This window comes from Thermoleptolyngbya sp. C42_A2020_037 (assembly GCF_015272455.1).
Taxonomy (GTDB): Bacteria; Cyanobacteriota; Cyanobacteriia; order Elainellales; family Elainellaceae; genus Thermoleptolyngbya.
This window is the reverse complement of sequence record NZ_JACYLP010000047.1, coordinates 1-57,671: the sequence shown is the minus strand read 5'-3', so window position 1 is coordinate 57,671 and position 57,671 is coordinate 1. Positions and strand designations below refer to the sequence as shown.

The following is a 57,671-nucleotide window of genomic DNA, read 5'->3' as shown; positions in this document are numbered from 1 at the left end:
TACGTGCAGGCTCCGGTCAGCATTGCCATGCTGATTGCGCTGCTGGTGGCACTGATTCCTACGACCATCGGCGGGCTGCTCAGCGCCATCGGCATCGCTGGGATGGATCGGGTGGCACAGTTCAACGTGATTGCCACTTCTGGACGCGCCGTAGAAGCCTGCGGCGACGTGAACACGCTGGTGCTGGACAAGACCGGTACAATCACGCTGGGAAACCGTCTAGCTGAGGAATTCATCCCGGTGAATGGCCACACGCTATCGGAGGTTGCCGAAGTGGCGCTGGCGGCCAGCGTGTTTGACGAAACGCCGGAGGGCAAGTCAATTGTGCGGTTGGCAGAAGATCTGGGCGCACGGGTCAATTTCCAGCGCGATCGCGCTGAAGGGATTGAGTTCTCTGCTCGCACCCGCATGAGTGGCACCAACTTGCCCGATGGCACCGAGATCCGCAAAGGCGCAGTCGAGGCGATCAAAGGATTCGTGCGATCGCGCGGTGGACAAACTCAAGCCGATCTAGATGCTGCCTATGAACGAGTCTCGCGGCTAGGCGGAACGCCGCTGGCCGTCTGTCAGGATAGCAACGTGATGGGCGTAATCTATCTCAAAGACATTATTAAAACCGGGATTCGAGAACGCTTTGATCAACTGCGGCGGATGGGAATTCGCACGATCATGCTCACAGGTGATAACCGGATTACGGCATCGGTGATTGCGGCTGAGGCAGGCGTGGATGACTTCATCGCCGAAGCCACACCCGAAGACAAAATCGACGTGATTCGTGCCGAGCAAGCCCAAGGAAAACTGGTAGCAATGACGGGAGACGGAACCAACGACGCACCGGCTTTGGCCCAGGCAAACGTCGGCGTGGCGATGAACTCTGGCACGCAAGCCGCTAAGGAAGCCGCCAACATGGTAGACCTGGATTCTGACCCCACCAAGCTGATCGACATTGTAACGATTGGCAAGCAGTTGCTTATTACCCGTGGCGCACTCACCACCTTTTCGATTGCAAACGATGTGGCCAAGTATTTTGCAATCATTCCCGCCCTCTTTGCTGCCATCGGCATCGGCAGGCTCAACGTTATGGGGCTTTCCAGCCCGCAGTCGGCTGTGCTGTCTGCCTTGATTTACAACGCGCTGATCATCCCGGCGCTGATTCCTCTGGCGCTAAAAGGTGTCCAGTTTCGCCCCCTCACGGCAGATCAACTGCTGCGTCGCAATATCCTGATCTACGGATTGGGCGGTGTGGTGGCTCCGTTTGCTGCAATCAAGGTAATCGATCTGCTCCTCTCTGCTACGGGTCTGGCGTAGGGGCTGTTTCGTTTTCGGTCAATTGATCGGTTTGTTTTTGCCCACTTATGACGCTGAAACCATGCTTCGTCGCACTCCAACATCTCTATTTTTGCTGTTAACCGCTGGTCTGTTGCTTGCACCTGCCGTTATGGCAGCTACGGGCGATACGCTGACGCGGGGACAATCTTATGCGATCGCCCTGCTGGGTCTAGTGATTGCCGCACTGTCGATTTATCTGTTCGCCGTGATGTTCCAGCCTGAGAAGTTTTGATGGAAACCAGAACACCATAAGCTATCTTCCAACTGATTTCCGAGACTGCGCTGTAAGGCTCTCAAACGTATCAAGCAAACGTTCCTTATTTATTCCAAAAAATGACTCGTGAATTTCTTCGCGCTGTTCGCACAACCCTGACACTTTGGCTCCTCACCGCCATCCTTTATCCGTTCGCAATGATTGCTGTCGGGCAAGTCGTATTTCCGTTCCAGGCAAACGGCAGCCTGCTTACCAATGCTCAGGGCACACCCGTCGGCTCTGCACTCATCGGGCAACCGTTTGAGGGCGATCGCTACTTTTGGAGCCGCCCCAGCACGACCACTTACAGCACAGGCAATCCCAACGATGAGGCCACGGCTGCGGTCTTGCAAACGGGCGTTTCTGGAGCCAGCAACCTTGCCCCCAGCAATCCCGCGTTGCTAGAGCGCATCCAGGGCGACGTGGATCGGCTCAGACGGTCAGGGATTCCCCCAACAGCCGATCTGGTCTACACCTCTGGCTCCAGCCTTGACCCGCACATTAGTCTAGAATCGGCCCAGGCTCAGATTCAACGGGTCGCCGCCGCTCGCAACGTGGACGCAAGCCAGCTAGAACCCCTCATCGCGCAGCACACAGACGGTCGATTTCTGGGCATTTTTGGCGAACCGGGTGTAAACGTCCTGAAGCTGAATCTGGCGCTGGATGCGCTGTAGACCTGACCTCCAAACCCCATCATGCATAACCCAAAGAGCGACTCTTCTTTGCCGTCGGACGGGCTATATGGCAATCCTGGCGGCAAGCGGGGGAAGCATAAAATTTTCATCGGCATGGCTCCCGGTGTCGGCAAAACCTACAAGATGCTGGAGGAAGCGCATCAGCTCAAGGCTGAGGGCGTAGATGTGGTGATTGGCATCCTGGAAACCCACGGACGACGAGATACCGCAGAACGCGCGAAAGGATTAGAGATTATTCCTCGGCTGCGCGTGTCCCATGAGGGCACTGTTCTGGAGGAAATGGACACAGACGGGATTTTAGGGCGATCGCCCCAACTCGTCCTGATTGATGAACTGGCGCATACCAATGTTCCTGGCTTGCCCCACGAAAAGCGCTACCAGGATGTCGAACAGGTTCTAGACAGCGGAATTGATGTCTATTCCACTGTCAATATTCAGCATCTCGAAAGCCTAAACGACCTGATTGCTCGAATCACCGGAGTCATTGTGCGGGAGCGCATTCCCGATCGCCTGCTGGATGAAGCGGATGCCGTTGTGCTGATCGATGTTACGCCAGAAACTTTGGAAGCCCGGCTGCGTGACGGCAAGATTTACGAGCAGGAAAAGATTCAGCAATCGCTGGCAAATTTCTTTCAGCGGCGCAACCTAATCGCGCTGCGAGAACTGGCGCTGCGAGAAGTGGCCGACACCGTAGAGGAAGAAGCCAACAATGGCGAGTTAAACGGCCAGTCCTGCAATATCCACGAGCGAGTTCTGGTTTGTGTTTCAACCTATCCAAACTCGGTACAACTGCTGCGTCGAGGGGCAAGAATCGCAAACTATATGAATGCGCCACTTTACGTGGTTTTTGTGGCAGACCCCGATCGCTTTTTGACCCGCGAAGAGTCTCTGCATATCGAAACCTGTGAAAATTTGTGCCGCGAATTTGAAGGTACGTTTCTACGAATTGATAAACAAAACGTCCCGCAGGCGATCGCCCAGGTTGCCGCCGAATACCACATCACCCAAATCGTCATCGGCGAAAGCCAGCAGCCCGCCTGGAAACGCCTGCTCAAAGGCTCCTTTACTCAAAAGCTGATGAAGCGCATCCATCAGCAGCACATCGATCTGCACATTATTGCGACCGAAAAGTAAGAAATCTGAAAAGTAAGACACCCGGCAATTACACTACGATGCTCACCAGGGCGCTTACTTCACAGGGGGATGCTGGGCTAGCACTTTTTTCAGATATTGTCCCGTGTAGGATTCTGGGACCTCGGCAACCTGTTCCGGTGTGCCCACCGCGATAATCTGTCCGCCGCGATCGCCCCCCTCTGGGCCCAAGTCAATCACCCAGTCGCAGCAGCGGATCACGTCCAGGTTGTGTTCGATGACCAGCACTGTGTTGCCCATGTCCGTCAGGCGTTGCAGCACGTCCAATAGCTTGTGAACATCGTAGAACGACAGGCCAGTGGTCGGTTCATCGATCAGGTACAGCGTCTTGCCCGTGGCGCGGCGCGAGAGTTCCGTTGCCAGCTTCAGCCGCTGCGCCTCGCCGCCAGAGAGCGTCGGCGCAGTCTGCCCCAATCGCACATAGCCCAGCCCCACGTCCACCATCGTTTGCAGCTTCGCCGAAGCCTTGGGAATATTCTCGAAGTATTCCAGCGCTTCCTCTGCCGTCATGTTCAGCACGTCGGAAATCGACTTGCCCTTGTACTTCACTTGCAGCGTCTCGCGGTTATAGCGGGCCCCTTTGCACACCTCGCACTGCACGTACACATCCGGCAAAAAGTTCATCTCAATCACGTTCACGCCCTGCCCGCCGCAGGCCTCGCAGCGGCCGCCCTTGACGTTGAAAGAAAACTGCCCCGCCTTGTAGCCCCGCGCCTTCGCCTCAATGGTTTCGGCAAACAGATCGCGGATTACGTCAAATACGCCCGTGTAGGTGGCAGGATTCGATCGCGGCGTGCGGCCAATGGGCGACTGGTCAATGACGATTGCCTTGTCGAGGGCGGCAAGTCCCTGCATTTCCGCCATTTCCTTGGGCTGGGGAACCTTGCGCCCAAAGTGGTGTTGCAGCGCGGGATAGAGCAGTTCGTTGATCAGCGTCGATTTGCCAGAACCTGATACGCCCGTGACGCAGACAAATTTTCCAAGCGGAATATCGACATCCAGGTTTTTTAGATTATTGCGGTGGGCATTGCGGATCTTGAGGCTGCGGCTATTGCCCTTGCGACGCTCCGCAGGCGTTTGAATCACCCGCCGCCCAGACAGATACGCGCCCGTCAGCGAGTCCTCCGCCTCCAGCAAGTTTTGCAGCGAGCCTTGGGCCACGATGTTGCCGCCGTGAACGCCTGCGCCAGGGCCAATGTCCACCAGGTAATCAGCAGCGCGGATGGTGTCTTCGTCATGCTCCACCACGATCAGCGTGTTGCCCAGGTCGCGCAGGCGGGTAAGCGTGTGCAAGAGGCGATCGTTGTCGCGCTGGTGTAGCCCGATGCTGGGTTCGTCCAGCACATACAGCACGCCCGTCAGGCCAGAGCCGATCTGCGTGGCCAGACGGATGCGCTGCGCCTCGCCGCCAGAGAGAGTCATGGCCGTGCGATCGAGCGTCAGATAGTCCAGCCCCACATCCAGCAAAAATTGCAGCCGCGCCCGGATCTCCTTTAGCGCCAGGTCCCCGATTTGCGCCTGCCGGGGCGAAAGCTGCATCTGGTTCACCCGATTCAGGCATTCGCGAATCGAGACGCTGGCCAGGTCTTTCAGGCGATATTGCCCCAGCCGGACGGCCAGGGCTTCGGGCTTGAGGCGATCGCCCCCACACACTTCGCAGGGCTGGTCGATCAGGTATTGCTCCAGCTTTTGCTTGAACTGCTCCGATGTGGACTCTCGATACTGGCGATCGAGCATGGGCAGCACGCCCTCATACTTGCGGTAATAGCCCTTGGTGTCTCGATAGCGCGAGTCCGACTCGATGTAGATCTTCTCATCGCTGCCGTGCAGAATGACGTGCTGCTGGTCGGGGGTCAGCTTTTCCCACGGGGTCTGAATCTCAAAGCCAAAGGCCTGCCCGACGCTGTAGAGCAGCGAGAAGTAGTAGGTGTTGTCGCGCTCCGACCAGGGGGCGATCGCCGCATACACCGGCAGGCTTGGGTCAGGAACGACCAGTTCTGCCGAGAAAGTCCGCAGCGACCCCAGTCCGTGGCAATGGGGACAGGCTCCGTAGGGCGAGTTGAAGGAAAACAGGCGGGGCGACAGTTCCTCCATCACCGCGCCATGTTCAGGACAGGCGAAGTTTTCGGAAAACAGCAGCTCTAGCTGATTTTTGGGCGAGTCTTCTTCAGAATCGACGCCATAGCGGCCCGCAGGCTCCGCCGCCATCCCCGGCAGCACGGGCAGTTGCAGGTCAGGCTTGGTCGGAAACTGCACCACGTTATCCACTTCCGGCAGCGTCGCGTCGATGATGGCGATGCCCTCCGACCGTTTCAGGCAGGTGGAAAGCGAGTCCACCAGGCGCTCCTGGATATTGTCTTTTTTGATCAGGCGATCGACGACAATTTCGATGTTGTGGAACTGGTTTTTGTCGAGTTCGATGTTGTCGCTCAGTTCGCGCACCTCGCCATCGATGCGAACCCGCACAAAGCCCTCCGCCGCCAGCCCGGATATCAGCTTCTTGTGCGTTCCTTTTTTGCCGCGCACCACGGGCGCAAGAATCTGAAACTTGGTGCGATCGGGCAGGGTCATCACTTGATCGACCATCTGGTCAATGGTTTGCGGCGCAATCGAGCGATCGCACTGGGGGCAATGCGGCTCCCCGGCTCGACCGTAGAGCAGCCGCAGATAGTCGTAAATTTCCGTAACGGTTCCCACCGTGGAGCGCGGGTTGTGGGAGGTGGATTTTTGGTCGATGGAGATGGCGGGGCTGAGGCCCTCGATCGCGTCTACATCGGGCTTGTCTACCTGACCGAGAAACTGGCGGGCGTAGGCGCTGAGGGACTCCACATAGCGGCGCTGCCCCTCGGCAAAGATCGTGTCAAAGGCCAGCGACGACTTGCCCGACCCCGACACGCCCGTAAACACAATCAGGCGATCGCGCGGCAAATCCAGATCTACGTTCTTCAGATTATGCTGACGAGCGCCGCGAATCCGAATCGTGTTTTGGGGATTCGCTGGAGATCCGGGCTGGGCGATTTCCGTTAGCCGGGTTGTATCAGACAGGTCTTGGGAAACTGGAGCGTGCCCATTTGCAGACTCGCCCGACGAATCGACTTTTTTCCGGCGCTTGGCAGTGTCGGCACGTTGAGGCATAGGGGCTGGGGCTGGCAGGCGAGACCACTGGCGAAACCATTCTTAACATTCTACCGCTCCTGGACGGGCGCACGGCTGATTCACCGGAGCAATTCAGAGAATCTGCTGAGAACGATTTGCAACGCTTGTCCATCCTAGCGCGATCGCCCGTGTTAGTACATAAGCTCACCCACGGCAACCATCCCCAAGACATCCACTGGTTTAAGGGTCACCGTAAGATTAAACAGGCAGGGAGCAAATAGCATGATGCAAAACGGTTTGCTCCCATCCCAAGTGCTTCTTGGTTGGCAATAAGTTTCCAGAAACCCTAGAATTGCGGATGTAAAACATTATGAAGCGTAGACTATGGCGGTTAGTCTCACCCAAGGGGTGAATGCTCAGTCCCCAGGGGCACAGGATGCTACATCACTGCGGCAGGTGTTTCAAACGATTACAGCCGAAAGCTGTCCCCGGTTTTACAACTTTCACATGCACACAGTTTGCTCAGATGGCAAACTCCAGCCAGAGCAGCTTATGGAGCAGGCGATCGCCATTGGACTTTCAGGCTTGGCAATTACGGATCACCATTCCACAGGCGGCTATTTTCGGGCGCAGCAGTGGCTGAGCAATCTCCAGCCAGAGTGGGTGGACGAGGGAGAGAACCCTGCGTCTAAGCCCCCGCCCCGCTTGTGGGCGGGCATGGAGGTGACCGCGGAACTGTTGGCTGACGAGGTGCATATTCTCTGCTATGCCTTTGACCCGGCGCACCCAGACTTGCACGTTTATCAGCAGGGGCAGTCAGTCGAAGGGGAAGCGCGACAGGCCGGGCGGGTCATTGCTGCGGTTCACCGGGCAGGCGGGCTGGCGGTGCTGGCCCACCCGGCACGATATAAGCGATCGCCCCAAGAGTTGATTCCTGCCGCCGCCGACCTGGGCATTGACGGCATTGAAACCTACTACGCCTACAACAACCCGTCGCCCTGGCAACCCAGCCCTCGCCAGACCGAGGAGGTCAGACAACTGGGCGATCGCCTGGGTCTGCTGCATACCTGCGGCACCGACACCCACGGGCTAGACCTGTTGCAGCGGCTCTAGGGCGGGTTGGGCCCATTCTGTTCGAGCGGTTCGAGCGGTTCGAGAAAATGGCAAAAAAAAGACCTCTGGGCGGGGCGATCGCCATGCCTAGGAATGCATTCTCGATTTGCTCAGTACATTGCGAGTACGCACAATGCTGGTACGTAAATTGCAAGTACATTGCAAGTGCATTGCGAGTGCATTGCAAGTGCATGGCTGTACACCAATCCGCCAGAGATCCGTGAGCCTACTGCCATCCAGGAATACATCTGGAACTAGCGTTACAAGCACTAGGTTACAAATAGAAACACCCCTTCTCAGGAAACACGGGCATCGACGCTAGGGCATGGCGCTGACTTGGGATGTCATTAGCCCTACCATGCCTGCACAGGCGATCGCCAAAAGCAGCATAAATCCGAGGGACTGTCCCAGGTGCTTAGAAGTCTGCATGGGTGTTTTCTCCATTACATCATTAGAGAATGAAGATAACAGTCTCTTGAGGAGTGAAACGAAAGATGTCGCTAAATTAAAGAAAAGCAATACTTCGCAATCTTTGATTCGGCAGATTCCCCTAAGCTCCGCATTGTTCACTTCGTCAAGCCATGCTCCAGGGCATAGCGCACCAGCTCCGTGCGGCTATTGGTGCCCGTTTTGCTGAACAATCGGCTGACGTATTTCTCCACATTGCGGACACTGGTGTCGAGGCGGCGGGCAATTTCTTTGTTCATCAGCCCTTCGGCGACCAGTTCCAGCACGCTCTGCTCGCGGGGCGTAAAGTCAAGGTGAATCGGGGCAGGGGTTTGGGCAATCGTCCCTTTTTGCGAGAGCATGGCCCGCAGTTGAGCGATTTGTTCTTTGATGTCGGCCAGGTCGGTTTTTTCGTCATCGCCACCCGCACGGGCGATCGCCGATCGACGCTCCAGCAGGCTGGATACGATAGCCACCAGTTCTTCTGGGTCAAACGGCTTGGGCAAGTAGGCATCGCAGCCCGCGTTGTAGCCCTGAATTCGGTCGGAGGTCATACCCCGCGCCGTCAAAAACACAACGGGCAGCGTCTCGAAGCGGGGATCTTCCCGGAGTTGCTTAAGAAACTGATAGCCATCGACCTGGGGCATCATGATGTCGGAAATGACCAGATCGGGTAAAAGCTGCTGAACCTTTTCCCAGCCTTCGCGGGCGTTGCTGGCGACTTCTACAACAAAGCCGCTGTCTTCCAGATAAGCCTGCACAGCCTGGCGCAATCCAGGTTCATCATCGACCAGCAGCAGCCGTCCGCTCATGGACGTTCCTCCCGTGTCTCAAAGTGTATGCCTCGGTGGACTAAGGCACGATTGTCGTCATCCAAAACTTTAACAGGACTTACGCATTTCGCGCAGTTTCAGGAGAGGGCAGGTCTTTTGGGCAGCCCCCATCGCCGACTGGCGGCTGGGCGGTTTGCAACCATTCCGCAAGCTGGCGACGATTGAGCTTGCCTTGGGCGCTGCGGGGAATGTGGTCGGTGGCGACCCAGCGCTTGGGCTGTTTGAAGCGGCTGAGCTTGTCTTGCAGCGCAGCTTCCAGCCGTATTGGGGAAACCTGGGAATTAGCAGGAACATAGAGCGCCGTCACCACTTCCCCCCAGTGGCGATCGCCCACCCCCACCACCGCCACATCCTGCACCAGCCCTGTCGCCCGAATCGCCGCCTCTACCTCGGCGGGAAACACGTTTTCGCCGCCCGTGATAATCTTGTCGCTGCTGCGGCCAGCAATGTGTAGCCGTCCTGCCCCATCCATCCAGCCCAGATCATCGGTCGCAAACTGGCCGCCAAAATCCGACGCTCCCCAATAGCCCCGCGCCAGCGAAGCCGCCCGAATTTGAATTCGCCCCACGTCTCCCACAGGCAGCAGCGTTCCGGCTGTGTCCACAATGTCCACCAGCGCGTGGGGCAGCACCCGCCCACAGCCTGTTTCCCCCGCCAGAAATTCCGCTGGCCGCTGGGTGGCAATTTGCGAGGCAGTTTCGGTCATGCCGTAGGTGGGGGCGAGGCGGAGTCCCTGCTGTCGCGCTTGGATGAGCAGGTCATCCCAGGCCGGCGCACCGCCCAGCAGGATTGTGTGAAATTGGCGCAGCCAGTCTGCCCCCCCTGGCAAGTCAAGCAATCGCTGGAGTTGGGTGGGCACAAGGGAGAGGAAAAAGCGTTCGGGGGCGATCGCCGGAAAGTCTCCCGCTTCCAGCGCCTTGAAGGAATGCAGCGCCAGTTGCCCACCCGACACCGCGCTCCGCAACGCCTGCATCAGCCCGCTGACGTGATACAGCGGCAGCACACAGCAGCAGTTCACCGGCCCGCTGGCGAGTTCTGGCTGAAAAAACTGGCGAAAGCCCTGGACAGCGGCAAGAAGCGTGTCTCCCGTATGGTGAGTAAAGCGAAGCTGGCCAGAGGAGCCGCCTGTAGGAATGAGGAGATCTGGAGGCTGTGCTGCCCTCCCTTTTCGTTCTTCGTTCTTCGTTCTTCCCTCACCCGCAGAAGCAAGGAGAGTCGGAGCCTGTACCGGATCAAGAGGAAGCACGGGATCGGGAGCGGTGGGGGTAAGAATGACCAAAGGGGACAGGTGGTGGTGGAGTTGATACCATTCCTGCACGCCCCAGGCGGGGTTGCCGAGGGCGATCGCCCATCCCTCTAGGCAGTCCGACAAAATGGCCGCACAAAGGCTGGCCAGAAAGTTCAGCGGGTCGGGTTCGGCAATCAGCAGCGTTGCCGGGGGGCGCGTTTCCCAAGGGGCAAGCGGGTGGGCGATGTGGCTCCGCAGCGCTGGGGTGATTCCCGTAGAGATCGCTTCGCGAATCGCCGCCTGTCGGGACTGAACCTGCTGGGCAAAGGCGGCAGGATCGATGCCAACCAGCCAGGGTCGATGCAGGCAGTCGGCTAAGATATCGCGGAGGCAGTCAGGGTTTGCCATAGGGCGGCGGCGGAATCTTGCTCAAACGCAGGGTCGAAAAACCAGTGGGCAACGCCATAGCCCAGGGCGCGATTGGGTCGGTTCCCCCAATTCTCTAGTTGCACCAGATGCGCCTGGATATAGCGGCGGGCCACGGCAGTTTCCAGCGCAGACGACCAGACGATATCGACCGGGTGCTGCTGACAAAAGGCGCGAAGCTGGCTGGGAAATCCGGCGATCGCCGCTTTGATCACCACCACCCCGCGCCAGCCCCGCTGCCAGCAGGTGCGTAGCTGGGCCAGCGTGGCGACAGACTCATCCAGCGCCAGGGGCGTGGGAAAGCGCTCGGCCAGCTTCAGCATCGCGTCAAACTGGGACGGCGCGAGGGGCTGCTCCAAAAATTCTACCTGGGGATGGGCCGCGCATTGCTCCAACCAGCGGCAGGCTGTGTCCCAATCCAGCCCGCCGTTGGCATCCAGCCGCAGCCTTGCATTGGGCGGAAGCTGCCCAATTAGCGCCTTGAATTCTGTCAGTTCTGCGGTCAACTCGCCCACACCGATTTTCTGCTTAAAGGTGCGGTGTCCCCGGTTCCAAAGCGGCTTCCAGGCAGAAATTGCCCTGTTCCCCGCAGGCAATAGGGCGCTGAGGTCGGACGGCTCCCAGTCGGGCGGGTCAGACTTTCCGAGGTCATGCTGCATCAGCGAGTCCCAGGCAGATTCTAGCCCAAACTGACAGGCAGGCAGCGTGGGGGCGATCGCCCGGATATCCGCCAGATCGAGGAATTCGGGAAGCGACTGGCAGAGGGCGATCGCCGCCTCCAGCGTTTCGCTACCAAACCAAGGCAGGGGCGCAATCTCGCCGTACCCCGTCCGCCCCGCCGCGTCCGTCAGCTTCACCAAAATTCCCCGCCGCTCGCTCCAGACTCCGTGGGCGGTCATCAGCGGTTGCCGAAACGCCCGTCGATACACCCGAAATTCTGCCCGCACGCTCATCATCTAACCCTGCCGGATTGTCCTGAGATGTAGAAATTGTGAAGCGACGGGCGGCAAATTAAGGCAAGTAAAAAGTTTTTGATTCGGTATAGAACGAGTGAACTATGATGTTAGCATTTAGTATAAATAAACTATTGCAGCCATGCCTACGGCCAAGCCACCCACCGCCAAACGGTCTACAGTCAGGCAATCCACCCGCCAGTCTATCCCCAAGCCGCTGACCGTCAAGCAGCAGCGATGCCTGGATTGGGTGACGGAATTCATCCAGCAGCAGGGCATTTCGCCCACCTATGAAGAAATTCGCGTCGGGCTGAGCTATCGCTCTAAAGACCCCGTGCGATCGCTCCTCAATGCTCTGTGCAACAAAGGCTACATCACCCGCAAGCCCCACAAAGCCCGCGCCATTCAGGTGGTTCAGTCGAGCCAAGTGAACAGGGCAAAAAACGGGCGATTGCTCCAGCTTGTTCCGACCGAGGCCATGGGCACGGGTTCGACTGTCGAGGCTATGCCAGAGACATCCGCCACTTCTCCCTGGGCAGCGCTGGAGCAGGCTTCGCCCAAATCCAGGAGTCGGCGCAAGCTTCCTCAGGGCATTCCCCTCCTAGGCGGCATCGCAGCCCACAGCCCCAAGACCACCTTTGTAGACGAGCCAGAAATTTATCTGCCGCTGGAACTGTTTCCTAACTTGGCGCGGCGATCGCCCTACGACTTGTCCCAGTTGTTTGCCCTGCGCGTTCAGGGCGACAGCATGATCGAGTCCCACATTTTGGACGGCGACGTGATCTTGCTGCGCCGCACCCCAGACCCGGCTTCGCTGAAAAATGGGGCAATTGTGGCCGCTCGCGTAGGTGATGCAGCGACGCTGAAGCACTACCTGCGCTCGGGAACCCAAGTGACGCTCCAGCCTGCCAACGCTGCCTACCCGCCGACGGTATTTGGCGTTGAAGAAGTGGACGTGCAGGGCGTGTATACCGGAATTTTGGTGCGCGGTGTGGTCTGAGGACGATTGATTTTGGATTGGCGATTTTGGATTGGCGATTTTAGATGGCTCATTCAGCACTTATCAGGCTTCCAGCCATTTCATTCGCAGCGTCACTTCGGAGAAATATTGGGGCTGGTAGCATTGGAATGCAGTTTGAATGACCGGCTTGAAGCATCAGAATGGCTGAAAATCGCTGCGATGCGGCTCGAAACCTGTCCTAGAATCAGGGTGACGTAATTGCGCGATTCCCGTAGGGATCGCTTCGCGAATCGCCCCTATGCTGACCCGATTCTTGCACGCGGCGCTGTTGGTGTCGGATTTAGATAAAGCAGAACAGTTCTATGGCACCGTACTGGGACTGACCAAAATCGATCGCCCTCTGAAATATCCCGGAGCCTGGTATCAGTTGGGCGAGGTGCAGATTCACCTGATGGTTGATTCGCGCACTCAGGTTTTGCTGACGGAGGCGGAAAAGTGGGGCCGGAATCCCCATTTGGCGATCGCCACTCCTGACCTAGATGCCATAAAAACGCGGCTGATTGAACATGGCTATCCCGTGCAGATGAGCGCATCGGGTCGCCCCGCCCTGTTTACCCGCGACCCGGACGGCAACGTGCTGGAGATTGGGCAGGTCTAGGAGAGGCGTGGGAGCGGAGTGACGGCGTAATGGGAGCGGACGGGGCGGGCTGGCAGGGGCGCTTGGAACTGGATTTTGTGGCGCGGGCGGGCGGAACGCAGCTTGGCCGCAGCTTTGTGCAGGCTCCGATGAAGGTGCAGCGGCCGTTCTTCCCAGAGGGCGATCGCGTCTGTCATGTGGTGACGCTGCACACGGCGGGCGGCGTGGTGGGGGGCGATCGCCTCTCGACTCAAGTTCATCTGGCGCAAAACGCGCACGCGCTGACCACCACCGCCACCGCTGGCAAGATTTACCGCAGCAACGGTCAAGTGGCTGAGCAGACGACCCACCTCCGCGTTGCAGCGGGCGGCTGTTTAGAATGGCTGCCTCAGGAAACCATCGTGTTCGACGGAGCCGACTATCGGCAGCGGCTCCGGGTAGATTTGGAAAAAGATGCGCTGTGGCTGGGTTGGGAAATCACCCGACTGGGACGCACGGCGCGGGGCGAACGGTTTGCCAGCGGCCAATGGCGATCGCACACAGAGGTCTGGCAAGATGGAACGCTGCTCTGGGTCGATCCGCAGCAGATCCTTGGCAGTGCTGCCCCGCTGAGCAGTCCCCACGGGCTGAACGATTGCCCCGTCGTCGCCAGTTTCGCCATCCTCGGCCAGCCAGTCGCCCAACTTTCTGCCGACCTTCTTCCCCAAACCCGCCAATTTATCCCCACCGCAGCTTCCTCTAGCCCCCTCCCATCCCTTCAATACGCCGCTACCCGCCTCCAATCCGGCCTCCTCTATCGCTATCGCGGCCATTCCACCCTGGAGGCCCGCCGCTGGTTTATCCAGATCTGGCATCTGCTGCGGTCGGCGCTGGTCGATCGGCCCGGATATCTTCCCCGCGTCTGGTAATCGCGCATCTGGTAATCGCGCATCTGGTAATCGGGCATCTGGTAATCGGGCAAACCCGATGGGAATACTGCTGTTCATCAGGGTGTATCAAACAGCAAAATTTATGAGCGCAGCGGGCGGTGTAATGCTGTGCCTAGCCTATGGGCTGGGCCTGCTTTTGACCGGGGTTTCGGTGCAGGTATGGGGCATCTCAGTGGGGGCGATCGCCCTTCCGGTGTTGGGACTGCTGGCAGGGGCGATCGCGCCTCGCCTCTGGCGGACGGGGCCTTCCGCCAAGGTCTGGATGGTAGCGGGATGGGTCGGACTGTTGGCAGCGCTTTACTTTCAGGTGCGCCTGCCCAAACCTGCGGAAACGGACATCAGCGCTCTGCTGAGCAACCCCGACGCAGCAACCGAGCGAGCCAACCTCGCTGTGACAGTGCATGGCTTCATCGACACGCCGCCAAAGCAAACCCGCAGCGGCAAGCTCCAGCTAGAGCTAGTGCCGTTTCAGGTGCAGCAGATGGACGAGGCAGACCAGCCCATTCGCGCTGCGGCGGTGTCTGGGCGGCTGTATGTGACGCTGCCGCTGAAGCTCAAGGAAGATCTGCATCCAGGACAGATGCTTACGGTGTCGGGGTCGCTGTATCGCCCCAAGCCTGCCAGGAACCCTGGCGGCTTTGATTTTCGGCAATACCTGGCGCAGCGCGGTATGTTCGCGGGACTAGCGGGTAAAACTGTCGATTTTCCTGCAACGGAAGGGCGATTTCGGGAACAGTGGACGTGGAGGCGATCGCTCTCCTCCCGGCTTCAGCAAACACTCTGGCAGGTGCGGCAGCGCATCGTGCGATCGCAGGCAGCAGGCCTATCCGTTAAGGATCAGAACGGGCAGCCCGACCCGCGACCAGGCGCACTCGTCAGCGCCATGCTGCTGGGCAAAGGCGGTGTAGATGTTCCCTTCGAGTTGCGTGATAGCTTTGCGAATGCAGGACTGGCTCACGCGCTGGCAGCATCGGGCTTTCAGGTGTCGCTGCTGATTGGCATCATGCTCAGCCTGACGCGATCGCTCCCCTCTCAGGTCAGCTTTTTTCTTTCCACGGCCCTACTGCTAGGCTACATCGGGCTGACCGGGCTAGAGCCGTCGGTGGCGCGGGCGGGCGTGATGGGGCTGGCGGTGCTGGTGGCAATCACGCTGGGGCGCAAGGTCAACCCGCTCCACTCGCTGCTGCTGGCGGCGACGCTGCTGCTGCTGGTGAATCCGATCTGGATTTGGGATTTGGGATTTCAGCTCAGCGTGCTGGCAACGCTGGGGCTGCTGGTCACAGCGCCGGTGCTGACAAAATGGCTAGACTGGCTGCCCAGCGCGATCGCCCCGCTGGTGGCTGTGCCCCTCGCCGCCTTTGTGTGGACGATTCCGCTACAACTGCACGTTTTTGGCGTGGTGTCGCCCTACAGTCTGGTGCTAAATATCCTGACTGCGCCGCTGATTACGGGCATCAGCCTGGGCAGCGGCCTCAGTGCGCTGGCGGCGCTGGTCTTGCCTGCGGGGGGCAGCGCGATCGCCCAGTTGCTCCTGTGGCCAACCCAGCTTTTGATGGCGCTGGTGGAATTTGCCAACCAGCTTCCAGGCAGTGCCTACGCAGCAGGGACGATCGCGCCTAGTCAGGTGATGGCGCTGTATGCCATCTATCTGCTGGTGTGGGGCGTAGCGGGGCTGCATCGGCGCTGGTGGCTGGCGGCGATCGTGTGTCTTGGGCTGGTGGCCATTCCGACGGGGGCGGCGGTGATGTCGCGGCTGGCGGTGACCGTGCTAGACACGGCCGACGAGCCGATGCTGATCGTGCAACACCGCAGCCGCGTGGGGCTAATTGGCAACCTCAGCCCAGAGGACGCGCAGTTTACCGTGCTACCCTTTTTGCGACAGCAGGGGGTAAACCGGGTGACCTGGGCGATCGCCCCCGACCTCACCGAATGCCACACAGAAGGCTGGATGCAGCTTGCACAAAATCTACCGATTCAGTCTTTCTATTTTTCCGCTGGAGCGTGTCAACCCTCTGAAACCCCAAAGCCCCCCGACAAACAGCAACTCATTCAGCAACTCCAGACGCGGGGCGGCCGGATTTACACATTGCCGCTGAATCAGGCGATGCAGCTTGGCGATGTTGCCGTGCGAAAGGTGAGTCAGGAACCCCTGGCGCTGCGGTTTCAAATTGATGACCAGATCTGGCTGCTGATACGCGGGCTGCGAACCGCTTCCCTGGAACCCTTGCTGCCGCAACTGGCAACCCTGACGACTGTGCTGTGGTGGGACGGGGGAAAGCTGGATGCCCAGGCGCTCAGCACGATCCGCCCCCAGCAGGCGATCGCCACTCGTCCGCCCAACGACACTGCCGGAGCCTGGTTCAGCGCCCAAGCCATTCCCCTGCACATTGTCGCTCAGCAGGGCGCAATTCAGTGGACTCCAAAAACCGGGTTTCGGGCGATCGCCCCCGTCGATTAGCGCCGTTCGTCCTGTAAAATACGATAATGCCCCTTTGGAGAGGTGGCAGAGTGGTTGAATGCGCTTGACTCGAAATCAAGTTTGGGGTCACACCCAACGGGGGTTCGAATCCCCCCCTCTCCGTTTCAACTCAGATGACCCGGTCAAGGTGTAGCGCTGGCTACATAATGTCGCTTTTGCGTCAGAACTGGGGATAATTGGGAAAGTTCTCATCTCCATCCCAGACCCCAATCCCTGACCTATGACTCAGCCCAATCGGCCAACCGCTCCGTTTAGCCGCAAAACCCGTCGGCAGTTTCTTCAGGGGGCAGGCGCGGCCCTCTCAGCCGTGGCGCTGGCAAGCTGTCGGGGCGGCTATAGCAACGTGCAGGGCGGCGCGGGCGGCAGCGATACGCTGCGGATTTATACCTGGTCAAACTATATTGACGACGAGCTATTGAGCCAGTTTCAGGAGCAAACGGGCGTGCGGGCGATCGCCGACGTATTCGACTCCAACGAAACTATGCTGGCGAAGGTGCAGGCCGGCGGCGGCAACGAGTACAGCATCATCTACCCCTCCGACTATATGGTGGAGCAGATGAAAGAACTCAACCTGCTGGCAGAACTGGACAAAACCAAAATCACCGGAGCCGAAAACCTGCTGCCCCAGTTCCAAGACCCGCCCTACGACCCCGGCAACCAATTCAGCATTCCCGCCGTGTGGGGCACGACCGGTCTGGTTTACAACCGCACCCAGCTCAACCCCTCGCCGCAGGACTGGGACTATCTCTGGGATAATCAGAGCAAGCTGGCGCGACGGGTGACGCTGTTTAACGACGTGCGAGAGGTGATGGGCGCAACGCTGAAGTCGCTGGGCTATTCCTACAACTCCACCAACCCAAAGGAACTGGAGGCGGCGTTCCGGCAGTTGCAAAAGCTCAAGCCTGCGATCGCCAACTTTACGACCGACGGCTGGCGCGATCAGATGCTCACGGGCGACCTGGCGATCGCCATGGCCTATTCCTCCGACGCGCTCCAGGTGTCGGAAGAAAATCCCGACATCCAATACCTGATTCCCGCCAGCGGCTCGTCCCTGTGGACTGATACGATGGTGATTCCGGCGGCTGCGCCCAACCCCGATGCGGCCTATGCCTGGATTAACTTCTTGCTGGAGCCAGATGTGCTGGCACAGGCATCGGAGCGGCTGAGGTTCGCTACGGCAAACCAGGCGGCGATCGACCTATTGCCCAACGCCCTCAAGTCCAATCCCAACCTGTATCCCGACCAGGCGGCGCTGCAAAAATGTGAGCGCATTTCCCCCATCGGCGACGCAACGGAACTCTACGACCAGTACTGGACGCAGCTCACCAGCCTATAACCCCAAGAAACCCGTCACCGGGTGGGCGATCGCGCATTACACTGGACTAGACCTTTTTGCCCCCCGGCATCGACCTCCAGCGGGCGACCCGTCAACCATGCCTGTCAACCATGTTTGAACTGCTCACCCGAATTCTGCTCTGGCTGCTGATTGGCACGATCCTCTGGTATGTGTTCAGCAAGTTCATTCCCAGGGTCTACCTGACGTGGCTGGGCGGCATCATCCTATTTGCCTTCGTCATCTTGGCGTTTATCGACCCCACCAACAGCACCGTGGGCACGGTCTGGAGCGTGTTGTCGCTGCCGCTGAAACCGCTGGGTCTGGTGTTCTTCCTGCTGCTGAGTGCGCTGAAAAAAGGGGCCAAAAGCGTGGACGGCAATCTGGTGCTGGCGGCGGTGCTGGTGCTGCTGCTGACGAGTACGCCGATTGTGGCCTACTGGCTGACCTCGCAGGCGGCCCGCACGCTGGCCTACAGCCCAATGGTGCAGCGGCCGGTGGACTTTAACCCGGCATCCGTCAAGGCGATTGTGGTGCTGGGCGACAGTAACGATCCGGCCGACCCGGCCTATCGCAGCCGCACTCAGGTCAGCAGCGATCGCGACGGGTTTACCAATGTGCTAGCCTCGCGGCTCTTCTTTGCGGCTCGCGTCTATCGCGGTGAATTAGAGCAGGGTCGGAACCCGCTGGTCATCGTCAGCCTGGGGTCGCAACTGGGACTGAATGCATCGGAGGAAGCGCGGGCGATCGCCATCCAGACCGTGCAGGGCATTTTGACCAGCGCGGGCGTGCAGGGCGATCGCATCGTGATCGACACAGAAGGTACGGATCTCTACAGCAACGCGGTAGCCATCGAGCGCATCCTGACCCCGCTGGGCTACCAAAAAGAAACCGACAGCCTGCTGCTGGTGGTGCCCTTGCTCAACGTCAGCCGCGCCCGCGCCACCTTTGCCAGCCGCGGCCTGCGAACCCTGGGTCTGCCTACCGACCAATTTCTGTTTCAACTGGACGATCGCCGCCTGATTGCCAGCGTGGCTGACCTGGTTCCCAACGTAGACGCACTGGCGCTGACGACCCGCGTGGTAGATGAATATTTATCCTCGGTCTACTACTTTATGCGCGGCTGGCTAGTCAGCCCGATTTAGCGGCGCTTCACGAATCTTCTCCTGGCGGGGACTGCGGTCAGGCAAGAATCTGGCGAAAATCTAGAGTACACTCAGTCCAACTTGCAGGGCGAAGGGACGATGGGCCAGAGCCGTCGATGGAGACAAGCGCGTTTCACTGCCGAACTCCGGCAGCAGTTTGAGGCGATTGGGCGATGTTGCTCCGCAACACTTACGCAATATTGCTCCGCAACGCTGGCACGACTGCCCTGCCCCAGTTCCCACCGCGTCTTCTATCGCCACAGAACCCGGCGATGGGCCACAGCGCTGCTCCTGGGGCTAATGCTGGCACTGGGTTTGACCTATTCTGCCACAGGCACGCCTCCAGCCAATTTGCCCCCATCGCCAGCACTCCACACCGCTTCCATCCATCCCGCGACCGTCCAGCCAGAGAGCTTAAGCACCGAGCAATTTTCTGGATTTCTAGCGCAGCCCCCATCCACATTCCCCCTTCGTTCTTCGTTCTTCGTTCTTCGTTCTTCCCAAGCCCTGCCCCCAGACGACCCGCAGTCCGCCCGATTGCTCTACGAAGCGGGTCGCTATCGAGAGGCGATCGCCCAGTTAGAAACCCAGCTTATCGACTATCGGCAGACGGGCGATCGCCTCCACGAAGGGTTGACGCTGGCAAACCTGTCGCTAGCGCATCAGCAGCTTGGGGAATGGGCGGCGGCAGAACGGCACATGACTGAAGCGGTGCAACTGCTGAATTCCCTCCCGCCGCGCACCCAACCCGTGCAGCGGGCACAGGCGCAGGCATTGACCATTTTGGGGCGGCTCCAATTTGCGCGGGGGCAGGCAGATGCGGCGCTAGAGTCCTGGGAGCGGGCCACAGCGTTGTTTCAGCAGGTGGGCGACCTGGCCGCCATCGACACGCAGATGAACCAGGCGCAGGCGCTGCGATCGCTGGGGCTATATCGGCGGGCGATCGCCCAGCTTGCGGCCATCGACCAGCAGCTTGCCGCCACACCCGACTCGCTGACCAAGGTGCAGGTGCTGCGGACGCTGGGGGATGCTCAGCGCGTGGCGGGCGATCTAGACGCGGCCCGTCAAGCCCTGGAGCAAAGTCGCCGGATTGCCGCCGCGCTGCACGCCCAGTCGCCCACGCCCGCCACCCAGGAGGCGATCGCCGCCGTCACGCTTAGCCTAGCAAACCTGGGCCGGGCCAGGGCGATCGCCGCGCTGGGACAGGCCGGCATGACCCCCACCGAAGCAGTGCAGCGACTGAAGACTCCCTTATCAGACAATCGCGCTCGGCGGGCCTACGAACAGCGCCAGCAGCGCATTGCCGCGACCTTTTTGCAGCAGACGGAAACCGTGCTGAGACTGTATACCGAGGCTGCCCAGGTATCCCCCTCGGCGGAGTTGCGGCTTCAGGCGGCGCTGAACCAGCTCAGCCTGCTGGTGGAAACTGCCCAGTGGGAGCAGGCGCGATCGCGCTACTCGGCAATTCAGCAGCAACTCGACCTCTTGCCCCCCAGTCGGCCGACGCTGTTCAGCCAGATTGAGCTGGCGCAGCTTTTGACAACCCTGTCCCAAGCCAGCGGTGGAGAGCCAGATCTGGAGGCGATCGCCCGTCGCTTGTCCAAAACGGTGCAGCAGGCAAGGGAAGTGGGCGACTTGCGGGCAGAGTCCTTTGCCCTGGGCAGCTTGGGGCATCTGTACGAACAAACAGGACAGTGGCGCGAAGCCCAAACCCTGACTCAGCAGGCGCTCAACCTGGCGCAGCAGATCGCTGCCGCCGATATTGCCTATCGCTGGCAGTGGCAACTGGGGCGACTGCTGCTGGTGCAAGGCGACAAAACGGGGGCGATCGCCGCCTACAGCCAGTCCGTGCAAAGCCTGCAAGCCATCCGGGGCGATCTGGTGGCGATTAACCGAGACGTGCAGTTTTCCTTCCGCGAAAGCGTGGAGCCAGTCTATCGCCAGTTGGTCGATCTGCTGCTCGATCCGCAGAATCCAACCCCCGACCTGGAGCGGCTGGTGCAGGCGCGGGACGTGATTGAGGGGCTGCAAGTGGCAGAACTGGACAACTTCTTTCGAGAAGCCTGCCTGGATACGCAGTTTCAGCTAGACCGGGTGGTGGATTTGTCTACGCTGCCCGCCGCTGTGCTGTATACCATCGTCCTGCCCGACCGGATTGAAGTCATCCTGAAGCAGCCCCAGCAGCCCCTCCGCCGCTACGCCACGCCCGTTTCCCAGGAAACCGTCGAGCGCGTGTCCGAAGACCTGTTGCGAGAATTGCGCGATCGCGCTTACCCCTCCCCCGAAGGACTGGCCCTGTCCCAGCAGGTCTACGACTGGCTGATTCGCCCCATTGCAGACCAATTGACCGAAAACCAGACGCTTGTTTTCGTGCTAGACGGGGCGCTACGCAACGTGCCAATGGCAGCCCTGCACGACGGTCGCCAGTATTTGATCGAACACTACAGCGTGGCGCTGGCCCCCGGTCTGCAACTGCCCGACCCGCGTCCGCTCCAGCAGCGTCAGTTTCGCGCCCTAATGGCCGGGCTGACGGAAGCACGAGACAATTTTCCTGCCCTGCCCAATGTAGAAAAGGAGCTAGCGGAAATCCAGAAAACCCTGCCCAGTCGCGTGCTGCTCAATACAAGCTTTACCCAGCAAAATTTCCAGAATTCTCTAAGCGCCGCACCCGCCTCGATTGTCCACGTCGCAACCCACGGCGAGTTTAGCTCCAACGCCGCCGACACCTTCATCCTGGCGTGGGATAGCCGAGTCAACGTGAAAGACCTCAGCAGCCTGCTGCAAGTCCAGGAGCTAGACAGCCCAGAGCCGATTGAACTGCTGGTGTTGAGCGCCTGCCGCACCGCCGAGGGCGATCGCCGCGCTACCCTGGGCCTTGCGGGAGTAGCCGTTCGCGCCGGGGCCCGCAGCACCATCGCCTCGCTCTGGAGCGTAGACGACGAAGCCGGAGCCGATCTGATGATCGAGTTCTATCACCAACTGACGCGCAGCCCCATCTCCAAAGCCGAAGCCCTGCGCCAGGCCCAGCTGAGCCTGCTGCGGGCAAACTACGACGCGCCCCGCTTCTGGGCATCCTACGTGCTGCTGGGCAACTGGCTCTAACTAAACAAGCAATCCAAAATCGGCAATCCAAAATCCAAAATCCGACACCCTCACCACAAAAACTCCTCGCGGCGCATCGGGGCATCCGTCTGTCGTTCCGTCGGCTGTTCTAGCACGTAGGGATTGGGCGGCTCACCGGGCATCAAATAGCGCTCACCCCAGCCGCCATTCAGGTCTTCAGGACGACGAACAGGCGGGCTGGTGCGGTCGGTGGGTAGAGCGACGGGCTGCACTTGCTGCACTTGCACATATTGTTGCCCGTCCGCTGCGGTATAGAGATGTTTGCCGCTGATTGCAAGCCTTTTGTTGCGAAGCTGCTGTTCTAGCGCAGGCAGTTGCTCGACTTTGCCGATCGGGTTTAGCGTTGCCAAAAAGATCACGTCTTGGCTGGGTTCCAGATTCAGCCGGAGGGCAGCTTGCTCAAATTGCCACGATTCCTGATAGCGACCATCCTCCGCAACCTGCCACAGGTTAAGCTGGGCCTGCCATTGGCCATTGGTCACGGTGGCCGTCTGATAGGCCAGGATGGAATAGCTGGGCTTCGCCTCGGAGGAGAGACTGGACGATTGAGGTGGCTCCAGATAGCGAACAGCGGCGATCGCCAGTCGAGCATTATCAGGCAGATTGGTTTTACCATTGATCGTGTATACACCGTTTCCCTCTGATAACACGCTGAGTTGCAGGTCAATGTCATGCTGGAAACCCAGCGAAAACCGTCCCGGCTGACAGAAGCGAGATAAGAGTAAGACCGCTGCCAACACCACGCCAGCTTGTAGGAACTGTCGAGCAGTGCGATAGTTTAGCGAACGCAGCCGACCTCGTAGCGGTGATATAGAAATTAACATGATAACTCAGCTAAACAGAATATATCTGGCATCTGTTTCAATCCGGTTTTCGCAAGATCAATAAGGCATTTAGTAGGGCACTGTGCCCTGATAAGTGCTGCCGTTGGGCATGATGGCAAACTCTAGCTGGGCGTTGCTGAAATTTGCTCCTTGAAGATTGGCATCCAGGAAGTTGGCGTAGCGCAGATCGGAATCGCTAAGGTCGGCGATCGCCAGATTTGCCCGGCTCAGCAATGCGCCGTAGAGACTGGTTTGCCTCAGGTTGGCTCGTTCCATGCGGCTGTCTGTCAGGTTGGCGGCCCGCATCTCAGCTCCGGTCAGCGTTGCCTGCTGCAAGTCTGCTTCTTCCAGGGTAGCGTGCATCATCTGAGCGTTCCGAAAGTTGGTGCGACTCAGTACCGCGCCTTGCAAATCTGCACCCTGGAGATTGGCACTTTGTAGACTGGCATCGGTCAAGTTAGCTCGGGTTAGCTGGGCGTTAATTAACTTGGTATTGTCAAACTTGGCAGCCGTCAGGTTTGCCTCCCGCAGGTCAACCCGGCTCAGGTCGAGTCCGCTTAGGTCAGCACCGCTCAAGTTGCAGCGGGGACACTTGCGCGTCTGCTTCAGGCGCTCTAGATTGCCCCCCTGCACCCGCTGAGCCAGAGAAACTGTTTTGGAAACTCCTATCCTAGATGGCTCTGGGCGAGCAAAGCCCGACAGGAATGCTCGGAGTCCAGGAATCCCTAGAATGGCCGCCGTAGTTCCCAAAATCATCACGATCAGCAAGCTAAATCTTGTCTTCATGAGGCTAAAACATGGGGGGCGAGCGCCACTTTTTCGGAACAACGCCTGTGGATAAGGACTGTATCTTGCGTCTTTTAAGACATCGTGCAAATCAAGCAACTTATCTCAGGAGAGCATCAAATCTATTCGCAGACAAAGCTGTAGCTCCCCATCACAGATCTCCATTAATGTTTAATTGTTTAATAGCTTTTTCAACTCAAGAGCCTTAGATCCGGAAAGTGGATTGACTGCAAATTGAGCGTTTTAAGCAGGCGGAACCATAGTTTAACCGGAAGCTTTTAATCAAGATTCGGCAAAGATTGAGTAATTGATCATCTAGTTTTTATGCTGCTGTTTTTCTTGTAAAGATTGGCTGACTCGACCATCGAAAGCAGTCGTTGCGCTGAGCGGATTACTACAATACGCTTAGTTACACCACAGCTTTGCAGCAGTGCGATGTTAGATTTTCAGCCGTATGGCTGATTGGCGATATAGCCAAAGCCACTGCATTCCTGAGCGAGAAAGCGAAAAATCTCTGTCGATAAATTCCCGTCGAAGTGTATCAAAAATGAACCAGTCTCCCATCAAAACAATCTTGATTCCCTCGTTGCTAACGGCTGGTGTTGTCTTTGGGCTATCTGTGACGGTTGTAACGAACGACAACACGCTGACCTCAGCCGCAACCACGCAAGAATTGGCCCTAAAAGAGCAATATCGAAACATTGCTGTGCGAAATATTGGGCTTTGCATTTTGGGGGGTTCGCTATCGGGCTTACTGGTGGCGGGCGGCATACGAAGCATTCAGAATTCTCAAAAGAAAGCGAAACAAAAACAGGATTCTATATCTGGTTTAATCGCGGAATTTCTATCAACTCATCCAGAATCAACTCGCCCAGAATAGCTGGCGCACTCCGCCAGATTTTTTGCAGGCCTATTCTTGCGTAGATTGGCTGGTTTCGTAGACTGGTTGCATACCGATCTACTCAGCCGACAGCATGTCCACTCCGCTGCACCTTGCGATTTCCGAACAACTTCGCCGCCAAATTCTCGGCGGCGACTATCCGCCAGGAGAACAACTGCCCAGCGAATACCAACTGGTGGAGCGGTTTGGGGTGAGCCGAACGACGATTCGACAGGCGATCGCCAATCTCATCAGCCAGGGACTTGTCGTTTCTCGTCAGGGCAAGGGCGTGTTTGTGACGGAGCGGCGCAAGGTCACCTACTCCCTGTCTAGCCCGATGGTGTTTTTGGAAGCAGACATGGCGCAGCAGGGCATTTCGCTCTTGGCGAAGCGGCTGGAGGCAGGTTTGGTCGAGGTTCCCGTCGTCGCTCAGCATCTGTTTGAAACGCCCACCGCCTATTTTCAAAAGAAACTGTTGGAAATTAACGGCGCACCCGGAGCGCTGGACTTGACCTATGTGCCGCCGTCGTTTGAAACCTTTTTTGCAGTCGATTCAACCCATCAAATGACGTTTCCGGTGCTGGAGCAGCACGGGATTGCGATCGCCCGCATCGAAGCTATCCTGGAATGTACTTATGCCAATCCAGAAGAGAGCCTACATTTAGACGTTCCGCTGGGACATCCGCTGATTGTCTATCGCCACACCGCCTTTACCACGGGCGATCGCCCCATTGCCTACGGGGAAACCATTTCACGGGGCGATCGCTTTTGCTATTCCCTGGAAATTCGTCGGGATGAATTATTCTAAAACATCGACTAAAGATGCAAAGGCGCACGCCCGCCATCCCATCTGCCGAACGCTAAAATGACGCTATAGTGATGTAGCTGGGATGTAACAATGGCGCTAGTGGTGGCGGGAGAACGCAGCGGCGTAGGCAAGACGACGGTGACGATGGCACTGCTAGCAGCGTTGACCCGGTGGGGCGATCGCGTCCAGTCGTTCAAAGTGGGGCCAGATTACATCGACCCCATGTTTCATCAGTTTATTACGGGCCGCGCTTGCCGCAATCTCGATCCGCTGCTGACCTCCGAAACCTATGTGCAGCAGTGCTTTGCCTCTGCAAGTCAGGACGCAGAATTTGCTCTGATCGAAGGGGTGATGGGGCTATTCGACGGGGCCAGTGGCCGCGAAGACGTAGCCAGCACGGCCCAGGTGGCACGGCTGCTGAACCTGCCCGTGCTGCTGGTGCTGGATTGTGCCCGAATGTCGCGCTCAGTGGCGGCGATCGCCCACGGATATCGCAGCTTTGACCTGCGTTTGCACATAGCAGGCGTAGTGCTGAATCGGGTAGGCAGCGATCGCCATCTCACCCTGCTCAAAGAGGCACTGGAGCCGCTGGGCTTGCCCATCCTCGGCGTGCTGCGTCGCCAAGACGAAATCACCCTCCCCGATCGCCACTTGGGACTCGTGCCCACAGACGAACTGCCAGCGTTGGGAAAATTGTGCGATCGCCTCGCATCCTTAGCAGAAACCAGCTTTGACTGGAACCAACTGCGCCCCCTACTCAAAACCAGCCAGACAAAAACGCCGCCCTGGCCAATGCCCGCCGTCGATGCCAAAATCCAAAATCCAAAATCCAAAATCCGCCTGGCCGTTGCCCGCGATCGCGCCTTCAGCTTCTACTATGCCGATAACCTGGAACTGCTGGAGCAGTTGGGCGCTGAACTGGTGTTTTGGAGTCCATTGCAAGATGCCGCCTTGCCAGAGGGCGTAGGCGGGCTATACTTCGGCGGCGGGTTCCCGGAGATGTTTGCAGCAGAATTGGCAGCAAACGCAGCGGCGCGGGCAGCAGTGAGGGCCGCAATTCAGTCAGGCCTGACGACCTATGCAGAGTGCGGCGGGCTAATGTATCTGAGCCAGAGCATTGTGGATTTTGACGGAAACGCTTGGGAGACAGCGGGCGTTTTGCCGACAGCAGCGGTCATGGGCAAACAACTGACTCTCGGCTATCGACGGGCGATCGCCCAGCAAAACACCTTTCTCTATCGCCAAGGCGAAACGCTTTGGGGGCACGAGTTTCACCGATCACACCTGACTCACTCATCCGAAAACCCGCTCTATCACCTGCAACCCTACGCCCCTCAAAGCCCTGCCATTCCTGAAGGCTGGCAGTCGCCAACCCTTCATGCCTCTTATCTGCATGTCCACTGGGGAGCGCAGCCAGAGGTAGCGGCACGATTCGTCGCAGCGTGTGGCAATCGACTGACTGACTGAAACCGCCTAGGCTAGATGCTTGAGTCAAACCAGAGATTGCGACAACTGCTGCACCGAACCGTTGGCTGATAGCGTCTGACAAATCCTCCAAGCTATCTGCTGCGAGTTTGCAGACTCATGTCCTCACGACTCAGCGTACTCACAACTTGCAACAGTGCTAAAACTGCAAATGGCGGAATTGTTCTTGCATAACGTTTCCACAATCGTCCTGGCTCTTGAATCAAGCGATAGAGCCACTCAAAGCCCAATCGCCTAACTATTTCCGGTGCCCACTTTTGCACCCCTGCATAGACAGGAAATGCCCCGCCCAGCCCAATCATCACGGCATTCACTTTGCCTTTATGCTCGCTGATCCATTTCTCCTGTTTTGGGCAGCCCAGCGACACCATCACGATCCCTGCACCGCTCTCGTTGATTAGTCGCGTAATGTCCTCATCTTCCTGAGGAGTCAGCGGGCGAAAGGGCAACGGCTCCATGCCTGCAATCTCCAGATTCGGAAATTCGTGGTGCAGCCGTTGGCGCATTTTTTGCAAGGTGTTTTCATCAGAACCCAGGAAAAAGATGCTGATGTTTCGAGAGGGCGATTGCTCACAAAGCCCCAAGATAATATCCATGCCCGCCACTCTGTCTTGCCGATAGCGTCCCATCCAGCTCATCAACCAAACAAGCGGCATTCCATCTGGCGTCACCATATCGCTGCCTGACAAAATAGCGCCAAATTCTTTGTTCCAGGTTGCTTCCATCAGCATATGCACATTGGCAACGCAGACAGTCTTACTCAAGCGCTGCGAGGCCCATTCCAGCATCCAATCTATCTGTTCATGAAAGCTAAGAGATGTAACTGGAAACCCAATCACATTCTGTGTCGGAGGCTTTATTGGGGACATCATAAGTTAACACTTCCGGATAGACTGAACTTCGTGAATTGATGTGGAGATGCTCACTATTCAGTTGCAGTAATTCCCTGATCCGATTGGGCGCTTAAAAGGCGCTTTGCATTCAACCAAAGCTAGATGAGCCTATCAAAATGAAATGACAAATCTTTCCCTATCTGATAACTCTCAGTAGAGTGGTAGATGAGCGAGAGTAGTAGATGACTAAAGAGAGCGGTAAATGAAAATAAGTCAGTAGAGCTACTGGAAAAGCAGGAGCCGCTTGCTCATGACTTCATGTAGTTTCATGCGCGATAGAGCGCTCATTGTAGGTTCAAGACCCGGTTAATGCTCAATGATCAACTTTCGCCCGTAGCGCTGCGAATAAAATTACTGGAAGCTCCACAAACGCTTGACCGGCAATCCCAAAATCGCAAATCTAAAATCGAGAATTGATATAAGCCCCTTCATGACTGGCAGATGCAGCAAGTATTGAAAAAGCAGCCAAAGCTTGATGTGGAGATAGATGCTTTACAGGGCAGATGCTTTATAAGGTAAATGCCAGTGGCGCTTTTACTCTAAGTTTAAAGTTGCTCAAGAAATCAAAAGCTTTTTGACTAGGGCGATCGCACGATCGACAACCTTGCTGGCACAACACCTGAAACGGTTTACAAGCAGAGATGAAGCGGTAGATACATGCAGATCCTAAAACAAGTAAACCAGACAGATTCCCCCAGTAGACGCAGCCAGCAGATATGAGCTTGCTCTTGTAAAGATCGCTTGATAGATACTTCCGTAATTCTACAGAGTGAAGACTCAAAATTTTACATGATCTCGCTATTTTTACACAATCTACATTACGCAAAAGCGTTGCATAATGAGAATATGAAGCTAGAGAAAGACCAATGAAATGCCCTAAATGTGGCTCAACAAGTATCAGTAAGAACGGCAAAGTAGGTAAACAAAATCACCTTTGAAGGGCTGTCGGTGACAGTTCATTCAAATCTATGACCCACCTTCTCTGTGTTCCGATGAATTCAAGCGTGAATGCCTCAAGTTGTATGTCAACGGCATGGGATTTCGAGGCATTGAACGAGTCAAAGGCGTTCATCATACCACGGTCATTACTTGGGTCAAACAAATTGGTAAGCTATTACCGATGCGTATAAGCCAGAGGTTCTACCTGAAGTGGGTGAATTGGATGAACTAGAGATATTAGTTGGCTCTAAAAAACAAAATCTAGTTCTAGACTGCCGTTGACCACTTCCGAAAAGGGATTCTAAGGCAGGTTCTCAGTGACTATAGTGCGGAAATATTTTGACCATTGTGGACGGTTGTTTCGACTCAAGGCTATTCCATTCCAAATAGGGCTTTGAGCGTGTTGAGAGTAAGGCCAACATTTCGTTGTGCTCGAGCCATGTTTTTAGCACCATTGTCGCGATAGAGATTCAGAGCAAAGTTACGAGCTAGTGCCCAAATTTGCACCAAAGACGGGGTACGAATGCGATCAGCATCCTCTCTGGATAAGGCTCACGAAATCTCTGAAGAAGCGCCTGACCCTCAGTGAATCATACTCCTATTCAGCAACGCCTACGCAAGTATCCTGAAAGGGGGCGCATTATCCAGCGCTCTTTAGGTAGACCCTGGTTTAGTCGCACTGTTCCCGTTCCAATCTTTGATGCCCGTCTTCGATTGTTCTATCGATACAGGCCTGAAGCTGAACTGTACTGAATCTTAATCAACCTGTATGGAGCTAATCTACAATCCTACTGGCATGATTTCGATACCACTCGATTGTATTTTTCAAGCCTTGGCGGAACTCCACCTCCGCAGTAAAGCCAAACTTATCCTTCGCCCGCTGCGTATCGAGACACCTGCGGGGCTGCCCATTGGGCTTATCGGTCTCCCAGACCAGTTCCCCGTCATAGTCCATCAGTTCACAAATCAGCGTAATCAGGTCCTTGATAGAAATCTCATAGCCCGTCCCCAAATTCACAGGCTCACTCTCCGCATAGAACTGCGTCCCCATGACAATTCCCCGCGCCGCATCGGTGGAATAGAGAAACTCCCGCGTCGGCGAACCATCCCCCCACACCGGAATCGTCCTATCCCCCCGCAACTGCGCCTCATGCACCTTGCGAATCAGCGCCGGAATCACATGAGAACTGCGCGGGTCAAAATTATCCTCTGGCCCATATAGATTCACTGGCAGCAGATAGATGCCATCAAAGCCATACTGCTGTCGATACGCCTGAAGCTGCACCAGCAGCGCCTTCTTGGCCACGCCATAGGGGGCATTGGTTTCTTCGGGATAGCCATTCCACAGATCATCTTCTTTGAACGGCACTGGCGTGAACTTGGGATAGGCACAAATCGTGCCCACGCAGGTAAACTTTTTGACCCCCGCTTCATAGGCGGCGTGAATCAGTTGCGCCCCCATCATCAGGTTGTCGTAGAACAGTTGTGCAGGCTTTTCCCGATTCAGTCCGATGCCGCCGACATGGGCTGCCAGATGAATCACAATGTCCTGCTGGTCAACGGCGCGACGGCACGCCTCCATCTGCGTCAGGTCATAGTCGCGAGAGCGGGGCACGGTAATCTTGGCGGGGTCTGCACCAGCTTTGACCAGTTGGTCAACCACTTGCTTGCCGAGGAATCCGGCACCGCCCGTGACGAGAATTCGTTGGTTAGAGAAGGAGAGGGGCATGGGGGGAAGAGGGAAGAGGGAAAAAGGAAGAGGGAAGAACGAAGAAGGAAGAGGGAAGAAGGAAGAACGAAGAGGGAAGAGGGAAGAACGAAGAGGGAAGAGCGGGTTTTCGTTTTTCGTTTTTCGTTCTTCGTTTTTCGTTTTTCTTTCTTTACAGCGACGTGCTGCTGCCTGCGGTTTGCCGAATGGTGGCGTGGTCGAGCACGGGCTGAGCGCTGTTGCCGTTGAGCGGGATGAGACCCAGGGCTTTGAGGTCGGCTTCCACCATCAGGTAGACCAACTGCTCGAAGCTGACGCTGGGCTGCCAGCCGAGTTGGGTCTTGGCTTTGGTGGGGTCGCCAATCAGCAGGTCAACTTCGGCGGGGCGCAGGTAGCGTTCGTCGAACTCGACGTAGTCTTGCCAGTTGAGGTTGACGTAACCAAAGGCGAGTTCCAGGAATTCGCGCACTTCGTGGGTTTCGCCAGTGGCAACCACGTAGTCGTCGGGCTGTTCTTGTTGCAGCATCAGCCACATGGCTTGCACGTAGTCTTTGGCGTAGCCCCAGTCGCGTTTGGCATCCAGGTTGCCCATGTAGAGTTTCTTTTGCTGACCGGCGACGATGCGGGCGACGGCGCGGGTGATTTTGCGGGTGACGAAGGTTTCGCCCCGGCGGGGAGATTCGTGGTTGAACAGGATGCCGTTGCAGGCGAACAAGCCGTAGGATTCGCGGTAGTTGACGGTTTGCCAGTGGGCGTAGACTTTGGCGCAGGCGTAGGGGCTTCTAGGGTAGAAGGGGGTGCTTTCGCTTTGGGGCACGGCTTGCACTTTGCCGTACATTTCGGAGGAGCCAGCTTGGTAGAAGCGGACTTCGTTGCCGGTGCGCTGCTGGTAGTCGCGCAGGGCTTCTAGGATTCGCAGGGTGCCCATGCCGACGGCATCGGCGGTGTATTCGGGGGCATCGAAGCTGACGCGGACGTGGGATTGGGCACCCAGGTTGTAGATTTCGTGGGGCTGCACTTGTTCGAGGATGCGACGCAGGGTGGTGCCGTCGGTCAGGTCGCCGTAGTGCAGAAACAGGCGGGCGTTTTCGTTGTGCGGGTCTTCGTAAATATGGTCGATGCGGTCGGTGTTGAAGGTGGAGGTGCGGCGGATGATGCCGTGGACTTCGTAGCCTTTTTCGAGTAGCAACTCGCTTAGGTATGACCCGTCTTGTCCTGTGATGCCGGTGATCAGTGCGTGCTTTTTGTAGGTCATGAATGGCCTCGTATTGTTAGCAGTAAGACTGGTATTTTGCTTCTGTATGTATCTCTACTGATAGAAGCTCAATTACAGCAGGTGACGATCGCCCTCAGTTCTGTTTTGCTTCTACTCCTATCTTCCGAACTATTGTTCTTGAACTGTTTAACTCTTAATCCACTAACTATGCATTAAGGTCTCTATGTGCCAGATGGCTATCTATGAAACAACTCTGATCAAGCCAGTGCCCAAATCCTATGGCTTGAAGTCTGTTAAGTAATCTTTCTTAAAAAGAATCAGAAATCCGGATAAAGTGCTTTTAAATCCAAGCTATTGAACGAGTGCATCCCAGTTTTGCAAGACTCATCTTGAGAATTGCCCATTGAGGTAGGCACAACGCTGCTTTAGCACCTGTGGGACGTTATCTTTGTCCCACTGCATATTTGTCCCACTGCGCCCCCGATATCTTGATTCGCTGCCCAATTTGTTTAACGGTCGATTGAATGCCACCTGTGCAGGAACTTGGCAGAAAAGACACCAGCGTTTACGGAAGTTATCCGAAAAAACCGTAAGGGGGGCACGCTTTCTTCTGCTGTTTACGCTGTCAAGGACTCAGAACCGGATTAATATGCAAAGTTCATGAAGGGAAAACGGCGGCTTAATGTCTCAGCGAGAAGAATGCCAGGGATGTTTGGCGATGTGCTAGTCGTCCGGGGGCCAGCAACCAGTTCAAGGTAAGGTTCTGTCTGTAGCACCTCCACTGTTTCCTCAAGAGTGCTATGAATCAGAGCGATCGCCCTCAGGTGAGGCTGGCAAAAGGCTTTCCACTGTTCCAACTGTGCAGCATCGCGGCTAATCAGGAGGAAGTGGGTACAAGCAGCAAGCAGCGGTCGTTTCTCCGGCTGGATTTTGCCACCGACATCCACCAGCACTCAGTCTGCCAGTTGTCGCAAATGGGCGATCGCCTGTGCGTGGTAGTTGAAATATGGAACCAGCAGGTCTGCTGCCTGGGGATGTTCATGGATGCGGCGTTCATGCTGACAAATCAGACGGCGGATCAGACAGTACCTTCACTGCTCTATGAAACCCGGCTCTTTGCGGTGACACGCCGCACCCTCAGCAGCGACCTCAAGATTCTGGTCGATATCCACTGGCTGCGGCAGGTCGGGCAACGCTATCGCCGCGTAAGCGAGTTTCCTAGCCATCCAGTTTCGGTAGAGCTATGGGAGGAAACCGCTCACGCTTCGTCCCTCCGGTCTGACTTTCTGACTCAGCCAGATTTGGTGGCAATCGCTGACAATCTATCCCACGCCATCAGCGGTCAGCGGCGCTTTTTCATTCATTTGGAATATGTCGTGCCGCTGGAGAAAATCGACCGCGTGGATGAGTGGCAGCACCCGCTACAGGCACTCTGGCAACAAACTCCAGTGCCGCCCCTCCAAATCCTCTATCGCAGCGCAGGGCAGTCATCCTCTGATCGCGCTAGTGGCGTATCCCGTGTGCATTTACTACTATCAGCGTGCTCCCTACATATGTGCCCGGGGAAACGTGCCCAATGCGCCACTTGCCGACCCAGTGAACCACCCAAAGGCAGCAGCCCGCTCGACTGGCGGAACTATCGTCTGGATCGAATTGAATCGCTCAAAGTTTTAATCTGGGAAACGCCCCTAGTTCCCCCAGCGCTGCGGGCCGCCTTCTAGACCAATGCCCTGCCCAGTCCAGAGGGCGTGCAAACGGCGCTAGATGACGCTTGGGGGTTTGACTATTAGCGCCCTGCCAAGCTGCTGCTGCGGTTTGATCGAGCGTGGAACGCTCGCTACATGCAGAGAACTATCCGCCACAGCACGTTTCGCGCGATTTCTCATGACAAAGCTGGACAACCACGTTACTTCCAGACCAGCGCGATTCAAAAAACCAAGAGTTTTTGCGTTTCCTTCAATCAGAGCAGGATGATTTCGAGAAGCTTTGGTAAAAACTTAAGTAATCCTACCCGTTGCCAGCATTGAGTTAGAGGGCTTCTTTAGATTCTTAGAAGGGTTGAGTATGAGGGAAGCAATCGCATGTCACTCTGGCTGCGGCTACCCTCGCATGACAACTGAGACTCCGCTCAAAACCATAGTAAGAAATGCTGCTTGAAAAACAATCCTCGAACTGGAGAGGGATTTCCTGGTGGATGGGCGATACTGGATTCGAACCAGTGACCCCTTCCGTGTGAAGGAAGTGCGCTACCACTGTGCTAATCGCCCGCAGTCTTTTAATGTAGCACAAGCTTCTTAAACCAACAAACTTTTCAAAATACCGATTTACTCGCACCCCTGCTCAACTCAGGGGCTTTTGCACTACCATAGAAAGGTTGTAAAAATCTGAACCGTCGGCAGCTATGGCAGTTCCTAAGAAGAAAACCTCCAAATCCAAGCGCGATCAGCGCAAAGCTACTTGGAAGCGCAAGGCCGCTCTGCAAGCTCAGCGTGCGCTGTCTCTGGGCAAGTCGGTGTTGACTGGTCGCTCCACGGGCTTTGTCTATCCCCAGCCAGAAGAAGAAGAAGAGTAGAGACGAGACTAATGGTGGCAGATCGTCTGACCCTGCATTAGCGCCCCTGAGCATGGTTCATGCTGTCAGCGCAATCCTTTAGGAAGAGGCGATCGCCCCTATTGGTGTGAATCTATAACCCAACTAAAACCCACCTAAGCGGACTCTATGCTAGGCAAGTTTTTTAAGCCCCCCGCACCAGAGCAACGGGATCGCGTTCCGCCTGGGCAACATCTTGCCAGCGGTTTTCCAGTGCTGACCTACGGAGCAACTCCTGACATTCCCAGCGATGTTTGGGAGCTAAAGATTTGGGGGCTTGCCGAACCGCTGACGCTGACCTATTCAGACCTCTTGAGCTTGCCGCAGACGGAATTCACGGCTGATTTTCACTGCGTCACCACCTGGTCAAAGCTGGATGTCCAGTGGACAGGCGTTAAGGTGACCGATCTGATGCAGCGGGTCAATCTTAATCCCAGCGCTACCCACGTCATGCAGCACAGCTATGGTGGCTACACCACGAATCTGGAGCTAGCTGACTTCTTGCGAGAAGAGAACTTCCTGGCCCACACGCTGGCGGGCGAGCCTCTGCCTGTCCCACACGGCGGCCCAGTTCGGCTGGTGGTGCCGCACCTCTACGCTTGGAAGAGTGCGAAGTGGCTCAACGGGCTGGAATTTTTAGACCATGAGGAACTAGGCTTTTGGGAAAGAAACGGCTATCACCGCCGGGGGGAACCCTGGGCAGAGGAACGGTACAGCGACTAATCTGCACAGCGCTGCGTTAACATGCATGGCATAAATGCCCCATCAGCCAAAGCTCAGTAGATTGGCGATGACACTCTTGGCGATGACGCTCTTGGCGATCGCTCAATGGCTGCGGCTTAGCACATAGTCAGCCAATTGAATCAACGCCTGACGGGACTCTGAAGCGGGCAAAATGCCAATATGCTGCACGGCAAGCTGAGCATGGTGGCTAGCCAACTCGCGCGATCGCTCTAATCCTCGACTGTCTTCTATCAGCGCTAGCGCCTGCTCCAGATCGCCCTCTTGGGCAAATTCCCGCTCGATTAGCACTTCCAGATAGGGTTTTTCCTCAAGGGCATAGAGCGCTGGAGCGGTCAGGTTGCCGCTTCGCAAATCGGAACCCGCAGGCTTGCCCAGGGCATCCGCAGAACCCGTAAAATCTAGCAGGTCATCCACGATTTGAAAAGCTAGACCGATATGGCGACCATAGCTATACAGATGGTGACAGGTTTCTGGCGAGGCATCACTCAGCACGCCTGCCGCCTTGGCACTGTTGGCAATAAGGGACGCGGTTTTGTAATAGCTCTTGTCGAGATAGGCTTCCAGGCTGGTTCCCGTGTCGAAGCGATTTAGCCCCTGCTGAATCTCGCCTTCAGCAAGATCCATAATCACCTGCGACAGCAGCTTCACCACTTCCAGGTTGTCCAAATTTGCCAGATACCACGAGGACTGTGCAAACAGAAAGTCACCCGCCAGCACCGCGACCCGATTACCAAAGCTGCTGTGAACCGTCGGCACACCCCGCCGCAGTTCCGCTTCATCCACCACATCGTCGTGAACCAGACTAGCGGTGTGGATCATTTCGGTGATCTCAGCCAAGCGACGATGCCGGGGCGTGATGTCGGGGATGCTGGTGGCTCTGGAAATGAGCAGCACAATCGCTGGTCTCAGACGCTTTCCACCTGCCCCAAACAGGTGCTCTGCCGCCGCGTAGAGGATGGGATGGCGAGCACCGACCAGTTGCTTCAAGTTGTCCGTCAGTTGACAGAGATCGGCATCGACAGGTGCAAAGAGAGAGGTGACTGAGGTCATGGAGACGCAGCGATATACTTAGTTACGAAATTTTACATATTTGCCTTTATTCTAAGCTACCCCCTCCCATCTGTGGGATGAAATTCTTGATAGAAATGCCAGAGTTCACTGAACTGATAAGCCTTTCAGGATTATTACAGTTTTGTAAACATTCTCTCATGAACTCGACTGATATGTTATTCTTATAACTACAAGGTATCCAACAATTAAATATTTTGAGAATCTTCCTCTGGAAGTTTTTTCTAGAAGCGCCACCTAAAGGGCGGCTCCGGGACTGCTACTTGCCTGGCAGCTTATGAGCGTGTCTACCCGGCGACCTCTACCTGGCAGGTTGCTTTTGGAAGGTTGGTGCGGCAGGCGGCGATCGCTGACTTCAAAGCTCTGCTACGAGAACGCTGAGTCACGGATCTTTCTGAAGGTCTTTGGGTCTTCTGTTTTCGCCAAGAGTTTTGGTCGCCGCTTCCGGTGCTGCTGGGTTCAGGGTACATGACCTTGGTGATCCTGTGAATGGGACAACATTTGTTGTATCAGATGTTGTCCCAGCTCTGGTCATTGGGCATTCGCTACCTGAGTCTTGGATTCTGATTCAAATATTGACCATCTGGGTCAAGGAGCCGGCTTCGGCTTGCTCTCAATGCTTCGTTTTCTCAATGCTTCGTTGGATGAGTCGGATGCATCTCCGCAGTCTAGAGTTTATCAGGCTTGTGGGTTGCGGCATTCGACTCTAGACGTGGACGAGTGATGTCTGCCAAGCCAGAGGCAATTGCTTTTGGGCGATCGCCCTCGGTGGTATTTGGTTAGGTGTCGCTTCCGGTTGGGTTACGGTCGGTTTGGTTACGGTTCACTGGCTGGATGCAAGACTTACTTGGGCAGCGCAGTGACTTGTTTTGCTTAGATTTGATTTGCTTATGGGTCTTTCGACCCTTTCCCTATATTTTTCCTGTAAACCGTAATGTTTAATGGAATGGTTCGCTATGGCTTCCTTCGGTATTCCGCTCACGATTCCCATCCTGGCTGCTTTTTACCTGCTGGCAGTGTACTTGCTGCTGATGGTGGTGCAGCGATCGCAGCCGTGATCCTTGCCCCACAGGCTTCTTAGCTTTAGCCACAAAATGCTTTAGCCACAAAACACGCTCTATGCTACGCAAACCCGCAGAAACCCTCCGAACCCCGCCATTATGCAGGAAACGGAGGGTTTTCTAGTTCGCAAAGGCATCTTCGATCCGGCTGCTATCCCGCTGGCAGCCCTAATCGCGGTTAATATCATCCACCGTGCGGAAAATATTGAACAATGCGCCAATCGGGTTCAGCACCGCACCAACCGCCCCACCAATTACCCCCAGAACATCAGTCGTCCTGGCCCGACCCGAAGGGCTAACCACCACAATGTCATTGCTTCGCAGAATGGGGTTGGTTTCGTCGTTCAGGTTAGCCGACAGATCCACCGGAATTTCGCGTCGAGCCACGGTTCCATCCGGATTTAGCCGGATTAGCGTCACTCTGCCCTTGGAAGCCCGAACATCATCAAACCCGCCTGCCGCCAAAATTGCCTGATTGAGAGACGTATTAGGGCTAACAGAAACCGTGCCCGGCCGAACGACTTCACCCACCACATTGACGCTGATCGTGTCGGGAGAGAAGCTAGCAGCAGCCAAACGCTGGCTTTCATCGGGGTTCAGCGCCGTTGCTGTGGGCACAATCACCGTATCCCCATCCCGCAGGGTCACGTTTTGCTGCAAGTTGCCAGACTGCAAAAACGCCCACAGGTCAACCAGGATTACCTCTTCGGTGCCGTTCAGACGCGGGCGACGAACTTCCACATTTCGCACGTCTGCAAGCTGCGTAATGCCGCCTGCGGTTTGAATCGCTTCAATCACCGTGCGAAGTTCCCCTGCTCTGGCTTCGCCACGGGTTTCTAGCGTGGTCTGTCCGGCTGGGCCTGTTCCCACGCTTTGTCCGGTTGTATAGGCTCCAGGACGGTTCACTTCGCCGACGATCGCCACTCGCATGGGGCGCGGTGTGAGCAGCGTCACCGTCACAATCGGCTCGCGAATAAACTCGGCATAGCGGCTGGCGATCGCATCTGATGCCTCTTGCAGCGTCAGTCCCCGCACATTGACTTTGCCAATCCACGGCAGGTTCAGCGAACCGTCTACCAGCACCGAGTAGCGGGCATTTTCGCCGCTCAGGTTGGGCACGTTGAAAATGTCAATTTGCACTGCATCGCCTGCACCCAGGACATAATCGGACTCGTAGTTGGGCGGCAGTGGGCGGCCCTCCGGCGGCATCAGTGCGGCAGGCTGGACATTGGCGCTGGCATTAGATGGAATGGCGGTCTGCGCCAGAACGGGGGCAGTGTAGAGCATCACCAGCCCAAAGGCGATCGCCCGCACAATCCGACGAGGGGCTTGCTGGGGTCGCTTGGGCTGACTGGGGGCAAACGACGTTTCAGGACAAGAAAACAGCATATCCAACCAGACCTCAGGGTGAACCTGACTGTGCGTTGTCAGGGGTGGACAGGATGACGGGCAGTAAAAGCAGGGGAGCAAAGGGGGCGATCGCCAAATTTCAGGGAAAACGACTCGGCATCTAAACCTGAATCTAAAACTGACGATTAGTATCGTTGAGTATCGATATAGATAGCAATATTGCAAGATTAATATAGCAGTCCTTTTTGGAAAGCAAAATCCAACGCCTGAATCGCTCAAGCCGCCAATTAAAACCTTAAAAATTGAGGTTGGGCCACCCAAGGAGAGTTGCCCAACCCCAATGAAACCTAAAAGAAATCTGAAAACCAAGCCTGGAAAAACCTTGAGTGCCGAGGACTGTCAGGACTCACTGGGAGATGAGCAAGAAGATGTGCAACTTGGCCAATTCCCTCACCCTAAATTTCTCTCCTAGAGTGGGACAGGAGCTTCAAGCCTCTCTTGCTCCCCTTCTCCCAAGTCGGGAGAAGGGGTTGGGGGATGAGGGCAGATTGAAAGTCGCACATCGCGTTGCTTAAATCAATGCCGGAACCTTGGCTGGGGCAAAGTAGGCATCTTGCTCAGCCCGCAGTTTGTCGCACAGGCGACCGGCTGGAAGTTCCACATCATCGTAGGTCAGCACCTGATCGCGAGGAATGTCCCGCTTCAAGCGACAGCCTTCCGCCAAGCCCATCGGCAGTAGGCGCTGTGCCTGCGTGATTTCAGCCGTTTCGCACTGGCCGTAGGTCATGTAGTAGCCGATGCCGTCCAGCGTTTCGCCGGCCTTTAGATCAATTTTGGCAGTTGCGACGACATCCACTTTGGGTTCGGCAGTAGGCGCAAGCACTGCGTCTTGGAACAGCACCACGCGAGCAACCGACAGCGGCACTTCAAAGTGGCAGAGGTGGTACGGCGTGTAGAAGCTGTAGAGCGGCCCTTCGCCAAGCTTGTACAGGTTGAGATAATGCTTTTGCTTCGGGTCATCATGAGTCCCAAAGACGAACACACCGGGGCCCGGACGCACGCCCACGACGTAATCCACAATGCCACCCAGAGACTTTAGCTCGTCCACGTCATACAGCTTGGTGCAATCGTCGATATGCCCGGTGTATTTCAGGTTGAACTGCTCAATCAGCGCGTCGGCATTGCGGTTGAAGTCGTAGCCATACATGCCGCGTTTGGCGATGGTCATGCCCGTGGCATTGGCGACGATCGCCTGCTCAAAGGAAATCTTGGTGCCGTCGGCAAAGCTGGTGACCATGTGGGCTTTTTGACCCCACTGCTTGGCAAAGCCTTCCTGAGTGGTGGGGTTGCGGTAGGGGTCTTGCAGCCCCTTGATGTTGCCGCAGAGCAGGGGGGTGAGGCCGATGCTCTTAACGAAGCGGTAGAGGTTCATCTGCACACCGGGCTGGTCGCCGTCGCAGGCCGACAACACCACGCCCGCGCGGTCGGCATAGACCTTGAGGATGGGGCCGATGGTGGCATCTAGCTCGGCGTTCATCAGCACGACGTGCTTTTTATGGGCGATCGCCTCTAGCACCACCTGTGCGCCAAACTCGATCGCGCCCGTCACCTCGATAATGGCATCGACGCTCTCAGCCCGACACAGCAGCATTGCGTCGTCCGTCGCGGCGGGAACGCCCTGGGCGATCGCATCTTCCAGTTCACCCAGCGTCTTCACCGTGCGAATCTTGTCCAAACCCGCCTCGCTATAGGCGCGAACGGCACCTTCTACGCTGCGATTGAAAATTGCCACCAGTTCCATTCCCGGAACGGAATTCACAATCTGATTGGCGATGCCGCGACCCATAAAGCCCGCGCCAATCATCGCCACTCGAATCGGGTTGCCCGCTTCCTGGCGAGCCTTCAATGCGGTGTCTATGATGTACAGCATTCCTATACTCCTACTGCAACGTTCTCAAATAGCGCCCAGGCGGCATCTTTCTCGGAAATAACGGTCACCTCCATTGGCCACTCAATGCCAAAGGCCGGGTCGTCGTAGCGGAGGCCGCGCTCATAGCCAGGCGTGTAGAATTCACCAACCTGATACACGACCTCTGCCCCATCGGTCAGGGCTTGATAGCCGTGGGCAAACATTTCTGGTATGTACAGGGCACGGCGGTTCTCAGCCGTCAACTCCACGCCGATATGCTGCCTATAGGTTGGCGAATCGGGCCGCATGTCGATAATCACGTCATAGATCGCGCCCCGCGTGCAGCGAACCAGCTTGGTTTCCGCAGCCGGGGGAATCTGATAGTGCATTCCGCGCAGAGTGCCTGCCTTGTGGTTAAACGACAGATTGCACTGCGCCACCGTCGGCTTCAGCCCATGCGCCTCAAATTCCTTGGCACAGAAGGTGCGAGCAAACGCGCCGCGATGATCTTCGCGATAGTCCAGGTCGATGATGAATGCGCCCTTGAGTTTGGTTTCGGTAAAAATCATGACTAGCTCCAGAAGAAATCCTTGTCGATTTGCTGCGTGCGAATCAGGTACTCAAGCTGCTTCAGGCGGGTAAAGCCGCGAGCCTCGAATACCTCTTTCGTCATGTCGATCTGGCTAAACACTTTGTACAGTTGCTCAGCACCGCGCCGCGCGTCCCACTCGCACTTAAAGCCAGGAAGTTGGGTGTTGATCTTTTCAAACGACACGCGGTAGCTGCGATTGTCTGAGCCGTTGTCGCCGAAGCTGAGGGTGCAGCCAGGAAACGTTTCTGCCACGATCTCGGCAATTTCTTTGACCTGGTAGTTATTTGCCGTATCACCCACGTTAAAAATCTGGTTGTGAACAAGGTCTCGCGGAGCTTCCAGGGCGCAAATGATGGATTTGGCAATATCGAGCGCATGAACAAGCGGACGCCACGGCGTACCGTCGCTGGTCATTTTGATTTCTTTGGTCGTCCAGGCTAGACCCGACAGGTTGTTCAGCACAATGTCAAACCGCATCCGGGGCGACGCACCAAACGCGGTCGCGTTTCGCATGAAAGTGGGCGAGAAGTTGTCGTCTGCCATCGGCTGGACATCGCGCTCCACAAGCGTTTTGCATTCGGCGTAGGCCGTTTGGGGATTGACCGGAGTCTCCTCCGTCACCACGTCCGTAGCGGCGACCCCGTAGACGCTGCAAGAGGACATGTACACAAAACGGCGCACCCCTGCTTGCTTGGCCAGTTCTGCCAAGCGGACAGACCCCTTGTGATTAATGTCGTAGGTGATATTGGGGGAAAGCTGACCCGTGGGGTCGTTGGACAGTTCCGCCATATGAACCACGGCTTCTACGCCTTCCAGGTCTTCCAGCGTAATGTGGCGGATATCTTTGTTTAAGGTTTTCGGAGTCTTATCTGTGCCGTTATAGAGCCAGCCGACTTTATAAAAACCTGTGTCTACGCCAATCACGTCAAAGCCGCGATCCAGCAACAGCGGTGCTAAAAGGCTGCCCAGATATCCTTCGGTTCCAGTGACCAATACTTTCATGCTGTGGATTCCTGTGTTGTGTGTACTGTAAACGCTGATATGCCAGACGTTCCGAGACTGGCTTGGGCTGCTCAGAAGGGGTCAAGAAGGCTGAACAAGGGGGGATTTGCAGGGGGCGATCGCCCTTAGACCGCTTGCACAGGGGACGTGGCAGGCGAAAACTGTTCGGCAATTTGCTCGGTGACGGCCTTGCCAATCTCCAGCGAGGAGGTCGCCGCCGGAGACGGCGCATTGCAGACGTGGATGGAGTTTTTCCCCTTCACAATCAAAAAGTCGTCCACGAGCTTGCCATCGTTCATCAACGCTTGGGCCCGCACGCCCGCGTGGGTCGGCACCAGATCCTCGGATTGCACCTCGGGGATGAGCCGCTGCAAGCTCCGCACAAACGCGGCCTTGCTAAACGAACGGATGATTTCCTGGATGCCCTCGTCAGCGTGCTTGACCGCCAGCTTCCAAAAGCCCGGATAGGTCATCACCTCAGCAAAATCCTTGAGGTCGAAATCGGTTTTCTTGTAGCCCTCGCGCTTGAGGCTTAGCACGGCGTTTGGGCCGGCGTGGACGCTGCCGTCGATCATGCGGGTAAAGTGAACCCCCAGGAACGGAAACGCCGGATTGGGCACGGGATAAATCAGCCCCTTCACCAGATAGCGCTTTTCCGGCGTGAGTTCGTAATATTCTCCCCGAAAGGGCACGATCTTGGCTTCGGGATCGACCCCGCCCATCTTGGCGACGCGATCGCTGTGCAGTCCAGCACAGTTCACCAGCAGCTTCGCCTCAAACGTTCCGTTGTTGGTTTCCACCGCTTTGCCATTGGGCAGGTCAATGATGCGCTCTACCTTAGTATTCAGATATAGCTCACCACCCTGGGCCCGCACCAGTTCTGCATACTTCTGGCAGACCTGCTTGTAGTCGGCAATGCCCGTCGAAAACACGCGCACCCCAGCCAGACAATTCACATGCGGCTCAATCTCCCGCACCTCTTCAGCCGTAATTCGGGCGACCTGGATGCCGTTTTGCAGACCCCGCTGATAGAGATTTTCCAGCAGCGGTAGCTCATGCGCTTCGGTTGCCACGATCACCTTGCCGCAGACCTCGTGGGGAATATCATGTTCGCGGCAAAACGCCACCATCGACTGGCAGCCGTCGCGGCAAAACTTTGCCTTAAAGCTGCCCGGTTTGTAGTAGACCCCGGAGTGAATCACGCCGCTGTTGTTACCTGTCTGGTGAAAGGCCCAGCGGCTTTCTTTTTCAAACAGGACAATCTTGGCATCTGGGTAGCGGCGACCCAGCGCCATTGCCGTTGATAAACCAACGATTCCACCGCCAACAATTGCAAAATCGTACATGAATCTCCGTCCTCAGGATTGGCTATTGGTCGCTTCAGAACCCGCCGAACAGGATTCGACGCGGTTCGCGCATTGCGTCAAGTCGCAGCAGGGTTGGTTCAGAAATCCAACCCAAAGCGCCCCTACCAGGTTTTCCAGGGGGCATTCCCCTTTTTCCAAAGTTCCTCTAGATAGTTCTTATCCTTGAGGGTATCCATAGGCTGCCAGAAGCCTTCGTGTTTGTAGGCAGAGAGTTGACCCATGTGCGCCAGCTTTTGCAGCGGCTCCTGCTCCCACACGGTCGAGTCGCCTTCAACGTAGTCGATGACCTCTGGCTCCAGCACGAAATAGCCGCCGTTGATCCAGGCTCCGTCGCCAACGGGCTTTTCGTGAAACTGGGCGATTTTGGTCTGCTCTTCGCCGAGGGCGATCGCCCCAAAACGCCCCTGGGGCTGCACCGCCGTGAGCGTTGCCAGCGTTGATTGCTGCTTGTGGAATTCCACTAATTCGGTGATGTTGACATCACTCACGCCGTCGCCATAGGTGAAGCAGAAGGTTTCATTCCCAATGTGCTCTCGAACGCGACGTAGACGGCCCCCGGTCATGGAGTTTTCGCCCGTATCTACCAGCGTGACGCGCCAGGGTTCGGCATAGCCGGAGTGAATGTTCATCTGGTTAAATCGCATGTCAAACGTGACATCCGACATTCGCAGAAAGTAATTTGCAAAGTATTCTTTGATGACGTAACCCTTATAGCCGCAACAAATAATGAAGTCGTTAATGCCGTGGGCAGAGTAGATCTTCATGATGTGCCAGAGAATTGGCTGTCCACCAATTTCCACCATCGGCTTTGGCTTAATGGATGTTTCCTCGCTCAAGCGAGTCCCCAATCCTCCAGCTAAGATGACTGCCTTCATAGGGTTACCCTGTGTAAACGCTCTAAGCCTATTCTTAAGCAGACACCCAGGAATGCTCGTAAAATTTCGAGGATCTGAAGTGAAGATCAAGTAAAGTAACGGGCTACCCGGACAGTTACAGAGAATTTCATGTGCGGTTTTTGATGATTTTACAGAGACAGGTTCATAATTCCCTTAACTTTTTTGGAGCAGGCAATTCGTGAAATTACATAGGTTCTGAAAGCAGTTGATACCGCTGCCCCATCAAAAGCCTGCCCTAAATGTCTGAGTTCCATGAATTCACGAGAGGTTCTTTTAAGTTTCCCTATAGAGTCGATAGAACGCATCACCTCCTGCAAACTTTTATGCAAACTTGCCTCTTGCGTAATCTTGCAAACTGATTGCAAGCTCAGAGGTTGGCGATCGCCACTGCTTCCATCTGCTCTGCCAGCGGAAAACCAAACACTCGCGCATAGAAATAGAGTTCACCATCCAGCGCCCGTTTAATGTTCTCTGCTTTGCGGAAGCCGTGTTGTTCGCCCTGAAACAGCACGTAGGCCACGGGCAGTCCCTTTTCTTGCAGCGCGTTGACCATCATCTCCGCCTGATTGGGCGGCACGATTTTGTCTTCATCACCCTGGAAAAAGATGAGGGGGCAGTTGAGCCGATCGATGGCGTGGATGGGCGATCGCTCGATATACAAATCGCGGCGGGCAGGGTAGGGACCGATCAGTCCGTCCAGATAGCGCGATTCAAACTTGTGGGTGTCCTTTGCCAGCGCCTCCAGATCGCTTACGCCATAGTGGCTGGCCCCAGCTTTGAACACATCGCGAAACGCCAGCGCCGCCAGCGTGGTATAACCGCCCGCGCTGCCGCCGTCGATGCAGAGGCGATCGCCATCTACCCAGCCCTGGTCTGCCAGATACTTCGCACCATTCACGCAGTCGTCTACGTCCACAATGCCCCAGTTGCCCTTTAGCCGTTCGCGATACTCGCGCCCGTAGCCCGTGCTGCCGCCATAGTTCACGTCCAAAATAGCGATGCCCCGGCTTGTCCAGTATTGAATGCTGGGGCTGAAGGTGGCGCTGGTGGCAGCGGTGGGCCCGCCGTGAATTTTCACCAAAAGCGGCGGTTTTTCCCCGGCGGGTGCAATGAAATCCTGATTTTGGGGCGGATAGAAAAAGCCGTAGGCGGTGAGGCCGTGGGTCGTGGGAAACTCGATTGCCTGCGGTACAGAAATATAGCCAGGATCAATTTCCAGGGTACTGGCGCGGCGCAGTTCCGTGATTTGCCCTGTAGACAGGTCGAGATGGGCGATCGCCCCCGGTTTCGTCGGCGAACCCGCGCCAAACACCACCGAGGAACCCGCCACCTGGAGGCCACCAATGCTGGTGTAGGGGGTGGGAATCTCAGTGAGTTCCAGCGTGTGCGTGTGCAGCCGCGCCAGTTTAGAAATGCCGTCTTCGCTGTAGGTGCAAATCAGCGAATCTGCCGACTCAAAGCCGTAGGTAGACATGCCAAACACCCACAGCGGCAGCCCAAACTCGGCAGGCTTGGGGCAGAGCGGCTCTGGCGTAGCAGTGGCAACGTTCCAGCGGTAGAGGTTCCACCAGTTCGTGCGATCGCTCACAAAGTACAATTCTCCATCCGGCGACCAAACGGGCTGAAAAATCGACTCCGCATCGCCGCCGACAATCTTCTGCGGTTCTCCCAAACGACCGTCTGCATTGACCTCCGCAACCCACAGCGTCGTGCCGTCCCACGGCATATTCGGATGGTTCCACTCGATCCAGCACAGCCGCGATCCGTCAGGACTCAGCCGAGGAAAGGCGTAGAAGTCGCTGCCCGACACCAGCACCGTTCCTGCATCCAGCCCTCCATCTGAGGATGAAAGGCTAACGGACACGATCGTATTCACGGGTTCGTGATCATTTTGGGAATGATCTTCGCGCACGCAGATGAGCCGATTTCGCACACGATCGAACACAGCATCGGCATAGCGAAACGCACCTTCGGGCGTAATCGGCTGCGGCGCTTCATCCGGACTTATTTGATACAAGCGCTGATCTGCGAAGTTCGAGAAATACACAATGCCATCCTGCACGATGTACGCACCGCCGCCATACTCATGTACGCGAGTCCGAACGTTAAACGGTAGGGGAGTGAGATCCTGTGTGGAAGCATCTGGAGAACTTGAGGGCGATCGCCGCACGACCACATTCCGCCCACCTTCCGTCGGTCGCCCCTCACTCCAGTACACATCGCCACCATCCAGCCGCACCTCACCCAAGCGCAAGCTTCCCGCCACAATCAGGTCTGAGGTGATGGGCGATTTCCAAGAGCCAAAGGGGGCAATCTGCGGCATGGTCACGGGTTTCCTGCTAACGTCTGCGGAGCAAAGTGGGTTCTAATATTTCTGGGTTCTAGTATTTCGATGTCTTTGCATACGATGTCTTGCACACGATATCTTGCACAGGGCTGGATGGCAGTCCTGACATCGAACTAGCCATTCAGTTAAAACCTGGGTTCAAACCTCTGGCTTCACAAGCCCATCTAGCTGCCAATGTATCGCAGAATAGCCCGGAGTTTTCGGGTTTGCCGATATCATAAGCTTCAAAATTTGAGAAACTGACCGTGCCTGCATCTCGCATAAACTTCAGCTTTTTGGAGAAACTGCATGAAGGTTGCTGTTTTTAGTACCGAACCTTACGATCGCAAGTTTTTGGATGCTGCCAATGCGGCGGCCGGGTCGCCTCACGAACTCGTTTATTTTGATGTCCGTCTGGAACCCAAAACAGCGCTTCTCGCGGCTGGATTCCCCGCAGTCTGCGTGTTTGTGAACGATGACGTAAGTGCTGACACCCTCCGTTCCCTGGCAGACGGAGGAACCCGCCTCGTTGCTCTGCGCTGCACAGGATATAACAACGTCGATTTGGAAGTAGCCGCCGAGTTGGACATGAAAGTTGTGCGGGTCGTTGCCTACTCCCCCTATTCCGTGGCAGAACATGCAGCCGGGCTGATTCAAATGCTCAATCGCAAGCTCTACCGGGCCTATAGCCGAGTGCGCGACGACAATTTTTCGCTCAATGGGCTACTGGGCTTTGATCTGCACGGCAAAACGGTTGGCGTAGTGGGTACGGGCAAAATCGGCGTGATTTTTGCCCAAATTATGCACGGCTTTGGCTGCCACCTGCTGGGCTATGACCCCTACCCCAACCCCAAGTTTGAAGCGTTGGAAGATGCCCGCTATGTAGATTTGTCAGAACTCCTGGCTCAGTCGGACATTATCTCGCTGCACTGCCCGCTGACCCATGAAAATCATCACCTGATTAATGCCACCACGATCGCCCAAATGAAAGATGGTGTCATGCTGATCAACACCAGCCGGGGCAAGCTGATTGACACCAAAGCGGCGATCGCAGGCATTAAATCGGGCAAAATCGGCTACCTGGGCATCGATGTCTACGAGGAAGAGGAGGAGCTATTTTTCCGCGACCTCTCCGACACCGTGATTCAAGACGACACCTTCCAGCTTTTGCAGTCCTTCCCGAACGTCGTCGTCACGGCACACCAGGCCTTCTTCACTCGCGAAGCCTTGAACGACATCACCACCACCACCATCACTAGCATCAGCGACTTTGAGCAGGGCAACCCGCTTAAGGACGAGGTAAAACTGCCGCAGAAGGTCGCCACGCCTGCCTGATCCCCGGAGTCATCAGGGAATTTCGTCCACCCAAGTGATTCGGAGCAATACCTACAAAAAAGCTGCTGTGACATCACAGCAGCCTTCTTTTTAACAACTGAAGCAGATTTCAAAACGTCCTGTAGACCGCCCTACAACTGAGGCACGTAGGACTCCTTCTCCGGCACGTCTACATACTCAGCCACAATGCGGCGGAACTCGTCGCCATCGATTGTTTCTTTCTCGATCAGCAGATCCACAAGACGATCGATCACCACGCGGTTGTCCCGAATAATGCGGCAGGTTTCTTCGTAGCAATGCTCCACGATAGAGCGAACCTGAGCATCAATCCGAGCCGCAATCTCTTCGGAATATTCCGATCGGGTCATCCAGTCGCGACCCAGGAAGACCTCACCCTGCTGGCTCTCCAGCGACACCGGGCCCAAATCCGACATACCAAAGCGCGTCACCATTTGCCGCGCCATGCCCGTCACTTGCTGTAGGTCATTGCCTGCGCCTGTGGTGACTTCGGCATCACCAAAGATGACCTGCTCCGCAGCGCGTCCGCCCAGGGCACCCATAATGCGAGCCAGGATCTGCGAACGAGAGATAAGCGCCTGGTCTTCGCTGGGTGTGAACCAGGTCAAGCCCTGAGCCTGTCCGCGAGGGATCAGCGTCACTTTCTGCACCGGGTCATGATCCTTGACCAGCGTGCCGACAATGGCATGGCCAATTTCGTGGTAGGCAATCAGGCGCTTGCTCTTGCTATCGACCAAGGGGGTTCCCTCCATGCCAGCCACCACGCGATCGACGGCATCGTCAATCTCCAGCATCGTGATTTCGTCCTTGCGGCGGCGGGCGGTGAGGATGGCGGCTTCGTTCAGCAGGTTGGCCAGGTCTGCCCCAGAGAACCCGGGCGTGCGGCGGGCGATCGCCTCCAGAGACACTTCCTTCGCCAGCTTCTTGTTGCGGGCATGGACTTGCAGCACCTCCAGGCGACCCTTGATGTCCGGCGGCGACACTTCCACCTGCCGATCAAAGCGACCGGGGCGCAGCAGCGCAGAATCTAGCACGTCAGGACGGTTCGTGGCGGCGATGATGATGATGCCCGTGTTGCCCTCAAAGCCGTCCATCTCAGTGAGCAACTGGTTTAGGGTTTGCTCCCGCTCGTCGTTGCCGCCGCCGATGCCCGCGCCGCGCTGCCGACCCACCGCGTCAATCTCGTCGATAAAGATAATGCAGGGCGCGTTTTCCTTGGCTTTTTTGAACAGGTCGCGGACGCGGGATGCACCCACGCCGACGAACATTTCCACGAATTCCGAACCAGAAATACTGAAGAAGGGAACGCCCGCTTCTCCGGCGATCGCCTTGGCCAGCAAAGTCTTCCCGGTTCCAGGCGGCCCCACAAGCAATACGCCCTTAGGAATCTTCGCCCCCACAGCGGTAAAGCGTTCCGGCTTCTTCAGGAACGTCACCACCTCTTGTAGTTCTTCCTTGGCTTCCTCAATGCCGGCCACGTCATCGAACATCACGCCCGTCTTGGCTTCCATCATGAAGCGGGCGCGAGACTTGCCGAAGTTCATCGCCTGCCCCGGCCCACCGGGCACGTTGCTAGAGCGACGGAACAGCAGGAACAGCCCGCCAATCAGCAGGATGGGGAACAGTAAATTGCCGAGGAGTCCCCAAATCGCCGCATCGTTGCGGGGCGGATGCACATCGAAACTGATGTGGTCAGTTCTCAGCCTAGAGACCAACTCTGGCGCATTTCCTGGCAGATCAACCCGCAGCCGCTGAATGCGATTATCCAACTCTGGATCGACGGCTTCCACAATGGCCGTGCGACCGCCCTCATACAGATCCACGCTGGTCACACGGCCCGCATCCAGATATTCCAGAAAACGGCCGTAGGTCATGCGGGTGCTGGCGGTGTTTTGCCCCATGCCCATTGGGGAGGTGGTAAATGCACCCTGCCAAAAGAAGAAGCCGACCACTAGGGCTGGCAATGTCCAAAGGAGGATGACTCTCCAGGAAAGTTTCATAACGCCAGGTGCCTCTAAAAACTGCAACTAAAGACTCGGACTAAAGGCTCGAACTTAAAGACTCAAGAGCTTAAGACTCGGAGCTGCGGAGACTCGAAGACTCAGAGAAGGACTGACAGCGTTGAACGACCGGGCAGAGAATGAGCCTGCGTCAGACAACTTTCAGACAACTTTACGTTAAACCAATTCATTCAGCCAATGCTTATAGCTAGAGCTTATAAGAATAAGTCAACATTATCAGAGTCAACCCCTGTCAACACTATCAGGAAAGTAGGGTTCACCCAATGCAAACGTCCAGTAGGTCTAGACAGAGAAGACAGCCAGAGTGCTTCAGGGAACTTCTATTTCTGAGAACGAATCTTAACTAAATTTAACTTAATTTCTGAAGTTCGGACAACTTATAGTTGCAGTGCCAGTTGCAGTGCCAGTTGCAGATCTAGTTATAGTGCTAGCTACAGGGCCCTCGCCCTGTCGGGTTGCATGTGGTTGGCTGAGGTCAGGGTTTCACCCTGGGCTAGCTCGACAGTCGTAGGTGCCGCCAGTGAAAAATTGCGCCGAGCAAAGCAGCTAAGCCCATTAGCACGCCGGGTTCAGGGGTGGATTGGGGCGATCGCCCATGCAGCACAAAATTGAGGTCGGGCGAAGAACCGTCCCAGCGATGGTTCACTGCCTTAAACGTCGTGAGGTTGGTGGCGGGGTTGTAGGAAAAATTGTCCAGGATAGTATAGCCCGGCCCTATGCCCCGAAACTCTAGCTGGCCGGGGTTGCTGCCCTGGGTTGACCAGTTGCCCGGAAGGGCGATCGCCAGTTCATAGTCTGGCGGAATCAGCCCCGTATTGGAGCCGCCGCCCAGAAACTCCAAATCCCACGCATCTCCATCAAACGATCGCACCAGCCAGCTATCGGCAAAGCTTCCCTCTGGCGCAGTGGCAACGGGGGTGTCGTAGCGGATTTCAAATCCGCCCGGCCCGCCGTTCGACACGATGAAATGGGTAAACACATTGCCGCTCTGGGTGACGCTGGCGATGCTATTGCTGCCAGACGGCAAGCCGACGAAATTTTGGGCGCTGGTTTTTAGCTGGGTGTCGAGCGTAATTAGGTCGCCTCGCTGAGCGTCGGTGGTGTAGGTAATGCGGTAGGACGCAAGCGCATCGGCAAAGTCGGGCTGGCTAAAGCTGAGGTCATAGGCAGACTGGCGAGAGTTGAAGCTGAAGGCCGTAGCGGCTTCCACACCAGCCCCGAAGACAAGAGCGATCGCCCCCATAGAACCCAGCAGTACACCTAGCACGCCAGATCGAAGGGCAGGATTGGGAAGCGCAGATAAAAGGTGATCCGAAGCGTGGGGCGATCGCTCGTCACGCCTGAAAGACTCTGGGTCAGCAGCATCTACAGCGTAAATTCTATACATAGAGGTTATGGGAGGTGATGGGAGTTTATAGAAAATTTTGTGGAGACGTTCAACGACGCGATTCTGATAAAGGGCAAAGCAAAACCGCCCGGTTCAGACCTTGTAGCGAAATGAACGGACTTGAACCAGTAGATGCCCAGACCCTATAACCACGCTAATATCCCGATATTGCACTAAATCTTTTGACCCAAAGACTCAAGAAAACCAAATTTAAGCATTTCTTATACCCGCTGATTTCCCCCAAGCGAGTTTTTACCCTGTCATCTGCGCTGGAGTAATGCCTAAAATAAGGTGGAACTGCCGCAAAGGGAAAAGATTCTCATGGGACTGTTTGATCGTGTAAGCCGGGTGGTGCGGGCCAACCTCAACGCCGCCGTTAGCTCTGCCGAAGACCCCGAAAAGATTCTGGATCAGGCGCTGATCGACATGCAGGAAGACCTGATCCAAATGCGCCAGGCGGTGGCCAGCGCGATCGCCAGCCAAAAGCGGATGCAGCAGCAATACAACCAGGCGCAGACCGAAGCCAACAACTGGCAGCAGCGGGCCCAGCTAGCCCTGCAAAAAGGCGACGAAAGCCTCGCCCGCGAAGCGCTGAACCGCAAGAAGGTGCAGCTTGACACCTCTGCTGCGTTGAAGACCCAGCTTGACCAGCAGAGCGCCACGGTTGACACGCTCAAGCGCAACCTGATCGCCCTGGAAGGCAAGATTGCCGAAGCCAAAACCAAAAAAGACATGCTCAAGGCCCGCGCCAGTGCTGCCAAGGCCAATGAGCAACTGCAAAACACCGTCGGCAAGCTGGGCACCAGCACGGCAATGGGTGCATTTGAGCGCATGGAAGAAAAGGTGCTGCAAATGGAAGCCCGCTCTCAGGCTGCGGCCGAGCTAGCCGGAACCGACCTGGAAATGCAGTTTGCTCAGCTAGAGTCGAGTACAGATGTGGATGCTGAACTGGAAGCCATGAAGGCACAACTGATCGGCGGCGCGTCGCCTGCTCAGAGCCAACTGCCTGCGTCTGCCCCCAGCACCACCACGACCGATGCTTCGGTGGATGCCGAGCTAGAGCAACTGAAAACCCAGCTTGACCAGCTTTAACTGATTGGGTTCAGCGCTTTTGATAAAGATAGGCAAAATTTTAGGCGAGATGATGCAGAGGGATTCTATGTAGAGGGATTCTTCAGGCTCATCTCGCTTTTTAGCGACAACTTTGGCAGAGTTTTGCAAGTTTTGCGCGACTGCCAGGGTTCTCCCCGGCGTGTGGCACGATGGATAAGTGCCCTTTGTGCGGCATCAACCCAAGCACTTTAGCAAGCTGATTAGACATTTTATGAGTAGCAGCGTGGTGGTCATTTCTGACTCCGAGTTTGAAACGACCGTTCTGCAAACCGACCAGCCCGTGCTGGTGTATTTTTGGGCCCCGTGGTGTGGGCCGTGTCGCCTGATGTCGCCGATGATGGAATCCGTTGCCAGTCAGTATGGCGATCGCCTCAAAATTGTCAAAATGGAAGTCGATGCTAATCCCGAAGCGGTCGCCCGCTACAAGGTAGAAGGCGTGCCTGCCCTGATTCTGTTCCGAGAAGGACAGCCCGTGGAGGCGATCGAGGGTGTGGTTAACAAGCAGCGGATCGAGGGCTTTTTGGACGCGCACCTGCCCCAGCCTGCGTAGTGCTAAAGCCTATGGGGTTCTAAAGCGGCCAATCCCTCTCTGCTAATGTCCCTCCCAGCGCTTGAGCGGCACACAGTCGATGTCGAACTGATCCAGCGCTCGCGCTACGACAAAATCCACCAGATCTTCCACCGTCTGCGGGTGGTGATACCAGGCCGGAATCGCTGGCACAATCCGCGCTCCGGCTTCGGCCAGCGTCGTCAAATTCCGCAAATGAATCAGGCTAAAGGGCGTTTCGCGGGGTACGATTACCAGCTTGCGCCCTTCTTTTAGCTGCACGTCTGCGGCCCGCTCCAGTAGGTCAGAACTGAGGCCCGCCGCCAGTTTGCCCACGGTACTCATGCTGCACGGCATCACCAGCATCCCCGCCGTGCGAAAGGAGCCGCTGGCAATGTTAGCCCCCACATCGCCCCAGGGATGACAGCGCAATTTGCCCCCCTGTTCCACGCCCGCCTGCTGCCGCCAAAACTCCTCCTGCTGGGCCGGCTCCGCAGGCATCCGAATGCCCAGTTCTGCCTGCCACACCATATAGGTCGATTTGGACGCGACCAGTTCGACAGCATAATCTGCCCGCAGCAAGAACTTGAGCGATCGCACGGCATAGATCAGCCCAGATGCGCCCGTGACACCGAGAATCAGGGGAAGAGAGGAAGTTTGAGATTGCAAGAGCTTAAAGGAGAAGGGGAAAAACCATTTGATCAACCATTCTCTTCCTAATTATCACTCCTGGGCTTTGGGACGCAGAAAGATGCGATCGCCCCCGCATGCCCCCTCCGCGCCCCAGTCAGCCTCTCAGCATCAAAAATCAGTCCATTTCAAGGCGCAGAGTTGTACCCTTGGGAAAAGACAAGGATCATACAGAGCGATCGCCCCCCTCGCAATTCCCCCTTCCCTCTTCGTTCTTCTCTCTTCCCTCTTCCCTCTTCCCCCACCGTGTCCACCCCCTCCCCACCCCGTCCCCGCTCCCACCGCATTCCCAGCCAGCGCTGGCAAATTGCGGCGGCCGATCCGGAGCGGGCGGCGCGGCTGGCAGCAGCGGCCGATCTCAGCCCTGTGCTGGGGCAGGTCTTGCTGAATCGAGATATCGGCACGCCCGACCAGGCGCGAGTATTTCTCAATCCTGAGTTGATGCAGCTAGCTTCCCCGATGGATGAGTTTCCTGACCTGGCAGAGGCGGTGAGCATTTTGCAAATGGCGATCGCCCGACAGCAGCGAATCGCCATCTGCGGCGACTACGATGCCGACGGCATGACCAGCACGGCGCTGTTGTTGCGGGCGCTGCGATCGCTCGGTGGGCGCGTCCAGTCAGAAATTCCCAGCCGCATGAAAGAGGGCTACGGCATCAACCACCGCATCGTGGAAGACTTTCACGCCCAGGGCGTGCGGGTGATCTTGACCGTAGACAACGGCATCGCGGCGGCGGGGCCCATTGGCTTTGCCCGTGATCTGGGAATGCACGTCATCGTCACCGATCACCACGACCTTCCGCCCGAACTGCCCCCCGCCCACGCCATTCTGAATCCCAAATTAATTGCCGAAAGTTCGCCCTATCGAGGGCTGGCAGGCGTGGGCGTGGCTTACATCCTGGCCATCTCGCTGGCGCAAGCGCTAGGGCAAACCCAGGATCTCACCGGGCCGCTGCTGGAGCTATTCACCCTGGGCACGATCGCCGATCTGGCTCCCCTGACGGGGGTAAATCGGCGCTGGCTGCAACGGGGACTGCGGCGGCTGCCCAAGTCGCGATTGGCAGGCGTACAGGCTTTGATCCAGGTGGCTGGCGTGAATCCAGAGCAGGACGCGCTGAAGCCGGAAGCCATTGGGTTTCGTCTGGGCCCACGCATCAATGCCGTGGGGCGCATTGCCGACCCAAATATAGTGATTGATCTGCTAACGACGGACGATCCGGACGTGGCGCTAGAGCGGGCAATGCAGTGCGAAGAAGTAAACCAACTGCGGCAGCGGTTGTGCGAACTGATTGAACAGGAGGCGATCGCCCTTGCCGAAGCCCACGCGCCAAACCTACAAAACGACCGCGTGCTGCTGCTGGTGAAGGACGGCTGGCATCATGGGGTGATTGGCATTGTCGCGTCGCGGCTGGTGGAGCGCTACGGCGTGCCCGTGTTCATTGGCACCTACGAAGAAGGCGACCCGACGCGGATTCGCGGCTCGGCGCGGGGCATCCCCGAATTTAACGTGTTCGATGCGCTGCAATGCTGCGCCGATATCCTCGACAAGTTTGGCGGACACCGGGCGGCCGGCGGCTTTTCCCTGGCCACAGAGAACCTGGAGGAAGTGCGATCGCGCCTGCGAATCTTCGCCAACATGCACCTGCAACCCCAGCACCTGCGCCCGCTGATCGAAGTCGATGCCCAGGCCAACCTGCGCGACCTTACCCTCGACTTGTATCAGCAGATCGACCAACTCCACCCCTGCGGCATTGGCAACCCCGACCCGGTGTTTTGGACTCCCAACGTCCGCATTGTAGAACAGCAGGTGATCGGCAAAGACCGCTCCCATCTGCGCGTCGTCGTGTCTCAGGAGGAGGATGAGTCTGGCATGAAGGCGATCGCCTGGCGATGGGGTGAATATTGCCCCCTACCCAGTCCCATTGACATCGCCTACCGCCTCCGCCTCAACGAGTGGAACGGTCAGGTCAATGTCGAGCTAGAACTCATCGGCATCCGTCTTCCTGGCGGCGTTCCCATCCCAGATTTGCCAGCCCCTCCGCCTAACTCTGCTGAACCCCAGCCCAGCCCACCCTCCCCTCCTGCTGGACTCGCCTTCCCCTTCAACAACCGCACCTACACCTGCCACATCACCACCGTCGAGGGTCAGCGCGAACTGCACATCTACAATCCCGACGGGCAGCTTTTGGCCACTCGCCCCAAAGAAACCTGGGGATTTTTGGGCAAGAGCCGCGCTGACGCTCAACCTGTGGATGTCTCCCAGCCGCACTATTTTAACCTGATTCGCGCCGCCCTCAACGCGCTGGAAATCGCGGAAAAAACTGATCTGCTTAAAAAAAAAGATCGACTCCTAGCTGAAAAAGACCAGCACATCAACGCGCTCACCCAGCAGCTTGCCCATTTGCAGCAACAGCTAGACCGTCTCTCCGCCGAACAGCCGCAGACTCCGCGCTCCCAGACCGAGGCCGAACCGGATCACGCCGAAAATCAACTGCGCCGACCAGCCACCATCCCACAACCGCAAGCCCAAATCGACACAATGATCGACACAATGCAGGATGCTGTCTCGGCGGAATTTGCGTTGGAATCTGCATTACCGAATCAGCAGGCGGGTTCTGCAAGCCCAACGCCCAGCGCCCCAGTCTTTCCTCAACCTGCTTTCCCCAAACCTGCATTTCCCAAAAACATAAAAGCGCACCTTGGCAAGAAAGTCTGGTATTGCCTCAATGCCCAAAGCCAGCAGGACTTACAAACGGCTCAACGGCTGATGGGCGAGTCTGGGGGAGAAACGGACGCTGCCGCAGCGGATTATGCCGATTATGCTGCTGCCGATTATGCTGCCGTGGGGCGATCGCTCTGTGCGGTTGTGCTGCGGGAAGTCGTCGAGCCGTTTATCGCCGCGCTGGGTGAATATTGGCTAGAGCAGACAGGCGACACGCAGCTTGGCGACCTTTCGCTCGATCCAGAGGAGTTCAAAACGCCCAACGCCCTACATATTTTGGCGATGCTCCTTGCGCCCACTTGGCAAGCCATTCGAGAATCCGCGCTGAAGATGCCGCTGGAACCCGCCGCTGTGGATCTCTACGTCTCAGCAGGCAACCCCGACGACGAAGCCGCAGCGGATGCCCGCTATCAGGTTACGGAGTTTCTGCAAACCTGGGAGCATCCGGTGGCAGCTTGGATGCAGCATGACTCTGCTGCTGCTGCGAGTCTGCTGGCGCAGGTGGGGCAATTGAGTTTGGGGGCTTTTGGGGAGGGGCGATCGCTCTATCCCTGGCAGTTGAACGGATTGCAGCAAAAGATTTTGGGAAAGTCGGCTAAATCGGGGCTATTGCAATCGATCTATGGCGGCTCGTAGCACATTAGCGACCAGGCAGATGCGGGTTTGGTGGGTATGCAATCACAAATTCCACCCTTGTTTTTTTCTCAGGGCAAAGCAATAGGCTGCCTTTAAGCCGTTACAGTTGGGCCAAAGTTCAACCAGTCCATTGGAAACTCGACGATAAATGCAACCTGATTGTTAGCGCTCTCGGCTCGAATAATTCCTCCAAGCCGCTCTACAAGCTTTTTTGCTAAAGCCAATCCTAGCCCAGTGCCTCCATGTCTCCAGGGGTCAAGGCTGGGCACACGATAGAACTTATCAAAGATTCGCTCTAGCTCGCTTTCAGGAATCTCGATGCCCGTGTTAGTAACCACCAATTTTAAATAGCCCGCTTCTGCCCAGGCTGAAAGGGTAATGATCCCCTCAGCAGGGGTATATTTGCAGGCATTATGAAGCAGTTCACTCAGAATTCGAGATAGATAAGCGAGATCCGTTGTGAATACAGGTAATGCTTCAGAAATAGCCAGTTGAAGCTGCTGCTGCTGGCTACGGGCTTGCAGTTCAAACGGCTCTGCAAGATGGGGTAGCCACTCGCGCAGATTAATCGTCGGGTGCATGTCACCTTCTTGAGAGGAAATTAGAGCAGGTTGTTGAGGTAAGCAC

The 57,671-nt window shown here is 56.5% G+C and carries 44 protein-coding genes, 2 tRNA genes and 1 pseudogene (1 of these 47 running past the window's edge); 25 read left to right on the top strand and 22 right to left on the bottom strand.

What is annotated here, in order from left to right; genetic code table 11:
* The 4 genes from kdpB to IGS16_RS16225 all read left to right on the top strand — a co-directional run.
* Positions 1-1,308 carry the 3' portion of a potassium-transporting ATPase subunit KdpB gene (gene kdpB, locus IGS16_RS16240; protein WP_297087170.1) on the top strand. 762 nt of this gene lie to the left of the window's left edge, so the window shows 1,308 of its 2,070 coding nt (coding positions 763-2,070); its start codon lies off the left edge, out of view; it ends in the stop codon at positions 1,306-1,308.
* A gap of 61 nt (positions 1,309-1,369) precedes the next feature.
* Positions 1,370-1,561: a K(+)-transporting ATPase subunit F gene (gene kdpF / locus IGS16_RS16235; RefSeq protein WP_297087168.1), complete on the top strand. Its 192-nt coding sequence runs from the start codon at positions 1,370-1,372 to the stop codon at positions 1,559-1,561.
* Positions 1,562-1,662: 101 nt separating this feature from the next.
* Entirely contained in the window at positions 1,663-2,256 is a 594-nt protein-coding gene (kdpC, locus tag IGS16_RS16230) for a K(+)-transporting ATPase subunit C (RefSeq protein WP_297087166.1), read from the top strand.
* 21 nt (positions 2,257-2,277) lie between these two features.
* A complete protein-coding gene (locus IGS16_RS16225; RefSeq protein ID WP_297087164.1) occupies positions 2,278-3,411 on the top strand; it encodes a universal stress protein in 1,134 nt (377 codons plus the stop codon).
* Between the two features lie 54 nt (positions 3,412-3,465).
* Here the strand turns inward: IGS16_RS16225 and uvrA are convergent, their stop codons facing one another.
* Entirely contained in the window at positions 3,466-6,564 is a 3,099-nt protein-coding gene (gene uvrA, locus IGS16_RS16220; protein WP_297087162.1) for an excinuclease ABC subunit UvrA, read from the bottom strand.
* A gap of 116 nt (positions 6,565-6,680) precedes the next feature.
* Here uvrA and IGS16_RS16215 point away from each other — a divergent pair, with 116 nt between their 5' ends.
* Both IGS16_RS16215 and IGS16_RS16210 read left to right on the top strand, forming a co-directional pair.
* Entirely contained in the window at positions 6,681-6,806 is a 126-nt protein-coding gene (locus IGS16_RS16215) for a hypothetical protein (protein ID WP_297087160.1), read from the top strand.
* Positions 6,807-6,909: 103 nt separating this feature from the next.
* Entirely contained in the window at positions 6,910-7,638 is a 729-nt protein-coding gene (locus IGS16_RS16210; protein WP_297087158.1) for a PHP domain-containing protein, read from the top strand.
* 566 nt (positions 7,639-8,204) lie between these two features.
* Here IGS16_RS16210 and IGS16_RS16205 read toward each other — a convergent pair.
* From IGS16_RS16205 to IGS16_RS16195, 3 genes are all read right to left on the bottom strand, one after another.
* The gene (locus tag IGS16_RS16205) at positions 8,205-8,897 is read right to left on the bottom strand and encodes a response regulator transcription factor (protein WP_172354390.1); all 693 of its coding nucleotides are present in this window, start codon (positions 8,895-8,897) and stop codon (positions 8,205-8,207) included.
* Between the two features lie 79 nt (positions 8,898-8,976).
* Positions 8,977-10,554 carry an AMP-binding protein gene (locus IGS16_RS16200; RefSeq protein ID WP_297087156.1) on the bottom strand — a complete coding sequence of 526 codons (1,578 nt, stop codon included), beginning with the start codon at positions 10,552-10,554 and terminating at the stop codon, positions 8,977-8,979.
* Positions 10,521-11,528: an o-succinylbenzoate synthase gene (locus IGS16_RS16195; protein ID WP_297087154.1), complete on the bottom strand. Its 1,008-nt coding sequence runs from the start codon at positions 11,526-11,528 to the stop codon at positions 10,521-10,523. Before IGS16_RS16195 ends, IGS16_RS16200 begins: the two co-directional genes overlap by 34 nt.
* Before the next feature lie 139 nt (positions 11,529-11,667).
* On the opposite strand from IGS16_RS16195, the gene lexA reads away from it, so the two are divergent.
* The 8 genes from lexA (at position 11,668) to IGS16_RS16155 (ending at position 22,111) form a co-directional block, all read left to right on the top strand.
* Positions 11,668-12,525: a transcriptional repressor LexA gene (gene lexA, locus IGS16_RS16190; RefSeq protein ID WP_297087153.1), complete on the top strand. Its 858-nt coding sequence runs from the start codon at positions 11,668-11,670 to the stop codon at positions 12,523-12,525.
* Between the two features lie 259 nt (positions 12,526-12,784).
* A complete protein-coding gene (locus tag IGS16_RS16185) occupies positions 12,785-13,144 on the top strand; it encodes a VOC family protein (RefSeq protein WP_297087151.1) in 360 nt (119 codons plus the stop codon).
* A 29-nt stretch (positions 13,145-13,173) separates the two neighbouring features.
* Entirely contained in the window at positions 13,174-14,031 is an 858-nt protein-coding gene (locus IGS16_RS16180; RefSeq protein WP_297087149.1) for an urease accessory protein UreD, read from the top strand.
* A gap of 103 nt (positions 14,032-14,134) precedes the next feature.
* Entirely contained in the window at positions 14,135-16,510 is a 2,376-nt protein-coding gene (locus IGS16_RS16175) for a ComEC/Rec2 family competence protein (RefSeq protein WP_297087147.1), read from the top strand.
* Positions 16,511-16,546: 36 nt separating this feature from the next.
* Positions 16,547-16,633: transfer RNA gene (locus tag IGS16_RS16170), tRNA-Ser, on the top strand.
* A gap of 118 nt (positions 16,634-16,751) precedes the next feature.
* Positions 16,752-17,867, top strand: a complete 1,116-nt coding sequence (locus IGS16_RS16165; RefSeq protein ID WP_297087144.1) for a spermidine/putrescine ABC transporter substrate-binding protein — start codon at positions 16,752-16,754, stop codon at positions 17,865-17,867.
* Between the two features lie 110 nt (positions 17,868-17,977).
* Positions 17,978-19,009, top strand: coding sequence for an ElyC/SanA/YdcF family protein (locus IGS16_RS16160; RefSeq protein WP_297087142.1), 1,032 nt, complete (start codon positions 17,978-17,980; stop codon positions 19,007-19,009).
* Positions 19,010-19,108: 99 nt separating this feature from the next.
* A complete protein-coding gene (locus tag IGS16_RS16155) occupies positions 19,109-22,111 on the top strand; it encodes a CHAT domain-containing protein (RefSeq protein ID WP_297087141.1) in 3,003 nt (1,000 codons plus the stop codon).
* Positions 22,112-22,161: 50 nt separating this feature from the next.
* Here IGS16_RS16155 and IGS16_RS16150 read toward each other — a convergent pair whose 3' ends face one another.
* Both IGS16_RS16150 and IGS16_RS16145 read right to left on the bottom strand, forming a co-directional pair.
* Positions 22,162-22,956 carry a hypothetical protein gene (locus IGS16_RS16150; RefSeq protein WP_297087139.1) on the bottom strand — a complete coding sequence of 265 codons (795 nt, stop codon included), beginning with the start codon at positions 22,954-22,956 and terminating at the stop codon, positions 22,162-22,164.
* Positions 22,957-23,025: 69 nt separating this feature from the next.
* A complete protein-coding gene (locus tag IGS16_RS16145; protein WP_297087137.1) occupies positions 23,026-23,742 on the bottom strand; it encodes a pentapeptide repeat-containing protein in 717 nt (238 codons plus the stop codon).
* 547 nt (positions 23,743-24,289) lie between these two features.
* Here IGS16_RS16145 and IGS16_RS16140 point away from each other — a divergent pair.
* The 3 genes from IGS16_RS16140 to IGS16_RS16130 all read left to right on the top strand — a co-directional run bounded on the left by IGS16_RS16140 (position 24,290) and on the right by IGS16_RS16130 (position 26,897).
* Positions 24,290-24,622 carry a hypothetical protein gene (locus tag IGS16_RS16140; RefSeq protein WP_068509040.1) on the top strand — a complete coding sequence of 111 codons (333 nt, stop codon included), beginning with the start codon at positions 24,290-24,292 and terminating at the stop codon, positions 24,620-24,622.
* A 94-nt stretch (positions 24,623-24,716) separates the two neighbouring features.
* Positions 24,717-25,430, top strand: coding sequence for a GntR family transcriptional regulator (locus IGS16_RS16135; RefSeq protein WP_297087134.1), 714 nt, complete (start codon positions 24,717-24,719; stop codon positions 25,428-25,430).
* Positions 25,431-25,520: 90 nt separating this feature from the next.
* Positions 25,521-26,897, top strand: coding sequence for a cobyrinate a,c-diamide synthase (locus IGS16_RS16130; protein ID WP_297087132.1), 1,377 nt, complete (start codon positions 25,521-25,523; stop codon positions 26,895-26,897).
* 92 nt (positions 26,898-26,989) lie between these two features.
* Here the strand turns inward: IGS16_RS16130 and IGS16_RS16125 are convergent, their stop codons facing one another.
* Complete coding sequence (locus tag IGS16_RS16125; RefSeq protein WP_367185805.1) at positions 26,990-27,787, bottom strand: WecB/TagA/CpsF family glycosyltransferase; 798 nt, start codon at positions 27,785-27,787, stop codon at positions 26,990-26,992.
* A gap of 887 nt (positions 27,788-28,674) precedes the next feature.
* Between IGS16_RS16125 and IGS16_RS16120 the strand changes: the two are divergent.
* A pseudogene (locus IGS16_RS16120) lies at positions 28,675-29,087 on the top strand (IS1 family transposase); the annotation flags it as partial.
* Between the two features lie 435 nt (positions 29,088-29,522).
* Here IGS16_RS16120 and IGS16_RS16115 read toward each other — a convergent pair.
* Both IGS16_RS16115 and gmd read right to left on the bottom strand, forming a co-directional pair.
* A complete protein-coding gene (locus IGS16_RS16115; RefSeq protein ID WP_297087129.1) occupies positions 29,523-30,476 on the bottom strand; it encodes a GDP-L-fucose synthase in 954 nt (317 codons plus the stop codon).
* Between the two features lie 151 nt (positions 30,477-30,627).
* On the bottom strand, positions 30,628-31,710 hold the full coding sequence (gene gmd, locus IGS16_RS16110; protein ID WP_297087127.1) for a GDP-mannose 4,6-dehydratase: 1,083 nt from the start codon (positions 31,708-31,710) through the stop codon (positions 30,628-30,630).
* A gap of 761 nt (positions 31,711-32,471) precedes the next feature.
* Here gmd and IGS16_RS16105 point away from each other — a divergent pair.
* Positions 32,472-33,392 (top strand): TIGR03985 family CRISPR-associated protein, encoded by a 921-nt coding sequence (locus IGS16_RS16105; RefSeq protein WP_297087125.1) that lies wholly within the window; start codon positions 32,472-32,474, stop codon positions 33,390-33,392.
* 474 nt (positions 33,393-33,866) lie between these two features.
* Here the strand turns inward: IGS16_RS16105 and IGS16_RS16100 are convergent.
* Positions 33,867-33,938 (bottom strand) — tRNA-Val (locus tag IGS16_RS16100).
* Positions 33,939-34,072: 134 nt separating this feature from the next.
* On the opposite strand from IGS16_RS16100, the gene rpmF reads away from it, so the two are divergent.
* A complete protein-coding gene (gene rpmF / locus IGS16_RS16095; RefSeq protein ID WP_297074932.1) occupies positions 34,073-34,243 on the top strand; it encodes a 50S ribosomal protein L32 in 171 nt (56 codons plus the stop codon).
* Positions 34,244-34,390: 147 nt separating this feature from the next.
* Positions 34,391-34,984 (top strand): sulfite oxidase-like oxidoreductase, encoded by a 594-nt coding sequence (locus tag IGS16_RS16090; RefSeq protein ID WP_297087123.1) that lies wholly within the window; start codon positions 34,391-34,393, stop codon positions 34,982-34,984.
* 102 nt (positions 34,985-35,086) lie between these two features.
* Here IGS16_RS16090 and sds read toward each other — a convergent pair whose 3' ends face one another.
* From sds to IGS16_RS16050, 8 genes are all read right to left on the bottom strand, one after another.
* Complete coding sequence (gene sds, locus IGS16_RS16085; RefSeq protein ID WP_068509022.1) at positions 35,087-36,055, bottom strand: solanesyl diphosphate synthase; 969 nt, start codon at positions 36,053-36,055, stop codon at positions 35,087-35,089.
* Positions 36,056-37,302: 1,247 nt separating this feature from the next.
* Positions 37,303-38,523 (bottom strand): polysaccharide biosynthesis/export family protein, encoded by a 1,221-nt coding sequence (locus IGS16_RS16080; RefSeq protein ID WP_297087121.1) that lies wholly within the window; start codon positions 38,521-38,523, stop codon positions 37,303-37,305.
* A gap of 532 nt (positions 38,524-39,055) precedes the next feature.
* Positions 39,056-40,411: an NAD(P)H-dependent oxidoreductase gene (locus IGS16_RS16075; protein WP_367185806.1), complete on the bottom strand. Its 1,356-nt coding sequence runs from the start codon at positions 40,409-40,411 to the stop codon at positions 39,056-39,058.
* 5 nt (positions 40,412-40,416) lie between these two features.
* Positions 40,417-40,962, bottom strand: a complete 546-nt coding sequence (gene rfbC / locus IGS16_RS16070; protein WP_068509017.1) for a dTDP-4-dehydrorhamnose 3,5-epimerase — start codon at positions 40,960-40,962, stop codon at positions 40,417-40,419.
* A gap of 2 nt (positions 40,963-40,964) precedes the next feature.
* Complete coding sequence (locus IGS16_RS16065) at positions 40,965-41,987, bottom strand: NAD(P)-dependent oxidoreductase (protein ID WP_297087118.1); 1,023 nt, start codon at positions 41,985-41,987, stop codon at positions 40,965-40,967.
* A gap of 125 nt (positions 41,988-42,112) precedes the next feature.
* Positions 42,113-43,333, bottom strand: coding sequence for an L-2-hydroxyglutarate oxidase (gene lhgO, locus IGS16_RS16060; RefSeq protein ID WP_297087116.1), 1,221 nt, complete (start codon positions 43,331-43,333; stop codon positions 42,113-42,115).
* A 122-nt stretch (positions 43,334-43,455) separates the two neighbouring features.
* A complete protein-coding gene (gene rfbF, locus IGS16_RS16055; protein ID WP_297087114.1) occupies positions 43,456-44,229 on the bottom strand; it encodes a glucose-1-phosphate cytidylyltransferase in 774 nt (257 codons plus the stop codon).
* 388 nt (positions 44,230-44,617) lie between these two features.
* Entirely contained in the window at positions 44,618-46,573 is a 1,956-nt protein-coding gene (locus tag IGS16_RS16050) for a S9 family peptidase (RefSeq protein WP_297087112.1), read from the bottom strand.
* Between the two features lie 312 nt (positions 46,574-46,885).
* Between IGS16_RS16050 and IGS16_RS16045 the strand changes: the two genes are divergently transcribed.
* The gene (locus tag IGS16_RS16045; RefSeq protein WP_297087110.1) at positions 46,886-47,911 is read left to right on the top strand and encodes a 2-hydroxyacid dehydrogenase; all 1,026 of its coding nucleotides are present in this window, start codon (positions 46,886-46,888) and stop codon (positions 47,909-47,911) included.
* Positions 47,912-48,042: 131 nt separating this feature from the next.
* On the opposite strand, the gene ftsH2 is transcribed toward IGS16_RS16045, so the two are convergent.
* Positions 48,043-49,929, bottom strand: a complete 1,887-nt coding sequence (ftsH2, locus tag IGS16_RS16040) for an ATP-dependent zinc metalloprotease FtsH2 (protein ID WP_297087108.1) — start codon at positions 49,927-49,929, stop codon at positions 48,043-48,045.
* A 514-nt stretch (positions 49,930-50,443) separates the two neighbouring features.
* On the bottom strand, positions 50,444-51,337 hold the full coding sequence (locus IGS16_RS16035) for a hypothetical protein (protein WP_297087106.1): 894 nt from the start codon (positions 51,335-51,337) through the stop codon (positions 50,444-50,446).
* Positions 51,338-51,658: 321 nt separating this feature from the next.
* On the opposite strand from IGS16_RS16035, the gene IGS16_RS16030 reads away from it, so the two are divergent.
* The gene (locus tag IGS16_RS16030) at positions 51,659-52,429 is read left to right on the top strand and encodes a PspA/IM30 family protein (protein WP_068516133.1); all 771 of its coding nucleotides are present in this window, start codon (positions 51,659-51,661) and stop codon (positions 52,427-52,429) included.
* Positions 52,430-52,661: 232 nt separating this feature from the next.
* Entirely contained in the window at positions 52,662-53,000 is a 339-nt protein-coding gene (trxA, locus tag IGS16_RS16025) for a thioredoxin (RefSeq protein ID WP_172356161.1), read from the top strand.
* 42 nt (positions 53,001-53,042) lie between these two features.
* Here the strand turns inward: trxA and IGS16_RS16020 are convergent, their stop codons facing one another.
* Positions 53,043-53,666, bottom strand: coding sequence for a flavin prenyltransferase UbiX (locus IGS16_RS16020; RefSeq protein WP_297087104.1), 624 nt, complete (start codon positions 53,664-53,666; stop codon positions 53,043-53,045).
* Between the two features lie 267 nt (positions 53,667-53,933).
* On the opposite strand from IGS16_RS16020, the gene recJ reads away from it, so the two are divergent.
* Positions 53,934-57,044 carry a single-stranded-DNA-specific exonuclease RecJ gene (gene recJ, locus IGS16_RS16015; protein ID WP_297087102.1) on the top strand — a complete coding sequence of 1,037 codons (3,111 nt, stop codon included), beginning with the start codon at positions 53,934-53,936 and terminating at the stop codon, positions 57,042-57,044.
* Between the two features lie 92 nt (positions 57,045-57,136).
* Here the strand turns inward: recJ and IGS16_RS16010 are convergent, their stop codons facing one another.
* Positions 57,137-57,625: a sensor histidine kinase KdpD gene (locus tag IGS16_RS16010; protein ID WP_297087100.1), complete on the bottom strand. Its 489-nt coding sequence runs from the start codon at positions 57,623-57,625 to the stop codon at positions 57,137-57,139.
* Positions 57,626-57,671 lie beyond the last annotated feature (46 nt).

Bases quoted from the DNA above. Each gene is read 5' to 3' on its own strand.
- kdpC (WP_297087166.1), top strand. From the start codon at position 1,663: ATGACTCGTGAATTTCTTCGCGCTGTTCGCACAACCCTGACACTTTGG.
- IGS16_RS16225 (WP_297087164.1), top strand. From the start codon at position 2,278: ATGCATAACCCAAAGAGCGACTCTTCTTTGCCGTCGGACGGGCTATAT.
- rpmF (WP_297074932.1), top strand. From the start codon at position 34,073: ATGGCAGTTCCTAAGAAGAAAACCTCCAAATCCAAGCGCGATCAGCGC.
- IGS16_RS16080 (WP_297087121.1), bottom strand. From the start codon at position 38,523: ATGCTGTTTTCTTGTCCTGAAACGTCGTTTGCCCCCAGTCAGCCCAAG.
- IGS16_RS16145 (WP_297087137.1), bottom strand. From the start codon at position 23,742: ATGAAGACAAGATTTAGCTTGCTGATCGTGATGATTTTGGGAACTACG.
- sds (WP_068509022.1), bottom strand. From the start codon at position 36,055: ATGACCTCAGTCACCTCTCTCTTTGCACCTGTCGATGCCGATCTCTGT.
- IGS16_RS16160 (WP_297087142.1), top strand. From the start codon at position 17,978: ATGTTTGAACTGCTCACCCGAATTCTGCTCTGGCTGCTGATTGGCACG.
- IGS16_RS16090 (WP_297087123.1), top strand. From the start codon at position 34,391: ATGCTAGGCAAGTTTTTTAAGCCCCCCGCACCAGAGCAACGGGATCGC.
- lexA (WP_297087153.1), top strand. From the start codon at position 11,668: ATGCCTACGGCCAAGCCACCCACCGCCAAACGGTCTACAGTCAGGCAA.
- IGS16_RS16150 (WP_297087139.1), bottom strand. From the start codon at position 22,956: ATGTTAATTTCTATATCACCGCTACGAGGTCGGCTGCGTTCGCTAAAC.
- IGS16_RS16180 (WP_297087149.1), top strand. From the start codon at position 13,174: ATGGGAGCGGACGGGGCGGGCTGGCAGGGGCGCTTGGAACTGGATTTT.
- IGS16_RS16195 (WP_297087154.1), bottom strand. From the start codon at position 11,528: ATGATGAGCGTGCGGGCAGAATTTCGGGTGTATCGACGGGCGTTTCGG.
- IGS16_RS16185 (WP_297087151.1), top strand. From the start codon at position 12,785: ATGCTGACCCGATTCTTGCACGCGGCGCTGTTGGTGTCGGATTTAGAT.
- gmd (WP_297087127.1), bottom strand. From the start codon at position 31,710: ATGACCTACAAAAAGCACGCACTGATCACCGGCATCACAGGACAAGAC.
- IGS16_RS16035 (WP_297087106.1), bottom strand. From the start codon at position 51,337: ATGTATAGAATTTACGCTGTAGATGCTGCTGACCCAGAGTCTTTCAGG.
- rfbF (WP_297087114.1), bottom strand. From the start codon at position 44,229: ATGAAGGCAGTCATCTTAGCTGGAGGATTGGGGACTCGCTTGAGCGAG.
- kdpF (WP_297087168.1), top strand. From the start codon at position 1,370: ATGCTTCGTCGCACTCCAACATCTCTATTTTTGCTGTTAACCGCTGGT.
- IGS16_RS16115 (WP_297087129.1), bottom strand. From the start codon at position 30,476: ATGCCCCTCTCCTTCTCTAACCAACGAATTCTCGTCACGGGCGGTGCC.
- IGS16_RS16130 (WP_297087132.1), top strand. From the start codon at position 25,521: ATGGCGCTAGTGGTGGCGGGAGAACGCAGCGGCGTAGGCAAGACGACG.
- IGS16_RS16175 (WP_297087147.1), top strand. From the start codon at position 14,135: ATGAGCGCAGCGGGCGGTGTAATGCTGTGCCTAGCCTATGGGCTGGGC.
- IGS16_RS16065 (WP_297087118.1), bottom strand. From the start codon at position 41,987: ATGAAAGTATTGGTCACTGGAACCGAAGGATATCTGGGCAGCCTTTTA.
- IGS16_RS16200 (WP_297087156.1), bottom strand. From the start codon at position 10,554: ATGGCAAACCCTGACTGCCTCCGCGATATCTTAGCCGACTGCCTGCAT.
- uvrA (WP_297087162.1), bottom strand. From the start codon at position 6,564: ATGCCTCAACGTGCCGACACTGCCAAGCGCCGGAAAAAAGTCGATTCG.
- IGS16_RS16155 (WP_297087141.1), top strand. From the start codon at position 19,109: ATGGGCCAGAGCCGTCGATGGAGACAAGCGCGTTTCACTGCCGAACTC.
- IGS16_RS16050 (WP_297087112.1), bottom strand. From the start codon at position 46,573: ATGCCGCAGATTGCCCCCTTTGGCTCTTGGAAATCGCCCATCACCTCA.
- IGS16_RS16105 (WP_297087125.1), top strand. From the start codon at position 32,472: ATGAATCAGAGCGATCGCCCTCAGGTGAGGCTGGCAAAAGGCTTTCCA.
- IGS16_RS16045 (WP_297087110.1), top strand. From the start codon at position 46,886: ATGAAGGTTGCTGTTTTTAGTACCGAACCTTACGATCGCAAGTTTTTG.
- trxA (WP_172356161.1), top strand. From the start codon at position 52,662: ATGAGTAGCAGCGTGGTGGTCATTTCTGACTCCGAGTTTGAAACGACC.
- IGS16_RS16010 (WP_297087100.1), bottom strand. From the start codon at position 57,625: ATGCACCCGACGATTAATCTGCGCGAGTGGCTACCCCATCTTGCAGAG.
- ftsH2 (WP_297087108.1), bottom strand. From the start codon at position 49,929: ATGAAACTTTCCTGGAGAGTCATCCTCCTTTGGACATTGCCAGCCCTA.
- IGS16_RS16125 (WP_367185805.1), bottom strand. From the start codon at position 27,787: ATGATGTCCCCAATAAAGCCTCCGACACAGAATGTGATTGGGTTTCCA.
- rfbC (WP_068509017.1), bottom strand. From the start codon at position 40,962: ATGATTTTTACCGAAACCAAACTCAAGGGCGCATTCATCATCGACCTG.
- IGS16_RS16030 (WP_068516133.1), top strand. From the start codon at position 51,659: ATGGGACTGTTTGATCGTGTAAGCCGGGTGGTGCGGGCCAACCTCAAC.
- IGS16_RS16210 (WP_297087158.1), top strand. From the start codon at position 6,910: ATGGCGGTTAGTCTCACCCAAGGGGTGAATGCTCAGTCCCCAGGGGCA.
- IGS16_RS16205 (WP_172354390.1), bottom strand. From the start codon at position 8,897: ATGAGCGGACGGCTGCTGCTGGTCGATGATGAACCTGGATTGCGCCAG.
- IGS16_RS16135 (WP_297087134.1), top strand. From the start codon at position 24,717: ATGTCCACTCCGCTGCACCTTGCGATTTCCGAACAACTTCGCCGCCAA.
- IGS16_RS16165 (WP_297087144.1), top strand. From the start codon at position 16,752: ATGACTCAGCCCAATCGGCCAACCGCTCCGTTTAGCCGCAAAACCCGT.
- lhgO (WP_297087116.1), bottom strand. From the start codon at position 43,333: ATGTACGATTTTGCAATTGTTGGCGGTGGAATCGTTGGTTTATCAACG.
- IGS16_RS16140 (WP_068509040.1), top strand. From the start codon at position 24,290: ATGAACCAGTCTCCCATCAAAACAATCTTGATTCCCTCGTTGCTAACG.